Origin of the sequence: Streptomyces sp. NPDC005423, from assembly GCF_040606415.1 — a bacterium.
Classification (GTDB): Bacteria; Actinomycetota; Actinomycetes; order Streptomycetales; family Streptomycetaceae; genus Streptomyces.
On record NZ_JBEXET010000050.1, the window covers coordinates 1 to 47,799 of the forward strand.

The window sequence follows — 47,799 nt, forward strand, 5'->3', positions numbered from 1 at the left end:
CGAGAAGAACTCCACCCTCGTCCTGCCCTTCCCCGTCGAACTCCTCCGCTTCCTCGAACGCGCCCAGACCACCCCACCACCCCCACCACCCGCCGTGGAGAACTGAGCCGCACCACCCGGACGGCACACGGACACACGCGACGGACACCCTCTCGGTGACCGTTTAATCACTTTTGTTCCGTTACGTTCGTACGGTGATCATTCGAGTACGACGAGTCGCCGCCGCCTGCGCGCTCGGCGCCGCGCTCACCGCCTGCGGTGGCAACCCGGCGCCCCACGCCACCCGTCCGGCGCCCTCCGCGCCCACCGCCACCTCCTCACGGCCGCCCACCCTGGCCCCCGGTCCGGCCGGGCTGACCCCCGTCTTCAAGAACGGTCCGCGTTCGGACGGGAGGACCGTCGCCCTCACCTTCGACGCGGACATGACCGCCGACCAGGGGCCGCGCGCCGCCAGGGGCGAGCACTTCGACAACCCGCCGCTGATCGCCACGCTGCGGGCGCTGAAGGTGCCGGCCACGGTGTTCATGACCGGCCGCTGGGCCGACGAGTACCCGACCCAGGCCCGCGCCATCGGACGGGACCCGCAGTTCGAGGTCGCCAACCACTCGTACAGCCACTACGCCTTCACCGGCGACTGCTACGGACTGCCGACCGTGGCGCCGGAGCGGATGAAGGCGGATGTGGAACGCGCCTACGCGGCCTTCAAGAAGGCGGGGGTGCCGGACGCGATGCCGTACTTCCGCTTCCCTGGCGGCTGTTACGACCAGCGGTCGCTCAAGGCGCTGAGCTCCGTCGGAGTCACCGCCGTGCAGTGGGACGTGGTGAGCGGCGACGCGTTCGCGACGGACGCGGACGCCGTCGCCCAACAGGTGCTCGAAGGGGTACGGCCGGGCTCGGTCGTCGTCATGCACTGCACCCGCAGCGCCGCCCCGGTGACCGAGCGGGCCGTCCGCACGATCGTGCCCGAGCTGCGCAAGAGAGGCTTCCGGTTCGTGAAGGTGTCGGAGCTGATCGGCGCCGCGGGACGCCATCACTGAGGACACCCCGCCCTCGTACGCTGGAACGCATGAGCGACGACCACGACGAGCAGCCGTACGCGGAATGTGTGCTGTGCCGGAAGCCGACCGAGTACCCGGAGTCGCGGAAGGGGATCACGCTGTGCCCCGTCTGCGAGTGGCAGGAGGCGCAGCGCACGGCGTGCTCGGGGTGAGCGGGGGGCCGTGAGCCCACGGTCCCCGCGCCCGGTGGGTGCCGTCCGCCGCCTGGCAGACTGGAGGCCGTGACCAGTGATTCCACCGCTTCCGGCGACAGCCCCTTCCACACCGAGCCCACCGCGCGCGACGAGGCCCCGCAGTTCGTGCTGCCCCTCGTCGTCCGGATCGAGCGGGACGCTCCCCCGGCGCGCACGGACGCGCTGGAGACGGCCGCGCGGGCCGTCCTGACGATGCTGAGCGACGAACGGTCCATCGGCGAGGGCGAGTGGGCGCAAGCCGTGCGGGAGTGGCAGGACGCGCGGATCCGCAAAGTGGTGCGGCGGGCGCGCGGCGCCGAGTGGCGACGGGCCGAGGCGCTGCCCGGCATCACGGTGACCGGCGGCTCGGCCGAGGTACGGGTCTTCCCGCCCGTCCCCCTCGACGGCTGGCCCAAGGAGCTGGCCCGGCTCCAGGTCTCGGGCACCGAACTCGACGACCCGGTGCCGCCGGGGGACGCCGACCCGGCGGCACCGGTGATCTGGCTCAACCCGGAGCTGGAGATGTCCGCCGGCAAGTCGATGGCCCAGGTGGGCCACGGCGCCCAACTCGCCTGGTGGGACCTGTCGGAGAAGGAGCGAGTGGCGTGGCGCGCGGCCGGTTTCCCGCTCGCCGTCCGCACCGCCGACCCGGCCCACTGGCACCAACTCTCCGTCAGCGACGTGCCGTTGGTGCGGGACGCGGGCTTCACCGAGATCGCGCCGGGCCTGACGGTCGCCGTCGAGGGACACGACCGCGTCGGCGAACTGCCGGACCGCGTCGGCCGACCCGGGGTCTGACCGCGAGGGGCACGGACGCTCGGTCGGGGACCATGTGCCGAACGCGCCGACGGGCGCGGCGAGTTGGGCCGAGCAAGGCTCGGCGGCCGGGGCGGCCGGCACCCGGGCCCGGCGGGCGGGACCGCCGGCACCCCGGACCCGACCCCAACCGGACCTGATCCGAACCCGCACCCCCGCACCCGACCCGAACCTCAAATGTTCCTCTGAAAGCGGGACGCGCGGGGTTCGGGCGGTGGCGCCCGGGCCATACCCCCGTCACGCCGGGACGGCGGGTCTGAGCACGAGGGGTCGAGGGGGCGGACCATGGAGCGACTGGGGACGGGCATCGGGTGGCGGCCGGAGATCGCGGACGCCGTGGAGCGCATGCCGGGTATCGACTGGGTGGAGGCCGTGGCCGAGAACGTCTGCCCCGGGCACCTTCCCGAGTCGCTGCTGCGGCTGCGCGAACGGGGGGTGACCGTCGTCCCGCACGGGGTCTCGCTCGGCCTCGGCGGCGCGGACCGGCCGGACGCGGGCCGCCTGGCGGCGCTCGCCGAACGGGCCGGGGCACTGGGTTCGCCGCTGGTCACCGAGCACATCGCCTTCGTCCGGGCGGGCGGGACGCTGACCGCGTCCCCCGCGCTGGAGGCGGGCCATCTGCTGCCGGTACCGCGCACCCGGGACGCGCTCGACGTGCTGTGCGAGAACATCCGGATCGCCCAGGACGCACTCCCCGTGCCGCTCGCCGTCGAGAACATCGCCGCGCTCATCGCCTGGCCGGGCGAGGAGATGACCGAGGGCCAGTTCCTCTACGAACTCGCCGACCGCACCGGCGTACGCCTCCTGATAGACGTCGCCAACCTGCACACCAACCACGTCAACCGCGGCGAGGACCCGGCCGGGGCGCTCGCCGAAATCCCCGTCGAGGCGATCGCCTACGTCCATGTCGCGGGCGGCGTCGAACGCGACGGCGTCTGGCACGACAGCCACGCCCACCCGGTCCCCGACGCGGTGCTCGGCATCCTGACCAACCTCGCCTCCCGCGTCAGTCCGCCCGGAGTGCTCCTGGAACGCGACGACAACTTCCCCGAACCGGCCGAACTGGAACGGGAGTTGAAGGCGATACGGGGAGCGCTGGAGAGGGCGGACGGTATCCGCGTCCGTCGCGCCTCCCGGACCGGAGACAGCGCCGGGAGCGGCACCGGGGACGACCCCGGAGACCGCACCGACCCCGGCGCGGCAGCCCCCGCCCCCGCCCCGGACGGGACCACCGCCCCGGCCCGTCAGCGGCTCGGGCTCGCGCAGGCCGCGTTGCTGTCCGCGCTGGTCGGCGGAACACCGGTGCCCGAGGGGTTCGACCGGGTGCGGCTCGGGGTGCAGGCGCGGGCGCTCGGCGCGAAACGGGCCGACGTGGTGGCGAAGGTGGCGCCCGAACTGCCGGAGATCCTCGGCGCCGGCTATCGGGCCGCCTTCCTCGCCTACGCGCACACCCGGCCGATGACCGGCGGCTACCGGCGGGACGCACTGGACTTCGCGGGCCACCTGCTGCTCTCCGGCGGCCCCGCGGACGCCGACGCGCGGCGGTTGCTGCGGGAGTGGTGGCTGGAGCGCTCGGGTCCGGTGCCCCGCTCCGGCCGGCCGGCCGTCCGGCTCGCCCGGGCCACCCGGCGGGTGCTGCTGCGGCGCTGAGGGCTTGCGGGGGTTACGGGGGTTACGGGGGCTCCTGCGCATTTGTCCAGGACTCCGCAGTAACATGGCGGATCCCGCACGAGAAGCGCACTCACGTGCGGTGCCGCGACAGGAGGCACCCCATGCGACCGCGACCACCCGTCAAGGGCAGAGGCATCTTCACCGGCACCTGGCTGATCATCCTGGGCCTGACGGCGACGCTGGCGGCGCTGGTCTTCCCGGTCTGGTCCTACGCCGACCGGTCGGGGACCGGGGTGAGCGTGCTCGCCGACGAATCCGTGCCGACCCGCTTCGGTCCGCTCTCCGCGCTCGACCGCGACTTCGTCACCAAGGTCCGGCTGGCCGGACTGTGGGAGGCGCCCGCGGGCCTCCAGGCCGAGGAGAAGGGCACCACCCCGGCCGTACGGACGGCGGGGCAGCACCTCGTCGAGGGGCACACGTTCCTCGACCGGCGGGTGCGGGACGTCGCCGACCGGCTCGGCCTGGCGCTGCCGAACCAGCCCAACGACCAGCAGCGGCAGTGGCTCGCGGAGCTGAACTCCGCGCGGGGCGTGGACTTCGACCGCGAGTTCGCCAACATCCTGCGCCTCGCGCACGGCCGGGTGTTCACGGTGGTCGCGCAGGTCCGGGCCACCACCCAGAACTCCCTGGTGCGCACCCTCGCCGACGACGCGAACCGTACCGTCCTGGACCACATGAAGGTCCTGGAGGCCACCGGGTACGTCGACTTCGGCGCCCTGGCCCGGAACATGGCCGCCACGAGCACACCCCCGGTCACCGCCTCCCCCGCACCGCCCGGCCCGGCCGCCGACCCGGGTCCCGCCGTCCCGGTGAGCCCGTCGGCGCCCGGGGGGTACGGACTGCCGCCGGCCGCCTCCAGCCCTCCGCCGAGCACACGGCCGTAGCGCTCGCCCGCCGGACGTTTCCCGACAAGCGGAACGTCACATACAGACAACGCTCCGTCCGGATCGTGAACAGGGCATGGCGTCGGACAGCGCCTGTGGCATAGAAAAATGGCATGTTCTGGGTCCTCCTCCTGTTGCTGGCCTGGGTGGTCGCCGGCACGGCCTGCACCCGGCTCTGCCTGGCGGCCGTACGGACGGCCGCCGACGACGCGGGCCAGGGCCAGGGCCACGAACTGACGCTCTACGAGGCCGCGTTCCTCTCCGGCGGCCCCGCGCGGGTCGCCGATCTGACGCTGGTCTCCATGGCGCGGCAGCGCCGGCTGCTGCTCGCGCACACCGGCTGGGCGACCGTCGTCGATCCACGCGGGCGGGACGAGATGGAGCGGTCGGTGATCGGCGCCATCGGGCCGGAGGGGCAGTCGCGGATCGCCCCCGTGCGGGCCACCGCCGCTTCCACCGACGCGGTGCGCGGCCTCGCCGACCGGCTCGTCGACGCGGGCCTGGCGGTACCCGACGGCGCCCGCACGAGCGTGGCGTCCGGGATCCGGCAGGTGCGGACCGCCGCGGCGGCCGTGCTGGCGCTCGGCGTGGCGGCGCTGCTGGCGCCGGTCCCCTCCGAGATGCCCCGGGACCTGGTCGCGCTCTGGTTCGCGCTGCCGCTCGCCCTGACGCTGAGCTGTCTGGCCATCGCGCGGGTCGAGGTGCACCCGTACTCGCGCTGGGCCTCCCCGGCCGGGCAGCGGCTGCTCGGCACCCTGGCCCGGCGCGCTGGCCGGGGCGGTGACGACCGTACGTACCTCACCTCCGTCGCCGTACGCGGGATCCGCGCGGTCGGCGAACCGGGTGTGCGCGCCGCCTTCGCGCACCGCGAGTCCGGCGAGCCGCGCGGCTGAGCGCGGCGCGCTCCGGGGGGCGTACGGAGGCACTGGAGCCGACACCGGTCCGATGGGCTTGCCTTCACCACGGGCCGGCCGAAGCATCCCTTTCGTCGCAGCAGCGCACCGAAGGGAAAACGCCATGAGAGCCGCCGCCCTCTACTCGGCCGCCGGGTCCTTGCTCCTGACGACACTCACCGCCGCCCCCGCCGACGGCGCCCGGGCCGCCCCCGCCGCCGTCACCGAAGCGCGCGGCACCGCCGAAGCCGCCGCCCGCGCGCGGGCCGCCGGCATCCGCTTCGGGAGATGCCCCGACGCCCAGGACCTGCCCGGGACCATGGAGTGCGGCACGGTCTCCGTCCCGCTCGACTACGCGCACCCCGGCGGCCGGCAGATCAGACTGACGGTCAGCCGGGTGCGGGCCACCCACAAGGACCCGCACAACAGCAAGCGCAAGGTCCCCCGCCAGGGCGCCCTGGTCTACAACCCGGGCGGCCCCGGCGCCTCCGGCATGTACTTCCCGATGATCGGCCTGTTCCCCGCGTGGAAGCGGATCGCGGCCGCCTACGACCTCGTCGGCTACGCCCCGCGCGGAGTGGACCGTTCGGCGCCGCTGTCCTGCGAGGACCCCAAGCGGCTCTTCAAGTCCCCCTCGCAGTCGCCGACTTACCCCTCACAGGCGTACAAGGAGAAGCGCATCACCAAGGCGAAGGCGTTCGCGCGCGGCTGCGCCGAGCGGTCCGGCAGCAGGCTGCGCTTCTACAACTCGCTGAGTAACGCCCGCGACCTGGACGTCCTGCGCGCGGCCCTCGGCGAGGACCGGCTGACGTTCATGGGCGCCTCCTACGGCACCTACTTCGGGGCGGTCTACGCGACCCTCTTCCCCACGCACGTGCGGCGCATGGTGTTCGACTCGGCGGTGAACCCGGACCCCGAGCGGATCTGGTACCGCGACAACCTCGACCAGTCGGCCGCCTTCGAGGGCCGCTGGGCGGACTTCCGGGAGTGGGTCGCCCGGCATGACGACGTCTACGGACTCGGAGACACGGCCGACGAAGTGCTGCGCAGCTACGAGAAGGCGGCGGCCCGGCTGGCGAAGAAGCCGGCCGGCGGCACGGTGGGGCCGGGACAGTTGCAGGGCGCGTTCCTGACGGCCGGGTACTACGACGACTTCTGGCCGCACCGGGCGCAGGCGCTGTCGGCGTATCTGAAGGGCGACCCGAAGCCGTTGATCGAGCAGGCGGGTCCGACACCGGAGGCGGCCGTCGAGGCGGAGAACGGCAACGCGGTCTACACGGCCGTCGAGTGCAACGACGCGCCCTGGCCGACCGAGTGGAAGGTCTGGGACCGGGACAACACCCGGCTGGCGCGGACGGCGCCCTTCGAGACCTGGGACAACGTGTGGATGAACCTGCCGTGCGCCTACTGGCCCGCGCCCCGGCAGCGGCCGCTCGACGTGCGGACCGCCCCCGGTGAGCTGGCGCCGGTGCTGATCCTGGCCGCCGAGCGGGACGCGGCCACGCCGTACGTGGGCGCCGTCGAACTGTGGCGGCGGCTGTCGGACTCGGTGCTGGTGACGGAGCGGGACGCCGGCACGCACGGCGTCGCGGGCGGCCCCAACAAGTGCGTCAACGGCTACCTCGACGCGTATCTGCTGGAGGGCCGGCTGCCGGAGCGGCGCGCGTCGTGCGCGCCGCACCCGGAACCGGAGCCGAGCGCTCCGCGGCGCTCCGGTCGGGGGACCGCCCCCACCGGCCGGACCGCCACCACCGGCACGCCCTAAGCGAGACCGGCGACCAGCTCGGCGACGGCCTTGCGGCGGCCCGTGTAGAACGGGACCTCCTCGCGGACGTGCATCCGGGCCTCGGAGGCGCGCAGATGGCGCATGAGGTCGACGATGCGGTACAGCTCGTCGGCCTCGAAGGCCAGGATCCACTCGTAGTCGCCGAGGGAGAACGAGGCAACCGTGTTGGCGCGCACGTCCGGGTAGCCGCGGGCCATCTTGCCGTGATCGGCGAGCATGCGGCGGCGGTCCTCGTCGGGCAGCAGGTACCAGTCGTAGGAGCGCACGAACGGGTACACGCTGATGTAGTCGCGGGGCGTCTCGTCGGCCAGGAAGGCCGGGACGTGGGAGCGGTTGAACTCGGCGGGGCGGTGCAGGGCCATGTTCGACCAGACCGGCTCCAGGGCCCGGCCCAGCCGGGTGCGGCGGAAGAGGTTGTAGGCCTCCTGGAGCTGGTCGGCGGTCTCGGCGTGCCACCAGATCATGAGGTCGGCGTCGGCACGCAGCCCCGACACGTCGTAGGTGCCGCGGACGGTCACGTCCTTGGCGGCGAGCTGGTCGAACAGGTCCTGGACCTCGTCGGCGTAGCCCGCGCGGTCCTCGGGCAGCGCGTCCTTCAGCCGGAAGACGGACCACAGCGTGTAGCGGATGACCTCGTTGAGGTCCTTGGCCAGCTTGCCCTTGTTCGGGGTGCGGCCGGGCTCGGTGGTGGGGGCGTCGTCACTCATGGGGCTATTCTCCCGCTCCGCCGGACCCGCTCGGAACCGGGTCGCCGGTCAGCTGCTCGGCGGCCGCGTACCCGTCGGCGATACAGGCCGGGATGCCGACCCCGTCGTAGGCCGCGCCGCAGACGGCCAGGCCGGGGAACCTGCCCACGTGCTCGCGGACGCGGGCCACGCGCGCGTGGTGGCCGACCGGGTACTGGGGCAGGCCGTCGGTCCAGCGGGTGACCCGCGCTTCGAGGGGTACGGCGTCCAGGCCGGTCGCCTCGCGCAGGTCGTGGCGCGAGACGTCCACCAGGCCGTCGTCGTCGCGCTCCAGGATCTCGGTCTCCCCGTAGCGGCCGACGGAGGTGCGCAGGACGAGTACGTCCGGGTCCTCGTCGGCGATCCACCCCCACTTCTGGGAGGCGAAGGTGGAGGCCTTGATGGTGCGGCCGTCGACGGGCGGTACGAGGAAACCGCTGCCTTCGGGCAGGGTGGTGCCGGCGCGACGGTAGGCGAGGGTGACCAGGGCCATCGAGGCGTACTCGATGGTGCTCAACTCGGCGGCGGCGCCCGGCACTTCGGCGCGCAGCAGTCGGGCGGCGGCCGGGGCGGGTACGGCGACGACCACGCCGTCGGCGTCGAACACCCGGTCCCCGGCGACCACTTGCCAGCCCGAGGGGCCGCCGCGGCGCAGTGCGGTGACCGCGGTGCCGGTGAGGATCTCGCCGCCGCGCACCCGCACCGACTCCGCGACGGCGAGGGGGAGCCGGCCCACTCCCCCGTCGATGCCCATGAAGACGGGCCCGGTCTGCTGTGCGGTCGCGGCACGTGCCTGGACGGCCCGGACCGCCTCGGTCAGGGAGGCGTGGGACTTGGCGGCCCCGAACAGCTGGGGGACCGCCGAGCGCATCGAGATGCGGTAGGCGTCGCCCGCGTAGACACCGCCGAGCAGCGGTTCGATCAGGCGGTCGACGACCTCGCGGCCCAGCCGCCGCGCCACATACTCGCCCACCGCCACGTCGTCGCCGATCTCCGTGCGGGGCAGGTCGGCGTCGCGCTCGATGCGGCGCAAACCCTCCTCGGAGAGGACGCCGGCGAGGGCGGCGGCGGTGCCGGGGACGCCCATGACATGGCCCTTGGGCATCGGCCGCAGCGCGCCCCGGGTCCAGATCGACGCGGTGGCCGTGGCGGGCGGCAACAGGCGGTCGGCGAGGCCTGCTTCGCGGGCGAGCGCGACCGCTTCGGGGCGCCGGGCGAGCATCGACTCGGCGCCGAGGTCCACCCGTACGCCCGCGATCGAGCCCGGCAGCAGCTTGCCGCCGACCCGGTCCGACGCCTCCAGCACCGTCACCCGGGTGCCGCCCCGCTCCAGCAGCCGGTGGGCGGCGGCCAGCCCGGCGATGCCGGCGCCGATGACGACGACCTGCCGCGGGCCCGTACGAGTCTCCACTTCGCGCATGGCACCAGCCTCTCAGACGGCACTGACAGCGCGACGCCGGGCCGGTGTCCGGCGCGTATCCCGACCGTGACCGCATCGGGACACGCGCCGGCCAACGTTCGCCCCGGTCCGGGCGTCCAAGAAGCATCAGTCGTCGAGACACCGGGGGCACCCATGCGCACCGACCGTTCCATCAGGCCCGTCCAGGCAGTGGCGGGGCTTCTGTTGGCCTCGGCTCTGGCACTGGCCGGGTGCGGTGCCGGGTCGGACGCGGCCGACTCCGGCGCCGCCGGGAAGGCCGCCGCACCGCGGAGCGACTCGAAGGCGGGCGCGGCGGGCAGCGCCGCGAGCGGCGTGAGGGCCACCGCGCCGCCCCGGGTCACCGCGTCCGACATCATCCGTACGGCCTCGCTGACCGTCCAGGTCAAGGATGTCGCCAAGGCGCTCGACGCCGCCCGCACCACCACCGAGAACGCGGGTGGCTTCGTGGGCGACGAGACCACCGACCGCGACGAGAAGGGCCACGAGCGCACCCGGGTCGTGCTGCGCGTGCCCACCGCGAGGTACGACGAGGTCCTAGGCGACCTGGAGGGCGCGGGCAAGCTGCTCGACCGCACCGCGAAGGCGCAGGACGTCAGCGACCAGGTGGTGGACGTGCGGAGCCGGATCGCCTCGCAGCGCGCCAGCGTGGCCCGGGTCCGCGAGCTGATGGACCGGGCCACCGCGATCAGCGACGTGGTGGAGCTGGAGGGTGAACTGAGCACCCGGGAGTCCGACTTGGAGGCGCTCCTCGCCCAGCAGTCCTCCCTGAAGGACCGCACCGCCCTGGCCACCATCACCCTCTCCCTGTCCGAGACCCCGGTGGCGACGAAGGCCGCCGAGGACGGCACCCCCGGCTTCTCGGACGCGCTGGCGGGCGGCTGGCACGTGTTCGTCACGATGGTCCGCTGGCTGGCGCTGGCCCTCGGCGCGGTCCTGCCCTTCGCGGTACTGGCGGCCGTGGCGCTCCTGGTGTGGCTCCGGTTCGTACGGCCCCGGCTCCGGCGGGTCCGGGAGACGGCCGAGCGGGACTGAGGGGACCGGCAGCCGTAGCGTGTGCGCATGAGCATGAGCGGTGCGAGTGGTGCGAGTGGTGCGAGTGGTGCCCCGGAACGACTGGTCGTGATCGGCGGGGACGCCGCGGGAATGTCCGCGGCGTCCCAGGCGCGCCGGCTCAGGGGCCCCGGCGAGCTGGAGATCGTGGCCTTCGAGCGCGGCCACTTCACCTCCTACTCGGCGTGCGGGATCCCCTACTGGGTGGGCGGTGACGTCGCCGGGCGGGACGACCTGGTCGCCCGCACCCCCGAGGAGCACCGGGCGCGCGGTATCGACCTGCGGCTGCGCACCGAGGTCACGGAGATCGACGTGGCCGGTCGTCGGGTACGCGCGCGGGACGTCGATTCCGGGGCCGGGTCCTGGACGTCGTACGACAAGCTCGTGATCGCGACCGGGGCGCGACCGGTGCGCCCCGAGATGCCGGGGATGGACGCCCCCGGGGTGCACGGCGTGCAGACGCTCGACGACGGGCAGGCGCTGCTCGACTCGCTGGCACGCACGCGTGGACGGCGGGCGGTGGTCGTCGGGGCGGGCTACATCGGCGTGGAGATGGCGGAGGCGCTGATCAACCGCGGTTACGAGGTGACCGTCCTCAACCGCGGCACGGAACCCATGTCCACGCTCGACCCGGACATGGGCCGCCTGGTCCGCGACGCCATGGAGGGCCTCGGTATCACCATGGTCGACGACACCGAGGTCACCGAGGTGCTCACCGGGGAGGACGGGCGGGTGCGGGCGGTGGCCACCGAGGACGGCGAGTACCCGGCGGACGTCGTGGTCCTCGGGATCGGCGTGCGCCCCGAGACGGCGCTCGCGCGGGCGGCCCGGCTGCCGCTGGGCCCGCACGGCGGGCTGCTCACCGACCTGGCGATGCGGGTGCGCGGGCACGAGGACATCTGGGCCGGCGGTGACTGCGTGGAGGTGCTCGACCTGGTCTCGGGCCAGCAGCGGCACATCGCCCTGGGCACCCACGCCAACAAGCACGGGCAGGTCATCGGCGCCAACGTGGGCGGCGGCTACGCCGTCTTCCCCGGGGTGGTCGGGACGGCCGTCAGCAAGGTGTGCGACCTGGAGATCGCGCGCACCGGGCTGCGCGAGAAGGACGCCCACCGGGTGGGGCTGCGCTTCGTGACGGTCACCGTCGAGTCGACCAACCGGGCCGGCTACTACCCCGGCGCCGCCCCCATGACGGTGAAGATGCTCGCCGAACTGCGCACGGGCCGTCTCCTGGGGGTGCAGATAGTCGGCCGCGAGGGCGCCGCGAAGCGGGTCGACGTCGCGGCGGTGGCCCTCACGGCCGGTATGACGGTGGAGCAGATGACAGCCCTGGACCTGGGTACGCCCCACCGTTCTCACCGGTGTGGGACCCGGTACTGGTGGCGGCCCGCAAGGCCACCGCCAAGGTCCGCGAGACAATGTCCTGACGGTTCGTCAACAGGCTTCTGCCGTGCGGCAGTTCAGCGGTCCGCCGGTCCCAAGCGGCGCCGGTCCCATGTGGTGACGGGCTCCTCCTACGCGGTGCCGTTGATGCGGTCTATCGCCTGCCGTGCCTGTTCGGCCGGCGGCCTGGCCGGCAGGGACGACACCGACGCGCTGGGCGCCATGGCCGCCGGCTGCGCAGCCGGCGGCTTCGCGTGCGCGCCCAGCGGGACGGAGCGCAGCCGGTGGCTCACCGCCTCGTCGAGGGTCACCGGCCGCTGCATCTGGGTAGCGAGCCGTCCCGCCTCCTGTCCGAGCCGGGCCACGTCCTCCCAGGGGAGGCGCACCACCAGCGCGATCTCGGCCTCGCCATCGGGCAGGGCGTGTATCGGAGGCATCACTCGGTCGTTCATCGCCTGTCCTCACGTCGTCCCCGCGGCACGCCATCCCCGTACCGCGAGCGGTTGAGGAGACATACGCGCCCGCGGCCGGCCGTGTTCACCGGTTCGCCGCGCGCATCGCGGGCACTACTTCCTTGTGGTCATCCCCGTCCATGACGTCAATCCGGTGCGCCGCACCCCCTGGGTGACGTACGTCCTGATCGCCGTCAACGTCATCGTCTTCCTGTCGACTCCCGGCATGGCCGGTTCCGTGGCGGGCGGCGGCGACCTCTCGCAGCTCTGCCATCTCCAGGCCTTCCTGGACCACTACGCCGCCGTACCACGGGAGTTGATTCACCATCAGCTGCCGCTGGCCGTCCCCGACGGCACGGTGGGACTCGGCGGCCAGGGCCGCCCCGGCTGTGTGATCGGACCGCCGACCTACGACAAGTCCCCGCCGCTGAGCGTCCTCAGCGCCATGTTCCTGCACGGCAGTTGGCTGCACCTGCTCGGCAACATGCTCTTCCTGATGATCTTCGGCAACAACGTCGAGGACCGCATGGGCCACCTCCGCTTCACGCTCTTCTACGTCGTGTGCGGCTACGCGGCGGCCTACGGGTTCGCGTTGCTCAACGTCTCGTCGGGCGACCCGCTGATCGGCGCCTCCGGGGCGATCGCCGGGGTGCTGGGCGCCTATCTGGTGCTGTACTCGAAGGCCAGGGTGTGGGTCCTGGTGCCCTTCCTGTTCTTCCTGCCGCTGCGGCTGCCCGCCTGGCTGGTGCTGGGCTTCTGGTTCGTGCTCCAGGCGTTCTACTCGTACGGCGCGGGCGTCTCCGACGTCGGCACGGTGGCGTACGAGGCGCACGTCGTCGGCTTCCTCACGGGCATGCTGCTCGCCTGGCCGCTGAAGGCGGGCACGCCCCCGCCGCCGGAACCGCCCGGCCTGCTGTTCGGCAGGCGGGCCCGGCCCCGGCACACGTGGTGAACGCCGCTCAGCGGGCCGTCCGCTCGTGCACGTCGGCCACGAGCCGGGTGAGGGCGTCCGGGTCGGTGGCCGGCATGACGCCGTGCCCGAGGTTGAAGATGTGGCCCTCCAGGCCGGCGGCCGAGTCGAGGACCTCGCGGGTCTTCTCGCGCACGACGTCGGTGGAGGCGAAGAGGACGGTCGGGTCCAGGTTGCCCTGGAGCGCCTTGCCGGGGCCGATCCGGCGGGCCGCCTCGTCCAGCGGGACGCGCCAGTCGACGCCGACGACGTCCGCGCCGGCCTCGCCCATCAGGCCGAGCAGTTCGCCGGTGCCGACGCCGAAGTGGATGCGCGGCACGCCGTAGCCCTCGACGGCGCGGAAGACCTTCGTCGAGGCGGGCAGCACGGAGCGGCGGTAGTCGGCCGGGGCGAGCGCGCCGGCCCAGGAGTCGAAGAGCTGGACGGCGCTCGCGCCCGCCTCGATCTGCACCTTGAGGAAGGCGGCCGTGATGTCGGCGAGCCGGTCGAGGAGGTCGGCCCAGAGTTCGGGGTCGCCGTACATGATCGCCTTGGCGTTCTCGTACGTGCGGGACGGGCCGCCCTCGATGAGGTAACTGGCGAGGGTGAAGGGCGCGCCGGCGAAGCCGATCAGCGGGGTCGCGCCGAGCTCGGCGGTGAGCAGGCCGATGGCCTCGGTGACGTAGGTGACGTCCTCGGGGGTGAGGTCGCGCAGCTGGGCGAGGTCGGCGCGGGTGCGGATCGGCTTCTCGACGACCGGGCCGACGCCGGGCTTGATGTCGAGGTCGACGCCGATGGCCTTGAGCGGGACGACGATGTCGCTGTAGTAGACCGCCGCGTCCACGTGGTGCCTGCGCACCGGCTGGAGGGTGATCTCGGCGACCAGGTCGGGCCGCACGCAGGAGTCGAGCATGGCGATGCCCTTGCGGACCTTGTGGTACTCCGGCAGCGAGCGCCCGGCCTGCCGCATGAACCACACGGGCGTGTGCGGGACGGGCTCACGCCTGCACGCCCTCAGGAAGGCCGAATCCCGGACTGCGTCGGAGGCGGCGGTCGGCTGCTGGCCCGCGGGGCTCTGGTTGGCACTCACGCGGGAGAGTCTCCCACGGCGCCGCGACCGCCCCCGCCCCAGGTCGCCTTCGCGGGGCGCGATACCGACAGGGGACATTCGCACGGGTGTCTCTCCCTGCACGGAGCCCCGGTTCCCCTTAACCTTCCCCGCATGGCTGCGGCTCAGGGACGACTGTCGGACGGCGCTGACGGGATGGACGACGCGAAGGAGGGGGAGGGGCATACGAGCGATACGGTCCCGCCGCCTTTCCGGGCGGCCGTCGAGGCGCTGCGGACCTCGCGGCTGCGGCCGCAGATCGAGGTCGAGCCGACGCGCGCGCCGCAGCGGCTGGCCCCCTTCGCCTACGCGCTGGAGGCGGCCGTCGTCGACGGTGACCTGGACCTGGCCGACGGCAGGCTGGTGCTGCTGCACGACCCGGCCGGGCACGACGCCTGGCACGGCACGTTCCGGCTGGTGACGCTGGTGCGGGCGGAGCTGGAGCCGGAGATGGCGGCCGATCCGCTGCTGCCCGACGTGTGCTGGTCCTGGCTCACCGGCGCGCTCCAGGCGCGCGGTCTGACGTACGGCGAGCCGAGCGGGACGGTGACGCGGGCGAGTTCGCACTACTTCGGCGGCCTGGCGGAGCGGCCGTCCGCCTCCCAGATCGAGATCCGCGCCTCCTGGACGCCCCGCGAGGGGCTCAACGGCGTCCCGGACACGGCGGCGCATCTCGCCTCCTGGTGCGATCTGCTGGCCCAGGTCGCCGGTCTGCCGCCGGCCGGCCCGGGCGACGCGTCGGTGGTGACGCTGCCGCAGCGCAGGGGCCCGCAGTCGCGCTGAGCCGTCCGCGGTTCCCCTCGGGATTCCCGTAGCCCTCGTACGGCGCTCTCGTCCCAGCCTCGCCCGGCCCGCCGCCGGGCGTTTTGTCATGCTGTCCGACGGGTCTTACCCGTGCCATGCCCCGCCTTGCCGATCTCTTTGTCGATACGGCCACTTTCGAGCGCGATTCGGGCGACTAACGAAGGCTAACGAATCGGTTCGATCTTCGGATGATCGATCGCGCGTCCGATTTGAACCGATTGTTACTCACCAGATCGTGATCATTCTCTAAAGGCGGACGGGTTTGCTGCCGAAGACGACTGTGACCTTGAAAGCACGGTCAGCCCCGGCTTGATCCCCAGAGCCGATCCCGTCCCGCCCCCCAGGAGGCCTGGTGTCCGTTCTCCTTGAGCAGCCCGCAAGCCTGGTCGCCTACCGCCCGAACAAGCCGACCGCCATGGTGGTCGTGGCCGACCCCCGCGTCCGCTCCACCGTCACCCGCCACCTGTGGGCGCTCGGAGTCCGTGACGTGATCGAGGCGTCGTCCATCGCGGAGGCCCGCCCCCGAATCGGCAACCCGCGCGACATCTGCGTGGCCGACGTCCATCTGCCCGACGGCTCCGGTCTCACCCTCCTGTCGGAGACCAGAGCCGCCGGCTGGCCCAACGGCCTGGCCCTGTCCGCCGCCGACGACATCGGCGCCGTACGCAACGCCCTCGCGGGCGGAGTCAAGGGTTACGTCGTGACCGGCACCCGTACCAACGTCGGGCTCCCCACCCGGCCCGGCTCCGTCCCCATCGGCTCCGCCGCCGCCCGTATGCACCGCCGCCCCCCGGGCGCCCCGAGCCACCCGGGCGGCTACCGCGAGCTCTCCGGCCGTGAGGTCGAGGTCCTCCGCCTGGTCGCGGAGGGCCAGTCGAACAAGGCGATCGGCGTCTCCATGGGCCTGTCCGCGCTGACCGTCAAGAGCCACCTCGCCCGCATCGCCCGCAAGCTCGGCACGGGCGACCGGGCCGGGATGGTCGCGGTCGCGCTGCGCACCGGAATCATCCACTGACGCCGCCACTGACTCCCCCCACAAAAACGTCCCGCCCACCCCGGTACACACCTCTCCCGCACCGTGCGCGGGAACTCTCGACGACCTGACCGGAATACGACCCCCGGACGCCCGCCGACGGAACGTTCCGTCGGCGGGTGTCGTCCATTCACAGATACTCTTGACATGTGACCGACGCCCAAGAGACCGCAGCAGACAGTTCACTGCGAACCACCGGAGGCGCCCCTCCGGACGACGTCGAACCGGCGCCGATCCCCTTGCTCGAACCCCGGGAGGGCGTTCCGCCCGTCATCACGGACGAGGACGCCCTCGCCGAGATGATCGCCGCCTTCGCGGCCGGCTCGGGACCCGTCGCCGTCGACGCCGAGCGCGCGTCCGGCTACCGCTACGGACAGCGCGCCTACCTGGTCCAGCTGCGCCGCGCGGGCGCCGGCACCGCGCTGATCGACCCCGTCGCCTGCCCCGACCTCTCCGGCCTCGGCGAGGCGATCTCCGGGGCCGAGTGGGTGCTGCACGCCGCGACCCAGGACCTGCCCTGTCTGCGCGAGATAGGCATGGTGCCGACGCGGCTCTTCGACACCGAGCTGGCCGGACGGCTGGCCGGGTTCCCGCGGGTCGGGCTGGGCGCGATGGTCGAGGGCGTGCTCGGTTTCGTACTGGAGAAGGGGCACTCCGCGGTCGACTGGTCCACCCGTCCGCTGCCCGACCCGTGGCTGCGGTACGCGGCCCTGGACGTCGAACTCCTCGTCGACCTGCGGGACGCCCTGGAGAAGGAGCTGGACCGGCAGGGCAAACTCGACTGGGCGCGGCAGGAGTTCGACGCGATCGCCTCGGCGCCGCCGCCGGAGCCCCGCAAGGACCCCTGGCGCCGCACGTCCGGCATGCACAAGGTGCGGCGCAGGCGTCAGCTCGGTGTGGTGCGCGAGCTGTGGGAGACGCGGGACCGGATCGCGCAGCGCCGGGACGTGTCACCGGGCAAGGTGCTCTCCGACGCCGCCATCGTCGAGGCCGCGCTGGGGCTCCCGGTCAACGTGCACGCCCTCGCGGCGCTGCCCGGGTTCGGCCACCGGATGGGGCGGCGGCAGTTGGAGCAGTGGCAGGCCGCGGTGGAGCGCGCCAAGGCGCTGCCCGACGGGGCGCTGCCGCAGCCCGGACAGCAGGTCGCGGGGCCGCCGCCGCCCCGGGCCTGGGCCGACAAGGACCCGGCGGCGGCGGCGCGCCTCTCGGCGGCCCGCGCCGGGGTCTCCGCGCTGGCCGAGCGGCTCAACATGCCGCAGGAGAACCTGATCACCCCCGACACGGTGCGCCGGGTCTGCTGGGAGCCGCCGGGGGTCGCCGACGCCGGGACGGTCGCCGCCGCGCTCGCCGGGTACGGGGCCCGTGCCTGGCAGGTCGAGCAGGTGACTCCCGTACTGGTGGAGGCGTTGTCCGCGCAGGACTCCTGATCGCGGCGGCCACCGGAGGACGAGCGGTGCCGACGGGATCATGAGCGCCGGTCGCCGCCGGGATCGTCTCCGGGTGGGCGCCGAGGGGCCGCCGCGGCGGAAGACCGACGGCGAAATCACGCCAAGATCTTCGGGCACGCGGAGGAGGCCGGGGCATGATCGGGGAGGCATCCGGGATGTGACGTTCGCCGCTCCGGGCTCCGGGACTGGGCAGCTTGGTTACCCACAAGTAGCATGGTTCCTGAGCGCGCGCTCAGCGCATCGCAGCAGTGCCGATCCCGCACCCTGGAGGAGAGCCAATCGTGCCTCGTACCGTCAGGGATGTCGTCTTCGTCGACGGCGTCCGCACCCCGTTCGGCAAGGCGGGCCCGAAGGGCATCTACCACGAGACCCGGGCCGACGACCTCGTCGTGAAGGCGATCCGGGAGCTGCTGCGCCGCAACCCCGGCCTCGACCCCAAGAAGATCGACGAGGTCGCGATCGCCGCGACCACGCAGATCGGCGACCAGGGTCTGACCCTCGGCCGCACCGCGGGCATCCTCGCCGGTCTGCCGCAGTCGGTCCCCGGCTACTCGATCGACCGCATGTGCGCCGGCGCGCTGACCGCCGTCACCACCACCGCGGGCTCCATCGCCTTCGGCGCCTACGACGCCGTCATCGCCGGCGGTGTCGAGCACATGGGCCGCCACCCGATGGGCGAGGGAGTGGACCCCAACCCGCGGTTCGTCAGCGAGAAGCTGGTCGACGAGTCCGCCCTGTTCATGGGCATGACCGCGGAGAACCTGCACGACCGCTACCCGCGGATCACCAAGGAGCGCGCCGACGAGTACGCGGTCCGCTCGCAGGAGAAGGCCGCCAAGGCGTACGCCAACGGCAAGATCCAGCAGGACCTGGTACCGATCTCGGTGCGCAACACCAACTCCGAGGTGGGCGAGACCGGTTGGGGTCTCGTCACCGCCGACGAGCCGATGCGCCCGGGTACGACGCTGGAGAACCTGGCCGGTCTGAAGACGCCGTTCCGGGTGCACGGCCGGGTCACCGCGGGCAACGCGGCGGGGCTCAACGACGGCGCCACCGCGTCGATCATCGCCTCCGAGGACTTCGCCCGCGAGAACAACCTGCCGGTGCGGATGCGTCTGGTCTCGTACGCCTTCGCGGGCGTCGAGCCGGAGGTCATGGGCTACGGCCCGATCCCCGCGACCGAGAAGGCGCTCGCCAAGGCCGGCCTGTCGATCGAGGACATCGGCCTCTTCGAGATCAACGAGGCTTTCGCCGTACAGGTGCTGGCCTTCCTCGAGCACTACGGCATCGCGGACGACGACGAGCGGGTCAACCAGTACGGCGGTGCCATCGCCTTCGGCCACCCGCTGGCCTCCTCCGGCGTCCGGCTGATGACGCAGCTGGCCCGCCAGTTCGAGGAGCACCCGGACGTCCGCTACGGCCTGACCACCATGTGCGTCGGCTTCGGCATGGGCGCCACGGTCATCTGGGAGAACCCGCACTTCGAGGGAGACAAGTGAGCACCACCACCGAGCTTCTGAAGGGTGCGGCCGAGCTGTTCCCCGACGAGGTCGTGACGTCCGCGCACGTCCGCCACCTCGAACTGCCGTACGGCGCCGGGCGGTTCGCGCTCATCACGCTGGACAACGGCTTCGACCACACCAAGCCGACCACCTTCGGCCCGGCCTCGCTGGCGAACCTGGACGCCGCCATCGACCAGGTCGAGAAGGAGGCCGCGGCCGGCGAGATCGTCGGTGTCGGTGTCACCGGCAAGCCCTTCATCTTCGCCGTCGGCGCGGACCTCAAGGGCGTCGAGCTGCTGAAGAACCACGACGACGCGCTCGCCATCGGCAAGGGCGGCCACGAGGTCTTCAAGCGCCTCGCGGGCATCGCGGTGCCGACCTTCGCGTACTACAACGGCGCGGCCATGGGCGGCGGTGTCGAGGTCGGTCTGCACTGCGCGTACCGCACGGTGTCGAAGTCGATCGCCGCCTTCTCCCTCCCCGAGGTCTTCCTCGGTCTGGTGCCGGGCTGGGGCGGCTGCACGCTGCTGCCGAACCTGATCGGCGCCGAGCGGGCCGTCTCGGTGATCATCGAGAACAGCCTCAACCAGAACAAGCAGCTCAAGGGCGAGCAGGTCCTCGACCTCGGGATCGCCGACGCGCTCTTCGAGGGTGCGGACTTCCTGGAGCAGTCGCTGCTCTGGACGGCCGGCGTCCTCAACGGCGACGTCACGGTCGAGCGCCCGGTCGTCGACCGCGGCGAGGCCTGGGACCAGGCCGTCGCCAAGGGCCGCCTCGTCGCGGACTCCAAGGTGCACGGCGCGGCCCCGGCCGCCTACCGCGCGCTGGACATCGTCGCCGCCGCGAAGAACGGCGACCTCCAGCAGGGCTACGACGCCGAGGACCAGGCGCTCGCCGACCTGATCATGGGCGGTGAACTGCGGGCCGGCATCTACGCGTTCAACCTCGTGCAGAAGCGCGGCAAGCGTCCGGCGGGTGCCCCGGACAAGAACCTGGCGCGTCCGGTGACGAAGGTCGGCGTGGTGGGCGCGGGCCTGATGGCCAGTCAGCTCGCCCTGCTCTTCCTGCGCCGCCTCGAAGTACCGGTCGTCCTCACGGACATCGACCAGGAGCGCGTCGACAAGGGTGTGGGCTACGTCCACGCCGAGATCGACAAGCTGCTGTCGAAGTCCCGTATCAACCAGGACAAGGCCAACCGCCTCAAGGCGCTGGTGACCGGTGTGCTGGACAAGGCCGAGGGCTTCGCGGACGCCGACTTCATCATCGAGGCCGTCTTCGAGGAGATCGGCGTCAAGCAGCAGGTGTTCGCGGAGGTCGAGGCGGTCGCCCCGGCGCACGCGATCCTCGCCACCAACACCTCCTCGCTGTCGGTCACCGAGATGGCGTCGAAGCTGAAGAACCCCGAGCGGGTCGTCGGCTTCCACTTCTTCAACCCGGTGGCGATCCTGCCCCTGCTGGAGATCGTGCGCGGCGAGCGGACCGACGACGCCTCGCTGGCGACCGCCTTCGCGGTGGCCAGGAAGCTGAAGAAGACCGCGGTCCTGGTGAAGGACGCCCCCGCGTTCGTCGTCAACCGCATCCTCACCCGCTTCATGGGCGAGATCCAGAACGTCATCGACGAGGGCACCCCGGTCGACGTGGCGGAGAAGGCGGTCGAGCCGCTCGGCCTGCCGATGTCCCCGCTGGTCCTGCTCGAACTGGTCGGCCCCGCGATCGGCCTGCACGTCTCGGAGACCCTCAACCGGGCCTTCCCGGACCGCTTCACGGTCTCCCCGAACCTCGCGGCCGTCGTCAAGGCCGGCAAGCGCGGCTTCTACGTCTACGACAGCGGGAAGCCCGAGCTGGACCCGGAGGTCGCGGCGCTGCTGAAGCAGGGCGACTCCGTGCTCACCGAGGAGCAGGTGCGCGAGCGGGTGCTGGACGCGGTGGCCCAGGAGATCGGCCTCATGCTCGACGAGGGGGTCGTCGCCGAGGCGCAGGACATCGACCTCTGCCTGATCACCGGTGCCGGCTGGCCCTTCCACCTGGGCGGCATCACGCCGTACCTGGACCGCGAGGGCGTCTCGGAGCGGGTGAACGGCAAGCCGTTCCTGGCCCGCGGCGTGGCGAGCGTCCCGGCCTAGTCACTGCCTCCCCCGCGCGGTCTCCACGCGGGGACGGGACGGCTCGTACGGTGCCCGGTACATCGGTCGATGTGCCGGGCACCGGCGTGTCACGGGGCGGTCGGGCGGGCGTCCTCGACGTGGACGACGCGCAGCCCGGTCCCGTCCTGGTCGCGCTTGGCGCGGCCGTGCATGCCGACGGCCAGGTGCGAGGGCTCGTCGGGTTCTCCGGACGCGACGAAGGTGACCACGTCCGGATGGTGTCCGGTCACCAACCAGCCCTGTTCCTCGCCCAGTTCGAGCACGCGGAAGTCGCCCGACGGGCCCGCCACCTGTACCGGTCCGAACTCCCGCAGGAGGCCGGTGGCCCGCTCGGCGAGGTCCCCGGCTGGGTCCTCGATCACCACACACGTGCCGTGCTCGAAGAGCACCCACGACTTTCCGGAGCCGGCGAGCAGCCCTCGCCAGGTGTCGATCAGCGTCTCGGTGTCCACGGGGGCCATCATGGCGCACGGCCCGCTCAGACCTCCCGCCAGGCCTCCAGAGCGAGCCCCGGCTCGTCCTTCCGCCGGGTCAGCAGGAGTTGTCCGGACGCGGCGGACAACGTGGCCGCCACCACCCGGTCGTTCTCGTCCACCGCGAGCGACACCTCGGCGTCCGCGGGCAGTTGGGGCCCCGACTCGGTCCACCAGGCGCCCGCCTGCTCGACCTCGGTGGGGTACGCGGCGAACGCCACCCGGCCGCTCGCCGAGCGCTGGGCGAGCAACGTGCAGTCGTGGCCGTCGAGTTCGCAGCGGACCGCGGAGACCGGGCCGGGACCGGCCGACGGCAGCAGTGTGAGCGGCTCGGCGCCGGGACGCCAGGCGCACACGTCGCCGGACTCGTCCGTGTAGAAGAGCGTGGTGTGCTCCGGCGAGGTGGCCAGGGCGCACAGGGTGCCCGGGCGGATGTGTGCCTCCATCGCCTCATCGAGGACCAACTGCCCGGCGGGTGCCTCCTGTTGCCAGTGGAGGATCGCTCCGGGCACCGCCGCGTACAGCTCGACCCGGCCCGACTCCCCTGTGACGGCGGCGAGTTGCTCGTGGACGTCCTGTCCCTTGAGGTCACGCCAGGGGCCCCAGCCGCCCTTGGTCTTCTGGGCGACCACGCTCACCCCGCCGGCCCGGTTGCGGACGAAGACGTGCGCGGAGCCGTCGCCGTCGACGGCGACGGCCGGGACGCCGGTGCGCGCGCCCTTCTTGTCCGGGTGCCCGATCGGGTTCCAGTCGAGGGCCGCGAGCCGGGGCCGGAAGTGCGTGGAGTGCACCAGGCCGGACTCGCCGGAGACCGTGGGCCGCCAGGCCGCCAGGTGCGCGTAGCCGTCCGCGCCCTGGCCGGCCGCGAGCGTCCCGGGATGCAGCACCTGGTCGCCGCCGACCCGGCACGGGGCCGCCCACGGCCCGCCGGGCGTGCGTTCCGCCCGGCACAGGACGGCGTCGCCCGAGGAGAGATAGACACTGAGCCGGCCGTCGCGGCCGCGTATGAGCCAGTCGCCGTTCACCGGTTCACTCTAGTTGGGCCATGCACTCAGGTGCGGCCCGCCCCCCGCTCCTTCACAGTCGCTTGGCGCTCCGGAACAGGCCCGCGTAGAAGCCGTTGCCGTCGATGCGGGAGACACCGCCCTTGTCGCCCATCGTCGGGCCGTTCTGCTCCTTGCGGCTGGAGACGAAGACCCGGTGGCCGTCGGTGTCCAGGCCCAGGTAGAGGGCGACGTGGTCGATGTGGTTGCCGGTGCGGTGATCCATCTTGAAGAACAGCAGGTCGCCCGGCTGGAGCACGTCGATGTTGGCCGGCCGGGTGTACCAGGGCGCGGATCCCTGGAGCTTGATGATGTCGACGCCCTCCTTGCCGCGCGCCATGCCGTCCGCCGAGCGGGGCAGGCCGTCGCCGAGGGTGTTGGTCGCCATCAGCGGGTAGCGTGCCCGGTAGCCCCACACCATCCGCATGAAGCCCGAGCAGTCCAGCGCGCGGTAGCGCTCCGGGCGCGGCTGGAGCGTCGTGCCGTTGCGGAAGGTGTAGGAGCGGCCGAGATAGTCGTAGAAGTCGTTCTGCTCCAGGCGGTCCACGCCGTCCGCCTTGTACGGGCCGAACACGGCGTCGCCGGCGTACGGGATGCCCTCGGAGTCCTTCTTGAGCGGCGCGCCCTGTACGTACTGGAAGGCGATCGCGAAGATGTCGTCCTCCTGGCTGCCGTAGTACTTCTTGAACCAGTCCTTGAACCACTGCTGCTTCTCGGCGCCCTTGGTCCACGGTTCGGGCATCAGCCGGACCCAGTCCTCGGTGACCACCTTGGAGCTGGTGGTGGCGGGCTCGGCGAAGGTGCGGGAGGGGCCGCGCAGGGTGGCGGTGCGGGCGTGGTCGGTGAAGGTGGCGAGGATCTGGCCGTTGCCGCCGCGCAGGACCGTGCGCTCGGGGTTCTTCAGCCGCTCCCAGCTCTGCTTGCCGGTCGTGGCACCGCCGTTCTCCAGGTCCGGCTGGTCGATGACGGCCTGCGCCGCGGGTGTCTTCGCCTGCTCGTCCTTGCGCAGTTCCACGGTGAGGAAGCCGCTGGCGCCGAGCAGCGCGAGCACGGTCACGGCGTGCAGGACGGGGCGTTTCTTCTTGGGTGGCATGGGGTCGGCTCCGAAGGTCAGGCGGACGGCATGACGCCGAGGAGGATTCCGGCGGTGAGGACGACATAGGCCATGAGCGTCACCGAGCCGGTGGCGAGCAGGGTGGCTCCCCTGGGCTGGCGCACCAGCTGGTAGGCGACCAGGCCGGGCACGATGAAGCCGAGGGTCTGGTTGGCGTACATCAGCGGGAACTCCAGTGACAGCACGATCATCACGGTCGCCTGGAGGGTGACGCCGAGCAGCACGACCGCGGCGAAGAGCCGCTTGCCGTAGAGGATCACGAACCTCTGCATCAGCAGCGTGCCGACGTAGGTCAGTACGGTCACGCCGACCACCATGGCGGCGCGCTGGAGGTCTTCGACGAGGGTCAGCGCCAGCCAGCCCGGGGTGATCATCCCGCCGGGCGAGAGGTTGGTCGTGAGGTAGCAGACCAGCGAGAAGAGCAGCCCGATGGCGATGCCGATCGCGGCGATCTCGGGGGTGAGGACGGAGGGGATCAACGGTGCTGCTCTCCTGGATTCTGCCACTGCGGGGAGTCGTCGGCGGGCGGCGCGGAAGGACGGACACGGGGTTCGAACGCGCCGCGCTGCTGCGGGAGTTGAGGGGTCGGTCTGACGGGGGGCCACGGCTCGTGCGGGCCGTCGGCGGTGGCTCGCGCCGGCGCCTGGGCCTGCGGCGCGTACCGCGTCTCGTACGCCTCCGGGTAGGGCTGGTACGGGTCGAGGCGGGGCGCGTAGAGCTGCATCGTCTCGGCGTGCTCCGGGTGCGGGACCGGGGCGGTGTCCCGCTGCGGGGGTCCGGGCCGGGTCGGCGCGTCGTCGGGGCTGTCGTCGGCCGGGAGTTCGGCGAGGTGCTCCAGGAGGATCTCGCCCTGGCCGTGGATGTTGCCGATGGCGACGAGCGAGGAGTCCGGGCCGAGCCGGCCGAGCAGCTGCGCCATGAAGTCCTCGGGGTCACGCCGGTCGCCGCCGAGGTCGACGGCGCGGTCCCGGTACTGCGCGGGGATCGCGTCGATCGCGGACTTGGCGGGGTGGCCGATCACGAAGACGCGCTCGGGGTCGAGTTCGGGGATGATCTCGCCCATCTGGCCGTTGCGTTCGACGCGGTCTGGGCGGCAGTTGATGACCACGTTGAGCGGGCGGTGGACGGCGCCGAGGTCGAGGAGCTGGTTGATGTTCATCAGCGTCGACTCGGGGTCGTTGGCCGCGAAGACGTTGGCGAAGCGGACCTTCTTGCCGTCGGGCGTGAGGTACCGCTCGACGGAGAGGACGCCGGGGTCCGGCGGCGCGTCGTACATGCCCCGCAGGGCCGTCTCCCGCTCCACGCCCACGAGTTCGGCGACCTTGAGGGCGATCGCCACGTTCTCCTTGAAGGTGAACCAGCTGAAGCCGCGCAGCTCCTCGTCGGAGACCGTCTCGGGATCGGCGTAGACCAGCTCGCAGTTCCGGGCGTCGGCCTCCTCCTGGAGGATGTCGAAGCGGTCCTGCTCGGCGGTGACGCAGATGCCGTCCTGCGGCATGGAGCGGCACAGCGAGCGGGCCACGTCGTCGAGGGTGGGTCCCATCTCGGCGAGGTGGTCCTCGCGGACGTTGCACAGCACGCCGATGGTGGAGCGGATCAGCTTGGACTGGTTGATCTCCTGGAGCGCCGGCATGACCGCCATGCACTCGATGACCAGCGCGTCCGGGTGGTAGGCGGCGGCCCGCCGCACGATGCCGATCTGCTCGACGACGTTGGCGATGCCGAACTTGCGGTAGACGGGCTCCTCGGTGGCGTCCGGGTGGATGAACCGGGCCGCGGTGCCGGTCGTCTTGGCGACGGTGGTGAGGCCGCCGCCGCGCAGGGCGCCCGCGCACAGCCGGGTGATGGAGGACTTGCCGCGGATGCCGTTGACCAGGACCCGGGTGGGGATGTGGTCGAGGTTGACGTAGTGCCGCCGCTGTTCGACGAGGCCGGCGATGAGCAGGACGGCCTCGCACACCACCAGCACGGTGTAGAGGAAGAGCACTTGGGTTCCTAGTTCCTTCCGGCCTGGGCGGGGGTCCGGCTGCCGCCGTCGCGTCTGCGCGGCCGTTCCTGGAGCTGCTGCCGGATCAGTTCCAGGCTGCGCACGACGGCGCCGACCTCGTCGTGGTGGCGCGGGAACAGCACGGTCTTGCGGTCGCCGTCAGCGAGCGCCTCGGACTGGGCGGCCAGGCCGCGCAGCGGTCGTACGACGATGATGTGGAGCCAGCCGAGACAGGCCGCGGCGGCGGTCAGGCCGAGCAGGCCGGCCAGGACGGTGCGGTTCTGCCGGCTGTACTCGGGGATGGCGAGCCCGGAGGCGGGCTGCCAGCTGACCACCTTCCACCGCAGGGGTTTGGCCGCGCCGCCGCCGCTGAAGGGCGCGACGGCCGCGACCCGCACGGAGCCGCCGCGCAGCACGGTGGCGTAGGCGTCCTCGTGCTTGAGCAGCGGGGTGACGTACGAGGGGGTTCTCTGGAAGGCGAGGTAGCCGGAGTCGCCGCCGACGATCCGGCCCCGGGCGTCGACCACCCGGACCTCGCCCATGCCCTGCCGGCCGAGCAGCGCGTTGACGAACTCGATCCGGAACTCGCCGATGAGGGCGGCGCCGCCCCGGCCCGGTGCCTCGGCGGTGACGGTGACGACGGGCTTCTTGCCGCCCTCGCCGCTCACCTCGATCACCTGCTTCGCGGGGCCCTTGCCTGCGGTGTGGTGCGGGGTGGCGCCGGCCTGGGCGAGGATCTCGCCGTCGGCGCCGAGGACGTAGAGGGACTGGTAGCGGTCGTGCTCCTGCATCGTGCGCCGCAGGACCTTCCGCATGTCCTCGGAGGTGGTGCGGTCGCCGATCAGGGCGGCCACCGCGGTGAGGTCGGCGTCGCCCTCGTTGAGGGCCCGGCGCACCCGGTCGCTGAGGGTGGCGGTGCGGGCCTTCTGGTCGCGGACGATCTGGTTGGGGACGCGCACGGAGCCGTCGGCCCGGTTGAGCAGCAGCATCAGCGGTGCCGACCAGACGAGCAGCAGGACGGCGCAGACCGCGAGCAGGGCGCGGGCGCCGAGGCCCCTGCGCACGGCGGGGCCCTCGACGTCGGTGTCGGCGCCGCGCAGTTGCAGGCGCAGCCGCTCCAGGGCGGCGCCGATCCTGGCCGCCTCGCCGGAGCGGGGGACGCTCACCGGGCGGGCCAGGTCGCCGCGGGTCAACCGGCGGCTCTCCAGGAAGAGTTGGATCAGCGGGCGCTGGACGGTGCCGAGCAGCAGCAGGACGGCGAGGGAGCCGATGAGCAGCAGGGCGCCGGCCGCGGCGAGGCCGAACGCGGGGCGGGTCAGCTGCGAGGCGCGCGCGGGTACGTCGACCTGGGTGACGACGGTGAGGCCGAGGGTGCTCGCGGTGGTGACGCCGCCGGCCTGGGGCGCGGCGAGGGTGGCGTAGCCGCCGACGGTGCGTACGTTCTTGGTGGCGCCGCCGGTGAGGTGGCCGCTGACACCGGTGTAGCCGCCGGCACCGGGCTGCTTGGCGCTGATCGGGTTCTGCTCGGCCTTGCGGGCCGCGGTCTTGGCGAAGCCGGCGAGTTGCTGCCGGGCCCGCTTGGCGTCGAGGGCGCCGTGGCTGGAGAGCAGCCGGCCGGTGGAGTCGATGACGCCGATGGCGCGGCCGGGGCCGAGGGAGACTCCGGGGAAGCTCAACGTGCTTGACGCGACGAGGAGTTGCTGCGGCTGTCCGGGCCAGGAGAGCAGGGCCATCATGATCAGCCGGGTCTGGCCGTTCTCCAGCCGGACCATGCGCGGTCCGAGCCCGTCCTTACGTGAGAGTCGGGTGAGATCGATCGCGGTCAGCGGGACGTTCTCGCCGCGCGCGGCGAGCAGCTTGCCGGACTTGATCTGGATGACGGCGGTGCCGCGCCACTTCTGGTAGACGTTGCCGACCTTGTCGAGGACGGTGTCGGCGGAGACCGGATCGCCCTCGTCGAAGAGGGTCGCGGTGCCGGTGAGGTCGGTGACCGACTCGTCCAGCGAGGCCCGCAGCGCGATCGCGCCGTCCTCGGCGACGTACTGCTGCGAGGTCAGGACGGCCTTCGGGACCAGGGCGTTGTCCGCCGCGCCGAGGGTGAGCGCGGTGATCGCCGCGAGGGTGAGGAGCAGAGCCGAGAGCACCGCTATCGGTGGTCGGATTCCGCCCAGGAGCGACATGTCGGCCCGTCTACGGACCTTGTGCCGCCGCTTCGGGCTCGAAGCGGCCACCGTTCGACTCCTCTCGTACGTCACAGAGCGCACAGCAGTGCGATCCGGACCATCAGACATCGGAAGGAAACAAAGGGTTGCACGAGTTAAAGAAAAAGTGAGAAAAACTGTTTGGCTCTCACCGTCGGGGGAAACCGGATCGGTTGGCTCCTTTTCCAGTCGTTCACCTCGGGTTCCCGCTCCCGCCACCCGCGCCGACCGCCGTGCCGGACCCCGACCGGGTCTGGCTATGGTTGATCGGTCATGGGGGAGAACCGAGGGAAATCGACCGGCGTCGCGGCGGCGATCGTGGCGTTCGCCGTGCTCGTCGCCGGTCTGGGCGCGTACACGATCGGCCGGACGAGCCAGCGCCAGGACGAGCGGGCGCCCGGCCGCACCGGCGGCGGCGGGACGGCCGGCGTCTCACTGGAGCGCCGCGTCACCGACTTCACCGCCTCCTTCCACGCGGGCTCCGGCTACCGACCGCCCGGCCGGGCCGAGCGCACGGCCGTCGCCGACGCCGTCGGCCTCATCCTCGACGGGCACCTCGACCGGGCCCGCCCGCTCCTTGCCGACGTCGACTTCCGGCTGCGTACGCTCACCGACTCCGGCACCGGCCGCCGGTACGCCGAACTCTCCGACCGCACCGAGGACGGGCCGGCGCCGCGCGGCTGGGGCCGGGTCTACATCGACCTGTCGGGACCGGTCCGCTGGTCGGTGCAGGTGCCGCACCCGGTCGCCGACCTGGACACCGAACGGATCGGCGCCCGCGTCCTGTTGGGCTCCCCCGGCGGAATCATGGTGCTCGCGGGCGCCCACCGCCGGGCCGGCGCGGGCAACGCGGCCGACATGGCGCACCGCACCGACTCCGTCTTCGACGCGGTCTGCGACGAACTGGTCCGGCGCCGTCTGCCCGGCGTCCAGGTGCACGGCTTCGCCGACGCCTCGGCCCCCGGGTACGACGTCGTCGCCTCCACCGGCCGCGGCGACGCGGGCCGAGCCGACGGCCGCCGGCTCGCCGGCGCCCTGGCCGCGCACGGCTTCACGGTGTGCCGGGCCTGGACCCGCGCCTCCTGCCCGCTGGAGGGCCGCGACAACGTCCAGGGCCGCCGGGCCGCCGCCGACGATCTCACCTTCCTGCACGTGGAGTTCGCCCGCTCGGTACGCGCGGACGCCGTCCGCCGCGACCGGGTGGCGGACGCGGTCACCACCGTCACCGCGCGCTGGGCGCGGCGCGCCTGACGCGTCCCGTGGGACGCTCTTCCCATGGACGACGAAGCCCCCCTCCTCGTGATCGTCGACGGCGCCAACGTCGTCGGATCGGTGCCCGACGGCTGGTGGCGGGACCGCCGGGGCGCGGCGGAGCGGCTGCGGGACCGGCTGGCGGCGGACGGTGTCCCGGGGCGGCCGGGGCCCGTGGACATCCTGCTGGTGGTCGAGGGCGCGGCCCGCGGGGTGGCCTCGGTGCCCGGTGTACGGGTGGACTCCGCGCCGGGGAGCGGGGACGACCGGATGGTGGAACTGGTCGCCGAGGCCGCCGGCCGGCGCTGTCTGGTCGTCACGGCGGATCGCGAACTCCGGTGCAGGGTAACGGAGTTGGGCGCGGAGGTCGCGGGGCCGCGGAGTGTGCGGGGCCCGGCGTAGACATCGGCCCCGCACTCGCCCGGCGAGGGCGCGTACGGGGCCGGAGGCGGCGGCGGACGGTCACTTCGGCGGGGCGGTCGCGGCCGTCCCCTTCCGGGCGAGGCGACTGTGGCTGCGGCCGTAGCAGAAGTAGACGACGAAGCCGATGACCATCCAGAGGGCGAAGCGGAGCCAGGTCTCGGCGGGCAGGTTCAGCATCAGCCACAGGGAGGCCAGCACCGAGACGATCGGCAGCGCCGGGACGAGCGGGGTACGGAAGGAGCGCTCCAGGTCGGGGCGGGACCGGCGCAGGATGATCACGCCGAGCGCGACGACGATGAAGGCGAAGAGCGTGCCGATGTTGACCAGTTCGGCGAGTGCGCTGAGGCTGGTGAAGCCCGCGACGATCGCGATGATCACGCCGAGCAGGATGGTCGGCCGGTACGGGGTGCGGAAGCGCGGGTGGACGTGCGAGAAGAACCGGGGCAGCAGCCCGTCCCGGCTCATCGCGAAGAAGACCCGGGCCTGCCCGAGCAGCAGGATCATGCACACCGTGGTCAGACCGATCGCGGCGCCGAAGCTGATCAGGCCCGCGAACCACGGGTGCCCGGTGGCCTTGAAGGCGTCGGCGAGCGGCGCGTCGATCGACAGCGAGCTGTACTTCTGCATCCCGGTCACGACCACCGAGACGGCGACGTACAGGGTGGTGCAGATGATCAGCGAGCCGAGGATGCCGCGCGGCACGTCACGCTGCGGGTGGCGGGTCTCCTCCGCCGCGGTGGCCACGACGTCGAAGCCGATGAAGGCGAAGAAGACCACGGAGGCGGCGGTGAAGATGCCCAGGACGCCGAAATTGGAGGGCGCCCAGCCGAACATCAGCTGGATCAGCGGCGCCTTGAGGTTCCCGGCCGCCGCCACCGACTGCGCCTTGGGGATGTACGGCTTGTAGTTGCTGCCCTTGACGAAGAACGCGCCGGCGATGATCACCACCAGCACGACGGCGACCTTGATGGCGACGACGACCGAGGTGACCCGCGCGGAGAGCTTCATGCCGAGCACGAGGATCGCGGTGAGCACCAGGACGAGCGCGGAGGCCAGGATGTCGAAGCCGAAGCCGTGGGCGCCGTCCCGCCCGCTGAGCGCCATGGGCAGGTGCCAGCCCGCGTTGTCCAGCAGCGAGTGGATGTACCCCGACCAGCCGACGGCCACCACCGCCGTGCCGAGGGCGAGTTCCAGGACCAGGTCCCAGCCGATGATCCAGGCGGGGAACTCGCCCAGTGAGGCGTACGCGAAGGTGTAGGCGGAGCCCGCCACCGGCACCGTGGAGGCGAACTCGGCGTAGCAGAGCGCGGCGAGCGCGCAGACCACGCCGGCCACGACGAAGGAGAGGGAGACCGCCGGGCCGGCGTTGTTCTTCGCGGCCGTGCCGGTGAGGACGAAGATGCCGGTGCCGATGACGACGCCGACACCGAACACGGTCAGATCCAGGGCCGAGAGGGATTTCTTGAGCGCGTGCTCGGGTTCCTCTGTGTCCTGGATGGACTGTTCGACCTTCTTCGTCCGGAAGAGGGTGCTGCTCACGGGTGTACCTCCCACGCTTGGCGTCCTCGACATGATCGAGAGGGGGCGATGGGGGTCCCCCCGGTCGAGCGAAGCCGAGACTGGGGGACCGTATGCCCCGACGCGGGCGGGTTTCACGCGAACGGGCCGGTTCCACCACCCGTTGCGGTGGAGAAACCGGCCCGTACGGCCGTGTCAGTCGCGCGCGGACTCCACCGAGTCCGCCTCGGCCGTGGGCCGGTCGGCCGAGGTGCCCCCGACCGTGCGGAGCCGGGCGTCGGGGAGGCCGTCCAGCTTGGAGACCAGACCGGTGACCTGCCGGGCGATGTCGGGAGCGGTGAGACCGATCTCCGTCATCACCTCGGCGCGGGAGGCGTGGTCGAGGAAGCGCGGCGGGATGCCGAAGTCACGCAGCGGGACATCCACGTCCGCGTCCCGCAGAGCCTGCGCGATCGTCGAACCGACGCCGCCGACACGGGAGTTGTCCTCCACGGTGACGACCACCCGGTGCTGCTCCGCGAGCGGGGCCATGGCCTCGTCGACGGGCTTGACCCAGCGCGGGTCGACGACGGTGGTGGAGATGCCCTGCTGGTCGAGGAGGGCGGCGATCTCCAGGCACATGGGGGCGAGAGCGCCCACCGAGACGAGCAGCACGTCCGGCGCGTCGGTGCCGGGCGCCCGCAGCACGTCCATGCCGCCGATCCGGCCCACGGCGGGTACGGCGGGCCCGACGGCGCCCTTGGAGAAGCGGACCACGGTCGGCGCGTCCTCGACGGCGACGGCCTCCCGCAACTGGGCCCTGACCTGGTCGGCGTCGCGGGGCGCGGCCAGCCGCAGGGTCGGCACGACCTGGAGGATCGACATGTCCCACATGCCGTTGTGCGAGGCGCCGTCGGTGCCGGTGACACCGGCCCGGTCCAGGACGAAGGTCACCCCGCACCTGTGCAGGGCCACGTCCATCAGCACCTGGTCGAAGGCGCGGTTGAGGAAGGTGGCGTAGACGGCGAAGACCGGGTGGAGTCCGCCGGTGGCGAGGCCGGCCGCGGAGACGGCGCCGTGCTGCTCGGCGATGCCGACGTCGTAGATGCGGTCCGGGAAGGCGTCGGCGAACTTCTTCAGGCCGACCGGCTGGAGCATCGCGGCGGTGATCGCGACGATGTCCTCGCGCTCGTGGCCGAGCGCGACCATCTCGTCGCCGAAGACGGAGGTCCAGTCCGCGCCGGACACCTTGACCGGCAGGCCGGTGTCGGGGTGGATGGGGCCGATGCCGTGGAAGCGGTCGGCCTCGTCCAGGAGGGCGGGCTGGTAGCCGCGGCCCTTCTCGGTGAGGCAGTGCACGATGACCGGGCCGCCGAACCGCTTGGCGCGGGCCAGCGCCGACTCCAGGGCCTCGATGTCGTGGCCGTCGATCGGGCCGACGTACTTCAGGCCGAGGTCCTCGAACATGCCCTGCGGGGCGATGAAGTCCTTCAGCCCCTTCTTCGCGCCGTGCAGCGTCTCGTAGAGGGGCCGGCCGACGACCGGGGTGCGCTCCAGGAGGTCCTTGCCGCGGGCCAGGAAGCGCTCGTAGCCGTCGGTGGTCCGCAGGGTCGCCAGGTGGTTGGCGAGGCCGCCGATGGTCGGCGCGTAGGAGCGCTCGTTGTCGTTGACGACGATGACCAGGGGGCGGTCCTTGGCGTCGGCGATGTTGTTGAGCGCCTCCCAGGCCATACCGCCGGTGAGGGCGCCGTCGCCGATCACGGCCACCACGTGGTCGTCGCGCCGCAGGACCTGGTTGGCCTTGGCGAGGCCGTCGGCCCAGCCGAGGACCGTCGAGGCGTGCGAGTTCTCGATGACGTCGTGCTCGGACTCGGCCTGCGAGGGGTAGCCGGAGAGGCCGCCCTTCATCTTCAGCTTCGAGAAGTCCTGACGGCCGGTGAGCAGCTTGTGGACGTAGGACTGGTGGCCGGTGTCCCACAGCACCCGGTCCTTGGGCGACTCGAAGACGCGGTGCAGGGCGAGGGTGAGCTCGACCACGCCGAGGTTGGGGCCGAGGTGGCCGCCTGTCTTGGACACGGCGTCCACGAGGAAGGTCCGGATCTCCCCGGCCAGCTGGTCCAGCTGCTCCAGGCTGAGCCGGTCCAGATCGCGCGGTCCCGTGATGCGGGTCAGCAGCGGCACCCGTGCCTCCTTGCAGTAGAGCTGATCGAGCTGTTGCCGGGCTCGTCGAGTCTAATGTTCCGCCTTCGCGGCCCGCGCCGGGCCCGTGCGTCGTACGTCACGCGATCGGCCCCTCCCGCGAACACCCTTTCCCCTGACGCGAGTCTGGCGCCGGGGACATGACTGTGCCCGGTACCGCCTCGGGTACCGGGCACAGGTTCTCGCTGCGTTACGGGGTCAACGGGGTCAGCCGCGGCCCGCCGCCTTCTGGCTCTTGCGGGAGACGGAGTCGATGACGACCGCGCCGAGCAGAACGCCACCGGTGATCATGTACTGGATCGAGGTGTTCATGTTGAGCAGGTCCAGGCCGGTCTGGATGGACTGGATGACGAGCATGCCGAGCAGGGCGGACCAGACGCTGCCGCGTCCGCCGAAGAGGCTCGTACCGCCGATGACCGCGGCCGCGATGGCCAGCATCAGGGTGTTGCCGCCACCGGCGTTCAACGTGGCGCTCTGCGTCTGGCCGGCGAAGAACATGCCGCCGATCGCCGCGAAGCCGCCGGAGATGGCGAAGACGGTGATGCGGATCAGCGGCACGTTGATACCGGCACGGCGCGCGGCCTCGATGCCGCCACCGACCGCGAAGACCTTACGGCCGTACGGGGTGCGACGGAGCACGAAGTCCACGATCACCAGCGAGGCGAGGAAGATCACCAGCGCGTTGGAGACACCGGCCGAGGAGTTCAGCACGGACGCGGAGACGAACGAGGCCACCGCGAGCAGGCCGACCCGCAGGCCGATCTCGCTGGTGGGCCGGAACGGCACCCCCGCGGCCTTGCGGCGGCGCTGGTCGATGAGCGAGCCGACGAGCAGGGAGCCGGTGCCGAGCGCGGCCAGGATGTACGCGCCGGCGATCGACTGGTCCATGAAGAAGGAGCTCTGGCCGAAGACGTGCACCGGACCCGAGTCCGGGATGTTGATGGTGCCGCTCGAACCGAGCAGCCACAGCATCAGACCGTTCCAGCCGAGGAAGCCGGCGAGTGTCACCACGAACGCCGGTACGCCGATCCTCGCGAAGAAGAAGCCGTGCAGCGCGCCGATGAGCACGCCCGTCACGATCGTCAGGACCAGGGCCAGCCAGCCGTTCATCCCGTGGTTGACCACGAAGACCGCGAACAGGGTGGAGGCCAGACCGCTGACCGAGCCGACGGACAGGTCGATCTCGCCGAGCAGCAGCACGAAGACGAGGCCGATGGCGAGCATGCCGGTGGCGGACAGGTAGTAACTGATGTTGGACAGGTTGTCCGCGCTCAGGAACCGGCTGTTCTGGACCTGGAAGATGATGCCGATGACGATCAGGCCGGCGACGACCGGCAGCGAGCCGAGCTCACCGCCCTTGACCTTGCGCTTGAACTCGGTGATGTAGCCCTTGTAGCCCTCTTCGCGGACCAGCAGACGCGGGTCGACGGTGGCGATGGGCGCGGCCGTCGGGTCGGCCGCGGAAGCCGCGGTGGTCGGTTCCACCGCGTCCTTCTTCACGGTGTTGGACGTCTCGCTCACTTTGCCGCCTCCGTGCTGCGCACCGCACGACGGGTCACGGCGTTGTCCGTGGCTCCGGTGATCGCGGCGATGATCGTTTCCTGACTGGTGTCCTTCACCGGGAAGGAGCCGTTGTTCTTGCCCAGCCGCAGAACGTTGACCGTGTCCGCGACCGCCTTGACGTCGGCCATGTTGTGGCTGATGAGGATGACGCCGAGGTCGCGCTCGCGCAGCCGCTCGACCAGGTCGAGGACCTGCGCGGTCTGCTCCACGCCGAGGGCGGCCGTGGGCTCGTCGAGGATGACGACCTTGGGGTCGCCGATCAGCGCACGGGCGATGGCGACGACCTGGCGCTGGCCACCGGAGAGGCTGGCGATCGGGATGCGCACACTGGGAATGCGGATGGAGAGCGTGCTGAGCAGCTCGCGGGAGTTCTTCTCCATCGTGACCTCGTCGATGACGCCGCGGTGCAGCAGCTCACGGCCGAGGTAGAGGTTGCCGACGACATCGAGGTTGTCGCAGAGGGCGAGGTCCTGGTAGACCGTCGCGACGCCGAGTCCCTGGGCGTCGTGCGGCTTGGTGATGCTGACCGGCTTGCCCTCCCACTCGATGACTCCCTCATCGATGGGGTGCACCCCGGCGATCGTCTTGACCAGGGTGGACTTTCCTGCGCCGTTGTCGCCTACCAGCGCGACCACTTCTCCGGCGTGGACCTCCAGCTCTACATCGGTGAGGGCCTGCACCGCACCGAATCGCTTGGAGACCCCGCGCAACGCCAGCACGGGCGTAGCGGACACGTGAACCATCTCCTTCGCCGCCTGACCGGCGGGGATACCGCGCTGTCGAAAGGCGCGGAGGGTTGTGCTCAGGGCACAGATTTACAAGATGAACATGCGCGTGGCCGGTGCCGGTTGGCAACGGCTGCGTCGGGTGGAGATTTCCGTCCGGCGCCCGCCCCACAGCGGGGTGTGGAAGGTGGGGCGGGCGCCGGACGAGATCTGTTTCGCCGCTGGGGGGCGATTACGACAGGCCGGCCGCCTTGCACGCCTTGGCGAAGTCGGCGGTGCAGATCTGCGCGACGGTGTAGAGACCGTCCTTGACGACCGTGTCCTTGATGTTGGCCTTGGTGACCGACACCGGGGTCAGCAGCTGCGAGGGCACCTTGTTGCCGGAGCCGCTGGTCTGGGTCGTGGTGGCGAGCGAGGAGATGCTCTTGCCCTGCGCCAGGTCGACGGCGAGGGTGGCGGCCGCCTCGGCCTCCGGCTTGAAGGCCTTGTAGACGGTGCTGGACTGGGTACCGGCGACGATGCGCTGGATACCGGCGAGCTCCGCGTCCTGACCGGTCAGCGGGATGCCGCTGATGCCGGCGCCCTTGAGGGCGGTGGCGATACCGCCGGCCATGCCGTCGTTGGCGGAGTAGACGCCCGCGATGTTCTTGGCACCGAGCTGCGTGATGGCCGCGGTCACCTTCTGGCCGGCGACGCTGTCCTTCCACAGACCGGACTGCTCGTAGGCGATGTTCACCTTGCCGTCGAGGGCCTCGTGGGCGCCCTTCTTGAACTGTCCGGCGTTCGGGTCGGCGTCGTCACCGTTGATCATGACGATCTTGGACTTCGTGGTCGCCTTGGAGCCCAGCGAGGTCAGCAGGGCCTCACCCTGGAGCTTGCCGACCTGGACGTTGTCGAAGGAGACGTACGCGGAGACGGGACCCTGGGCGAGACGGTCGTAGGCGACGACCTTGATGCCCTTGTTGACCGCCTGCTGGATCGAGGACTTGATCGCGGCGGAGTCCTGGGCGCTGATCACGATGACCTTGACGCCCTTGGTGATCATGGTGCTGACCTGCTGGGCCTGCGTCGACGCGCTCGCGTTGGCGTTGGCGTACTGGACGGTGCAGCCGGAGCAGAGCTCCTTGACCTTGTTCTCGAAGTACGGCTTGTCGAACTTCTCGTACCGAGCGGTGACACTGTCGGGCAGGAGCAGGCCGATCGAGGCCTTGTCGCCGCCCGAAGAGGAGCTGCTGCTGTCGGACTTCTTGTCGCCGGCCTTGCCACAGGCGGCGACCGAGACGGCCATCGTGGTGGCGATGACGGCAACGGCGGCACGACGCATACGCGTATTCACTTCAGAAACCTCCCTGACGAGGCCGCGTCGTTGCGGCCGAGGTGGCTGGAAGTCAACTCGGCCACGCGTGCGACGTCAAGAAGTAAATACTTAACGAGATGGCAACGGCGTCGTGCGTTCTCTAAGTGAAGACAGGTGTGGACGCGGACAGCGAGCCGTCCAAAAGGGTCGAATCACCCATCTCGCTGAGCGCCAGGGCGAGCGCCCCGAGCACCTCCGCACGGCCGCCAAGTGCCCCTGGATGTACGGTGAGTTGACGCGCCGCACTGGGGATCGCGTAGCGGCCCACGGACTCCCTGATCGGACCGAGCACCAGCTCACCGGCCTCGGCGAGATCACCACCGAGGACCACTCGGCTCGGGTTCAGGAGATTGCAGAGATTGGCGACCCCGCTGCCGATATGACGGCCGACGTCGGCGATCACCCGGCGGCAACCCGGGTCCCCGTCCCTGGCCAGCCGCACCACGCCCTCCATCGTCAGGTCCGTGCCGTGACTGGACTGGAGCAGCGGCAGCACGTAGCGCGCGGCCGTGAAGGTCTCCAGGCAACCCCGGTTCCCGCAGCGGCAGACGGGGCCGGACTCGTCGAGGGTGATGTGCCCGATCTCCCCCGCCGTGCCGCCCGGACCCCGGTAGATGTTGCCGTTGATCACCAGCCCGGCGCCGACCCCGCTCGCCACCTTGATGTACGCCAGGTCGCGGACCCCTCGCCCGCTCCCCCAGACCAGCTCGCCGAGGGCCCCAAGATTGGCGTCGTTGTCCACGTGCACCGGCACGCCGAGCCGCCCCCGCAGCTCCTCGGCGGGCCTGGCGCCGGTCCAGCCCGGCAGGATGGCGGTGGAGCCCAGGCTGCCCGACTCCACGTCGATCGGCCCCGGTACGCCCACCCCGACGCCGGCGATCTTGGCGTGGTCCACGCCCGTGGCGCTGATCAGGCGGTTGACCAGCTCCTCCGCCCGGTCGAAGCCCTGGGTGGAGGAGGCGTCGACGTCGAGCGGCTCGGACTCCTCGGCGAGGACCTGATGGGCGAGGTTCCCGACCGCCACGCGCAAATGCGTGTGCCCGAAGTCGACCCCGATGACGATGCCCGCGTCGCCGCTCAGGGAGACGCTGCGCGCCCTGCGGCCGCCCGCCGAGGTGGGGGTGACCTCGACCGTTCCGCCGTCCTTGAGCTCGCGCACGATGTTGGACACCGTGGCGGCCGAGAGGCCCGTCGTCCTCGCGATCTCCGCCTGGGTCAGCGACCCGGCCAATCGCACCGCCCGGACCACCCGTTCAAGATTGGCTCGGTGCAGTGACGACTGCGACCCCGGAGTCTCCACGACGACCTCCTGCGCGCGGGACCGCTTCAATGAGGCCCCGTCTATGTCCAACTAGTGAACTCTAAGCTGAGCCGTTCGGGTCGCCTCCCGTCAAGAGGTTGAACCGCATCCGGGTGCTTGCACACATACGTGCGGGCCGCTCCCGGTGCCCGGGAGCGGCTGTACGGGTGTCCGGGTGAGCCGCTACTTGAGCGCCCCCGCTGTCAGACCCTGAACCACCTGGCGCTGGAAGACGATGTACGCCGCGAGCACCGGGAGCATCGCCATCACCAGCCCGGCGAAGAGCCCGGACCAGTCGCCCTTGTACCCCTGGCTGGCGGCGAGCTGCACCAGCCCCTGGGTGAGGACCCGCTTGTCCGGATCGGTGTTGAGGACCGTGGGCAGCATGTACTGGTTCCACTGGCCGAGGAAGTTGAAGATCCCCACGCTGATCAGACCGGGCTTGGCCATCGGCAGCATGATCTGGAAGAAGGTCCGGGTGTGCGACGCGCCGTCCACGAACGCGGCCTCCGCCACCGAGGTGGGCAGGGTCCGGAAGAACGCGGTCAGGAAGAAGACCGTGAAGGGCAGCGAGTAGGCGATGTAGACCAGGATCAGGCCGTGGATCGAGTTCAGCAGCCCCATGTTGTTGACGACGTAGAAGAGCGGGACCAGCGCGAGCATGATCGGGAAGCTCATGCCGCCGATGAACAGGAAGTAGATGAAGCGGTTGCCCGGGAAGTCGAAGCGGGCGAGCACGTAGGCGGCCATGGAGCCGAGCACCAGCGTCCCGATGAGTGAACCGCCCACCACCAGAACGGTGTTGAGGAAGTAGTCGCTCATGTTGGCGTCGGTCCAGGCCCGCGCCCAGTTGTCGAAGTGCAGCGTGTCCGGCAGCGCCCAGGGGGAGCTGAAGATCGAGCTGTCGTTCTTGAAGGACGTCATCACCGCCCACAGCAGCGGCATGGCGACCATGAACGCCCACAGGACGAGCATGCCGTGCGAGAAGGCGTTGAGGATTCCGCCCTCCCACTTCCGCCGCCTCGGCGGCTCTCCGGCGGGCGGAGCGGTCTCGGCGACGGTGACACCGGGCTCGGCCGGCACGGGGGCGGGGGTCTCGGTCGTCTTCATCTGGTCAGAACTCCAGCCGCTCACGGCGGCCCAGCCGCATCACGACGGCGGCGAAGGCCAGCGTGACGACGAGCAGGGCGACGCCGATGGTGGTCGCGTAGGCGGCCTGTCCGTCCCGGAACGCCTTCTGGTACACGTACAGGACCAGGACGGTGGTCGAGTAGTCGGGGCCGCCGGGACCGGTCGTCATGATCTGTACGACCGCGAACGACTCGGCGCCCAGCGCGAGGATGCCCATGTAGACCCAGCCGGACATCACCGTGTCCCACAGCAGGGGCAAGGTGAGACGGAAGAACGTGGTCGTCCGGTCGGCGCCGTCGAGCAGCGCCGCCTCGTAGAGCTCGGCCGGGATGGAGGCCATCCCGGCCGAGAAGAGGACCACGAAGAAGCCGACGGTGGACCAGACGAGGACCGCCATCACACACCACAGCGCGAGGCTCGGATCGCCCAGCCACAGCGGCTGGAGACTACCGAGCCCGATACCGCGCAGCAGCGAGTTGATGGCGCCGCTGTCCGGGTTGTACGCGAAGGCGAACAGCAGGGCGACGATGGCGATCGACAGGACCTGCGGGAAGAAATAGACGATCTTGTAGAAGGACGAGCCGCGGACGCCCGAGATCACCGGGCCGCCCGCACGGCGCCGGCCGCCCACATTGATCATGAAGGCGAAGAACAACGCGAGACTGATCGTCACCAGCGGCAGCACCAACGCGAACAGGAGACTGTGCTGCAACGATTTCCAGAAGATCTCGTCGTGGAACATTCTCTTGTAGTTGTCGAAGCCCACCATCTTGAATTCCGGGCTCAGTCCGGTCCAGTCCGTGAACGAATAGTAGATGGACTGGATGAACGGCCATACGACGAAAAGCGCGTACAGCCCCAGGGGAACGGTCAGGAACCCCACGATGAACCGGTACTTGCCGTGCTGCATTGCTACCGACCCCGATCTCTGGGCGGGCGCCGCCGCTGGTGACGGATCCTCACTGGTGCTTGTAGTGCTTGACCGACGTGTCCTTGGCGGCGGCGTCGGCGTAGCCCTGGATCTTCTTGATGGTCTCGGCCGGCGTCGCCCGTCCGGCCATCATCTCGCCGAGGCCGCCCACCCCGATCTGCTCCTTCTGCAACTGCACGTACCAGTCCTGGAGCCGCGGGTTCAGCACGTTGTCACCGGCCAGCTTGAGCGCCGCCACACCGGACTTGAGGCCCGGCGTGAGGGTGATCCCGCTCGTGCCGCCGTTGAAGGCCGTCAGCGACTTGACCTTGGCGGTGAAGTTCTTCGACGAGGCCTCGCTGAGCATGATGCGCAGCTGCTCCATGCCCCCCGCCGCGTTCTTCGCCTTGGCCGGCACGACGAAGGGCTCGCCGCCGGACGCCCAGATGGTGCCGAACGGCAGCTTGTCGGAGCTGTCGATGCCGGTCGGCGCGGAGACGGCGAGGTCGAAGTCCTTCGGGATGACGTTGGCGGACTCGTTCTCCACCCAGGAGCCGTTCGGGATGAACAGCGCCTCGCCCTTGGCCCACGCGGTCTGTGACTGGATGTGGTCCAGGCCGGGCGTGCCCTTGAGGATGTAGCCCTTCTTGTACAGCTCGTAGTACGCCTCGAAACAGGCCTTGACGGCCGGGTGCTTCCAGGCGTTCGGCTCCAGGTTGTCGATGGCGTCGAGCACCTCGCGACCGCCGACCTTGCCGATCATCGGGTAGAGCGAGAAGGGCACGTAGTACGGGTACTTGCCCGCGTACGTCCACCCCGCCATGCCCTTCTTCTTGGCCTTCGCGCAGACCGCGAGCATCTGGTCCCAGGTCTCGGGGTACTTCTCGTCGAGCGAGTCCAGGGCCTTCTGCGAGTACCAGACGCCGTACACCGTGTAGGCGTAGTACATGATCCAGACGGGGTCCCCGTCGAACTGGCCCATCTCGACGATGCCGGGCCGCAGGGTGTCGCGGACCTTCTTCGAGGGGTCGTCGAACGAGGGGGCGTCCAGCAGCGGGGTGAGGTCGGAGAGCTGCTTCTTGCCGACGAGGACGCCCATGTCCATCTGTTCCGCACCGGAGTTGTCGATGAGGTCCGGCGGCGTGCCCTGGTTGAACCGCGGTTGCAGCGTCGACTGGATCTTCTGGGTGGCGGAGAACTTGACCTTCGCCTTCGGGAAGTCCTGCTGGTAGATCTTGACGGCGTCCTCGGCGTACTCCTTCCCGAAACCGCCGTCGAAGAGGACGAACTCCAGTTGCGCGGTGTCGTTCACCGCCAGCGGGTTCTTCGCGGACTTCGTGCCCGCCTTGGCCTTCTTCTCCGTGCCGCTGTCGCTGCTCGCACAGGCCGCCAGGAAGCTCATGGCCGGTACGGAGATCAGACCGAGCGCGGCCGACCTCTTGATCAAGTCGCGACGGCCGTAGCCCTCACCGTGCTCGGCGGAAGTGGATCCCATGCTCAAGTCCTCGCCTTCTCCAGGACTCAGGCGGTGAACCGGATCCTTCCCGGCACCGCGGTCGGGTCAAGCTGGGTCGTGCAGGAAGTGCGTTTCCGGTACTCGGTAGAGATGGTCCGGGATCGCCGACAGGTATAGTCCACTTCCCGCCAACGGAGCAAGATCGAATGCAAGGTTGGCAGTCGGTCTTTTCCGAGTTGAGACCTCGCGGAAATATCAGCCCCTTGTGCGTTCCCTGACGGAAATATCCACGCTATTGGCCTCGAATGCCACACTCAACACCCTTGACAGGCCTGGCCACTTGACTCCCTACTGTTCCTTGCGCGTCGTAGTTGACAACGTTGTCCACAGTGCAGGGAGGGTGCCCTCGTATGCATCGCAGATGGTGGGGTCCAACGGTCGTCACGGCAGTCGCCCTGGCACTGGCGGCGGGTTCACAGGGGGCAGCGGTCGCCCTGCCCGCCAAGGCACCGGCGGCGGACCGGGAGTTCGCGTCGTCGTTCGAGACGGGTGATCCGGCACCCGACTGGCTCAACACGGTCGACACCGCACCGGACGGCTCCCCGCGGGCCTCGGGCGTCGACGGCGGCTACAGCACGGGCATCCCGGGCAACGTCACCGACCATGTCACCGACGTCCGGGCGAGCGCCGAGAACACGTCCGGCGGTGAGGTGAAGGAGAACCTCGTCGACGGCGAGGCGAGCACCAAGTGGCTCGCCTTCGAGTCCACCGGCTGGGCCGAGTTCGACCTCGACAAGCCGGTCAAGGTCGTTACCTACGCGCTCACTTCGGCGAACGACTACGCCCCACGCGATCCCCGGGACTGGACTCTCCAGGGCTCGGCGGACGGCAAGGAGTGGAAGACCCTCGACACCCGCGCCGGCGAGACCTTCGGCGAACGGTTCCAGACGAAGTCCTACGATCTCGCCGAACCGGCCGAATACCAGCACTTCCGGCTCGACATCACGAAGAACAACGGCGCCTCCGGCATCGTGCAGCTCGCCGACGTCCAGTTCTCGACCGGCGGCACCACCGCCCCCGTCCCGCAGGACATGCTCTCGCTGGTCGACCGGGGACCCAGCGGCTCCCCGACCGCCAAGGCGGGCGCGGGTTACACCGGGAAGCGCGCGCTGCGCTACGCCGGCCGGCACACGGCCACGGGGCGGGCGTACTCGTACAACAAGGTCTTCGACGTCAACGTGGCGGTCGGCCGGAACACCCAACTGGGGTACCGGATCTACCCGTCGATGGCGGACGGCGACCGGGACTACGACGCCACCAACGTCTCCGTGGACCTCGCCTTCACGGACGGCACCTACCTGAGCGGCCTCGGCGCGACGGACGCGCACGGCTTCGCGCTGACCCCGCGGGGACAGGGCGCGGCCAAGATCCTCTACGTCAACCAGTGGAACAACGTGCTCTCCCGGATAGGTTCGGTCGCGGCCGGCAAGACCGTCGACCGGGTCCTGATCGCCTACGACTCCGCCACCGGGCCGGCCAAGTTCCGCGGCTGGCTGGACGACCTGACCATCCGTCAGGCCGCCCCGGAGAAGCCGAAGGCGCATCTCTCCGACTACGCGCTGACCACCCGGGGCACCAACTCCAGCGGCAGCTTCTCGCGCGGCAACGACTTCCCCGCGACGGCCGTACCGCACGGCTTCAACTTCTGGACGCCGGTGACCAACGCGTCCTCGCTCAGCTGGCTCTACGACTACGCGCGGGCGAACAACGACGACAACCTGCCGACGATCCAGGCGTTCAGCGCGAGCCATGAACCGAGCCCCTGGATGGGCGACCGGCAGACCTTCCAGCTGATGCCGTCCGCCGCGTCCGGCACCCCGAGCACCGACCGCACGGCCCGCCAACTGCCCTTCCGGCACGAGAACGAGACCGCGCGCCCCTACTACTACGGCGTCACCTTCGAGAACGGTCTCAAGGCCGAGATGGCCCCGACCGACCACGCGGCCTCGCTGCGGTTCACCTACCCCGGCGACGACGCGAGCGTGCTCTTCGACAACGTCACCGAACAGGCCGGCCTGACCCTCGACAAGGAGACGGGGACTGTCACCGGCTACTCCGACGTCAAGTCCGGCCTCTCCACGGGGGCGACCCGGCTCTTCGTCTACGGCGCGTTCGACGCGCCGGTGACGGACGGCTCGTCGAGCGGCGTCAAGGGGTACCTGCGCTTCAAACCCGGCGCCGACCACACGGTCACCCTGCGCCTGGCCACCTCGCTGATCAGCGTCGACCAGGCCAAGGACAACCTGCGCCAGGAGATCCCGGACGGCACCTCCTTCGCCACGGTCAAGAAGCGGGCCCAGCACTCCTGGGACAAGCTGCTCGGCAAGGTGGAGGTGGAGGGCGCCACCCCGGACCAGCTGACCACCCTCTACTCCAGCATGTACCGGCTGTACCTCTACCCCAACTCCGGTTTCGAGAAGGTCGGTTCGACCTACCAGTACGCCTCGCCGTTCTCCGCGATGCCGAACCCGGACACCCCGACACACACCGGCGCGAAGATCGTGGACGGCAAGGTCTACGTCAACAACGGCTTCTGGGACACCTATCGGACGACCTGGCCGGCGTACTCACTTTTGACGCCCCATCAGGCGGGTGAGATGGTCGACGGGTTCGTGCAGCAGTACAAGGACGGCGGCTGGACCTCCCGCTGGTCCTCGCCCGGCTACGCCGACCTGATGACCGGCACCTCCTCGGACGTCGCGTTCGCGGACGCGTACGTCAAGGGCGTCCACTTCGACGCCAAGTCGGCCTACGACGCGGCCCTGAAGAACGCCACCGTCGTCCCGCCCGCGTCGGGCGTCGGCCGCAAGGGCATGACCACCTCGCCCTTCCTCGGCTACACCAGCACCGACACCAACGAGGGCTTCTCCTGGGCGATGGAGGGCTACGTCAACGACTACGGCATCGCCCGGATGGGCCAGGCGCTCTACCAGAAGACCAAGGAGAAGCACTACAAGGAGGAGTCCGAGTACTTCCTCAACCGGGCCCAGGACTACGTCAACCTCTTCGACAAACAGGCCGGCTTCTTCCAGGGCCGGGACGCCAAGGGCAACTGGCGGGTGGACTCGGCCAGTTACGACCCGCGGGTCTGGGGCTACGACTACACCGAGACCGACGGCTGGGGCTACGCCTTCACCGCCCCGCAGGACAGCCGCGGCCTGGCCGACCTCTACGGCGGCCGGAGCGGCCTCGCCCAGAAGCTCGACCAGTACTTCGCCACCCCCGAGACCGCCTCCGCCGACACCGTCGGCTCCTACGGCGGGGTCATCCACGAGATGACCGAGGCGCGGGACGTACGCATGGGCCAGTACGGCCACTCCAACCAGGTCGCCCACCACGTCATCTACATGTACGACGCGGCCGGCGAACCCTGGAAGGCGCAGAAGAACGTCCGCGAGGTGCTGTCGCGGCTCTACACCGGCAGCGAGATCGGCCAGGGCTACCACGGTGACGAGGACAACGGCGAGCAGTCGGCCTGGTACCTCTTCTCCGCGCTCGGCTTCTACCCGCTGGCGATGGGCAGCGGTGACTACTCCGTCGGATCCCCCCTGTTCACCAAGGCCACCGTGCATCTGGAGAACGGCAGGGACCTGGTCGTCCGGGCGCCGAAGAACAGCGCGAAGAACGTCTACGTCCAGGGCCTTAAGGTCAACGGCCGTACCTGGACGTCGACTTCACTCCCGCACTCGCTGCTCGCCAAGGGCGGGGTGCTGGACTTCAGCATGGGTTCCAAGCCGTCGTCGTGGGGCTCGGGCAAGAACGCCGGTCCGACGTCGATCACCACCGGCGACCAGGCCCCGACGCCCCGGGCCGACGTGCTGAAGGGCGACGGCGCCCTGTTCGACAACACGTCGGCGACCGAGGCGACCGTGACCTCGGTGGACCTGCCGGTCTCCGACCGGACGAAGGCGGTCCAGTACACGCTGACCTCTTCGGCGGACCACACCAAGGCACCGACCGGCTGGGTCCTTCAGGGCTCGGCGGACGGCACCACCTGGCAGACGATCGACAAGCGCTCCGGCGAGTCCTTCCCTTGGGACAGGCAGACGCGCGCGTTCACGGTCGGCACACCCGGCGCGTACCAGCACTACCGGCTGGTCCTGGACGGCGCCTCGACCCTCGCGGAGGTGGAGTTGCTGGCCTGACCAGCGTCACGGCACGGGGAGGCAGGGCAGCAGTCTGCGCAATGCCTCCGCGTGCTGGTGGACCCGTCTGAGCACCGCCCTCCTGGTCGACGCGAAGGCGGGGACGTCCCGCGGCCGGCCGCAGCCGGTACCCGCGTACAGGTCGTCCAGCCACGCCCCGCTCCCCCTGGTGCCGTCCGGCGCCAGGGGGATCACTCGTGTGAGCACCTCGGACTCGGCGCCGCCGAGGAACCAGATGCGCACCATGAGGTCCGTGCGCCGGTAGCGCAGTCCGCCGTCTATCTCCTCCGGCGGCCGGAAGCCCTCGTCGTCGACGAGGAACCCGAACGCCGTACGCGCTTCGGCCCTGAACTCCTCGGGCAGCAGCGGCCGTTTATCCATCTGTGGATGCTCGCACGCGGCGATGTGCCCCCGCCACCGAAACGGACGAGGGCACACTATTCGGACCTCAGTTCACCGCAAGCGCGAACACGTGCAGATCCGCGTCGTCCGGCAGCGTGACCGACTTGACGGCCCTGCCGTCCGGCGCGGCGAACGGCTTGGTCGCGAACACATAGGTCGCCACCGGGTCCTTGTCGGCGCCCGCGACATTGCGGTACGCCGTCCTGGCGACCACCTCGTTGCCGTACTGGACGGTTCCCCCGCCGCCGCCGACGGTCCAGTCGGTGAGGGAGAGGTCGGCCGTGCCGGTGGTGCCGTCGGTGTAGGTGACGGTGGCCGTGGTCCGCTGGTTGCCGTTGACCGCGCTGCCCACGAAGGACAACTGCTGTGCCGGGTGGGCCAGTTCGATGGTCTGGCCGGTGGCCGACACGTTGTCCGGACGGCCCGCCGGGGAGTCGGGCCAGGTGAAGGTGAGCCCGTCCACCGTGCCCGTGGCGCCCGGGGCCAGCCCCGCCGCCGCGAGCGCCTGACGGGAGTAGCTCCAGCCGCCGCCGTCGTAGTCCGCCTCGTCGTGGTCGCCCACATCGTCCGAGACACCCGTGTTGTCGTACGCAGCGAGCAGGGTGCCGGGCGCCGCCACGGTCAGCGAGACGGGCTGCGCGTAGGAGGTGGAGCCGGAGGTGACGGTGACCTTCACGTCGTAGAAGCCCTGCCCGATGTCGGGGGCCGAGGAGAGGGCGATCTCCTGGGAGCCGTCGACGACCGTGCCCTGGGCGGGGGTCGCGGTGAGGCCGGCCGGTGTCTCGACCCGGTAGCGGACCTCGGGGCCGGTGCCCCCGTTCAGGGAGAGGGCCCGGATGCCGATCTTCGTACTCGCGCCGGGAGCGATGGTCGCGGCGGTCGGGCCGACCCCGATCTGGTACGGCTGCTCGCCGTCGCGGAAGGACGGCGGGGCGTCGGCCGGGGCGCTGCCCCAGGTGCGGTCGGGGGTGGCGGAGAGGGTGTAGTCCAGCCGGCCGCCGCCGCGCACGATCGAGGCGGGCAGCCAAGGACGGTCACTGGTACGGCCGTTGACCTTGAGCGAGTGGATGTACGGGGCGTCGGCCGCCGCGCCGGTCGCGTGGATCGAGATGTTCTTCCCGCCGGGGCGGCTGATCTCGACGCGCGGGAACAGCGGTGAGGCCAGGGTCAGTTCGGCCCGCGAAGGGACCTGCGGATACATGCCGAGGGCCGAGAAGACGTACCAGGACGACATCTCGCCGA

The 47,799-nt window shown here is 71.1% G+C and carries 38 protein-coding genes and 2 pseudogenes; 19 read left to right on the plus strand and 21 right to left on the minus strand.

Translation table 11 applies throughout. From position 1 onward, the window contains the following. The 8 genes and pseudogenes from ABZT12_RS33795 to ABZT12_RS33830 all read left to right on the plus strand — a co-directional run. Positions 1–106 (plus strand): annotated as a pseudogene (locus ABZT12_RS33795) (slipin family protein); the annotation flags it as partial. A gap of 88 nt (positions 107–194) precedes the next feature. Next, on the plus strand, positions 195–1,037 hold the full coding sequence (locus ABZT12_RS33800; protein WP_356391802.1) for a polysaccharide deacetylase family protein: 843 nt from the start codon (positions 195–197) through the stop codon (positions 1,035–1,037). A gap of 29 nt (positions 1,038–1,066) precedes the next feature. Further along, on the plus strand, positions 1,067–1,210 hold the full coding sequence (locus ABZT12_RS33805) for a hypothetical protein (RefSeq protein ID WP_356391805.1): 144 nt from the start codon (positions 1,067–1,069) through the stop codon (positions 1,208–1,210). Between the two features lie 69 nt (positions 1,211–1,279). Then, positions 1,280–2,029, plus strand: a complete 750-nt coding sequence (locus ABZT12_RS33810; protein ID WP_356391808.1) for a peptidyl-tRNA hydrolase — start codon at positions 1,280–1,282, stop codon at positions 2,027–2,029. A 303-nt stretch (positions 2,030–2,332) separates the two neighbouring features. After that, positions 2,333–3,697, plus strand: coding sequence for a DUF692 domain-containing protein (locus ABZT12_RS33815; protein ID WP_356391811.1), 1,365 nt, complete (start codon positions 2,333–2,335; stop codon positions 3,695–3,697). Positions 3,698–3,819: 122 nt separating this feature from the next. Beyond that, positions 3,820–4,602, plus strand: a complete 783-nt coding sequence (locus ABZT12_RS33820; protein ID WP_356391814.1) for a DUF4142 domain-containing protein — start codon at positions 3,820–3,822, stop codon at positions 4,600–4,602. Positions 4,603–4,715: 113 nt separating this feature from the next. Continuing rightward, a complete protein-coding gene (locus ABZT12_RS33825) occupies positions 4,716–5,495 on the plus strand; it encodes a TIGR04222 domain-containing membrane protein (RefSeq protein WP_356391817.1) in 780 nt (259 codons plus the stop codon). 124 nt (positions 5,496–5,619) lie between these two features. After that, complete coding sequence (locus ABZT12_RS33830; RefSeq protein ID WP_356391820.1) at positions 5,620–7,260, plus strand: alpha/beta hydrolase; 1,641 nt, start codon at positions 5,620–5,622, stop codon at positions 7,258–7,260. Here ABZT12_RS33830 and hemQ read toward each other — a convergent pair. Together hemQ and hemG are read right to left on the minus strand one after the other, a co-directional pair. Continuing rightward, positions 7,257–7,988 (minus strand): hydrogen peroxide-dependent heme synthase, encoded by a 732-nt coding sequence (gene hemQ, locus ABZT12_RS33835; protein WP_356391823.1) that lies wholly within the window; start codon positions 7,986–7,988, stop codon positions 7,257–7,259. The genes ABZT12_RS33830 and hemQ overlap by 4 nt on opposite strands. 4 nt (positions 7,989–7,992) lie before the next feature. Then, complete coding sequence (gene hemG, locus ABZT12_RS33840) at positions 7,993–9,426, minus strand: protoporphyrinogen oxidase (RefSeq protein WP_356391826.1); 1,434 nt, start codon at positions 9,424–9,426, stop codon at positions 7,993–7,995. Positions 9,427–9,579: 153 nt separating this feature from the next. On the opposite strand from hemG, the gene ABZT12_RS33845 reads away from it, so the two are divergent. After that, complete coding sequence (locus tag ABZT12_RS33845; RefSeq protein WP_356391829.1) at positions 9,580–10,479, plus strand: DUF4349 domain-containing protein; 900 nt, start codon at positions 9,580–9,582, stop codon at positions 10,477–10,479. 27 nt (positions 10,480–10,506) lie between these two features. Continuing rightward, positions 10,507–11,924 (plus strand): annotated as a pseudogene (locus ABZT12_RS33850) (FAD-dependent oxidoreductase). An 87-nt stretch (positions 11,925–12,011) separates the two neighbouring features. On the opposite strand, the gene ABZT12_RS33855 reads toward ABZT12_RS33850, so the two are convergent. Beyond that, positions 12,012–12,332: a hypothetical protein gene (locus tag ABZT12_RS33855; RefSeq protein WP_356391832.1), complete on the minus strand. Its 321-nt coding sequence runs from the start codon at positions 12,330–12,332 to the stop codon at positions 12,012–12,014. Positions 12,333–12,456: 124 nt separating this feature from the next. Between ABZT12_RS33855 and ABZT12_RS33860 the strand changes: the two genes are divergently transcribed. Beyond that, on the plus strand, positions 12,457–13,284 hold the full coding sequence (locus tag ABZT12_RS33860; RefSeq protein ID WP_356391835.1) for a rhomboid family intramembrane serine protease: 828 nt from the start codon (positions 12,457–12,459) through the stop codon (positions 13,282–13,284). Between the two features lie 7 nt (positions 13,285–13,291). Here the strand turns inward: ABZT12_RS33860 and hemE are convergent, their stop codons facing one another. Next, positions 13,292–14,371: a uroporphyrinogen decarboxylase gene (gene hemE / locus ABZT12_RS33865; protein ID WP_356391838.1), complete on the minus strand. Its 1,080-nt coding sequence runs from the start codon at positions 14,369–14,371 to the stop codon at positions 13,292–13,294. A 132-nt stretch (positions 14,372–14,503) separates the two neighbouring features. On the opposite strand from hemE, the gene ABZT12_RS33870 reads away from it, so the two are divergent. From ABZT12_RS33870 to ABZT12_RS33890, 5 genes are all read left to right on the plus strand, one after another. After that, positions 14,504–15,172, plus strand: a complete 669-nt coding sequence (locus tag ABZT12_RS33870; RefSeq protein WP_356391841.1) for a DUF3000 domain-containing protein — start codon at positions 14,504–14,506, stop codon at positions 15,170–15,172. A 373-nt stretch (positions 15,173–15,545) separates the two neighbouring features. Beyond that, positions 15,546–16,208, plus strand: a complete 663-nt coding sequence (locus tag ABZT12_RS33875; protein WP_356391844.1) for a response regulator transcription factor — start codon at positions 15,546–15,548, stop codon at positions 16,206–16,208. 167 nt (positions 16,209–16,375) lie between these two features. Beyond that, on the plus strand, positions 16,376–17,653 hold the full coding sequence (locus tag ABZT12_RS33880; RefSeq protein ID WP_356391847.1) for a ribonuclease D: 1,278 nt from the start codon (positions 16,376–16,378) through the stop codon (positions 17,651–17,653). Between the two features lie 302 nt (positions 17,654–17,955). Then, positions 17,956–19,173, plus strand: coding sequence for an acetyl-CoA C-acyltransferase (locus ABZT12_RS33885; protein WP_356391850.1), 1,218 nt, complete (start codon positions 17,956–17,958; stop codon positions 19,171–19,173). After that, complete coding sequence (locus ABZT12_RS33890; protein WP_356391853.1) at positions 19,170–21,299, plus strand: 3-hydroxyacyl-CoA dehydrogenase NAD-binding domain-containing protein; 2,130 nt, start codon at positions 19,170–19,172, stop codon at positions 21,297–21,299. Before ABZT12_RS33885 ends, ABZT12_RS33890 begins: the two co-directional genes overlap by 4 nt. An 89-nt stretch (positions 21,300–21,388) precedes the next feature. Here ABZT12_RS33890 and ABZT12_RS33895 read toward each other — a convergent pair whose 3' ends face one another. Genes ABZT12_RS33895 through ABZT12_RS33920 form a run of 6 tightly spaced genes read right to left on the minus strand, consistent with a single transcriptional unit; the run spans position 21,389 to position 28,117 of the window. Further along, entirely contained in the window at positions 21,389–21,781 is a 393-nt protein-coding gene (locus ABZT12_RS33895) for a hypothetical protein (protein WP_356391903.1), read from the minus strand. Between the two features lie 17 nt (positions 21,782–21,798). Next, entirely contained in the window at positions 21,799–22,818 is a 1,020-nt protein-coding gene (locus ABZT12_RS33900; protein ID WP_356391856.1) for a hypothetical protein, read from the minus strand. A 52-nt stretch (positions 22,819–22,870) separates the two neighbouring features. Beyond that, complete coding sequence (locus tag ABZT12_RS33905) at positions 22,871–23,929, minus strand: NlpC/P60 family protein (protein WP_356391858.1); 1,059 nt, start codon at positions 23,927–23,929, stop codon at positions 22,871–22,873. A 17-nt stretch (positions 23,930–23,946) separates the two neighbouring features. Continuing rightward, complete coding sequence (locus ABZT12_RS33910; RefSeq protein WP_356391860.1) at positions 23,947–24,429, minus strand: poly-gamma-glutamate biosynthesis protein PgsC/CapC; 483 nt, start codon at positions 24,427–24,429, stop codon at positions 23,947–23,949. After that, positions 24,426–25,937, minus strand: coding sequence for a poly-gamma-glutamate synthase PgsB (gene pgsB / locus ABZT12_RS33915; RefSeq protein ID WP_356391862.1), 1,512 nt, complete (start codon positions 25,935–25,937; stop codon positions 24,426–24,428). The genes ABZT12_RS33910 and pgsB overlap by 4 nt, the downstream gene beginning before the upstream one ends. Before the next feature lie 8 nt (positions 25,938–25,945). Beyond that, positions 25,946–28,117, minus strand: coding sequence for a HAMP domain-containing protein (locus ABZT12_RS33920; RefSeq protein WP_356391906.1), 2,172 nt, complete (start codon positions 28,115–28,117; stop codon positions 25,946–25,948). A gap of 294 nt (positions 28,118–28,411) precedes the next feature. Between ABZT12_RS33920 and ABZT12_RS33925 the strand changes: the two genes are divergently transcribed. Both ABZT12_RS33925 and ABZT12_RS33930 read left to right on the plus strand, forming a co-directional pair. Next, entirely contained in the window at positions 28,412–29,389 is a 978-nt protein-coding gene (locus ABZT12_RS33925) for a hypothetical protein (RefSeq protein WP_356391865.1), read from the plus strand. 24 nt (positions 29,390–29,413) lie between these two features. Then, positions 29,414–29,791 (plus strand): NTP pyrophosphohydrolase, encoded by a 378-nt coding sequence (locus ABZT12_RS33930; protein WP_356391868.1) that lies wholly within the window; start codon positions 29,414–29,416, stop codon positions 29,789–29,791. A gap of 60 nt (positions 29,792–29,851) precedes the next feature. Here the strand turns inward: ABZT12_RS33930 and ABZT12_RS33935 are convergent, their stop codons facing one another. The 9 genes from ABZT12_RS33935 to ngcE form a co-directional block, all read right to left on the minus strand. Continuing rightward, on the minus strand, positions 29,852–31,351 hold the full coding sequence (locus ABZT12_RS33935; protein WP_356391871.1) for an amino acid permease: 1,500 nt from the start codon (positions 31,349–31,351) through the stop codon (positions 29,852–29,854). 174 nt (positions 31,352–31,525) lie between these two features. Then, positions 31,526–33,490: a 1-deoxy-D-xylulose-5-phosphate synthase gene (dxs, locus tag ABZT12_RS33940; protein ID WP_356391874.1), complete on the minus strand. Its 1,965-nt coding sequence runs from the start codon at positions 33,488–33,490 to the stop codon at positions 31,526–31,528. Between the two features lie 225 nt (positions 33,491–33,715). Beyond that, positions 33,716–35,029 (minus strand): sugar ABC transporter permease, encoded by a 1,314-nt coding sequence (locus tag ABZT12_RS33945; protein WP_356391876.1) that lies wholly within the window; start codon positions 35,027–35,029, stop codon positions 33,716–33,718. Next, positions 35,026–35,814: an ATP-binding cassette domain-containing protein gene (locus ABZT12_RS33950; protein WP_356391879.1), complete on the minus strand. Its 789-nt coding sequence runs from the start codon at positions 35,812–35,814 to the stop codon at positions 35,026–35,028. Before ABZT12_RS33950 ends, ABZT12_RS33945 begins: the two co-directional genes overlap by 4 nt. Positions 35,815–36,028: 214 nt before the next feature. Next, the gene (locus ABZT12_RS33955; RefSeq protein WP_356391909.1) at positions 36,029–37,120 is read right to left on the minus strand and encodes a substrate-binding domain-containing protein; all 1,092 of its coding nucleotides are present in this window, start codon (positions 37,118–37,120) and stop codon (positions 36,029–36,031) included. A gap of 133 nt (positions 37,121–37,253) precedes the next feature. After that, complete coding sequence (locus ABZT12_RS33960) at positions 37,254–38,453, minus strand: ROK family transcriptional regulator (RefSeq protein ID WP_356391882.1); 1,200 nt, start codon at positions 38,451–38,453, stop codon at positions 37,254–37,256. 183 nt (positions 38,454–38,636) lie between these two features. Beyond that, the gene (locus ABZT12_RS33965; RefSeq protein ID WP_356391885.1) at positions 38,637–39,563 is read right to left on the minus strand and encodes a carbohydrate ABC transporter permease; all 927 of its coding nucleotides are present in this window, start codon (positions 39,561–39,563) and stop codon (positions 38,637–38,639) included. A 4-nt stretch (positions 39,564–39,567) separates the two neighbouring features. Beyond that, positions 39,568–40,494, minus strand: a complete 927-nt coding sequence (locus tag ABZT12_RS33970) for a sugar ABC transporter permease (protein WP_356391888.1) — start codon at positions 40,492–40,494, stop codon at positions 39,568–39,570. A 49-nt stretch (positions 40,495–40,543) separates the two neighbouring features. After that, positions 40,544–41,989: an N-acetylglucosamine/diacetylchitobiose ABC transporter substrate-binding protein gene (gene ngcE / locus ABZT12_RS33975; RefSeq protein ID WP_356391891.1), complete on the minus strand. Its 1,446-nt coding sequence runs from the start codon at positions 41,987–41,989 to the stop codon at positions 40,544–40,546. A gap of 371 nt (positions 41,990–42,360) precedes the next feature. Between ngcE and ABZT12_RS33980 the strand changes: the two genes are divergently transcribed. Continuing rightward, positions 42,361–46,155 (plus strand): GH92 family glycosyl hydrolase, encoded by a 3,795-nt coding sequence (locus ABZT12_RS33980; protein WP_356391894.1) that lies wholly within the window; start codon positions 42,361–42,363, stop codon positions 46,153–46,155. Between the two features lie 6 nt (positions 46,156–46,161). Here the strand turns inward: ABZT12_RS33980 and ABZT12_RS33985 are convergent, their stop codons facing one another. Continuing rightward, the gene (locus tag ABZT12_RS33985; protein WP_356391897.1) at positions 46,162–46,536 is read right to left on the minus strand and encodes a hypothetical protein; all 375 of its coding nucleotides are present in this window, start codon (positions 46,534–46,536) and stop codon (positions 46,162–46,164) included. A 67-nt stretch (positions 46,537–46,603) separates the two neighbouring features. Continuing rightward, positions 46,604–47,799: glycoside hydrolase domain-containing protein (locus tag ABZT12_RS33990; RefSeq protein WP_356391900.1), on the minus strand; the 1,196-nt coding region annotated here is incomplete at its 5' end.

Excerpts from the sequence above, each read along its gene's own strand:
- ABZT12_RS33845 (WP_356391829.1), top strand. The coding sequence starts at position 9,580 with ATGCGCACCGACCGTTCCATCAGGCCCGTCCAGGCAGTGGCGGGGCTT.
- ABZT12_RS33830 (WP_356391820.1), top strand. The coding sequence starts at position 5,620 with ATGAGAGCCGCCGCCCTCTACTCGGCCGCCGGGTCCTTGCTCCTGACG.
- ngcE (WP_356391891.1), bottom strand. The coding sequence starts at position 41,989 with ATGGGATCCACTTCCGCCGAGCACGGTGAGGGCTACGGCCGTCGCGAC.
- ABZT12_RS33815 (WP_356391811.1), top strand. The coding sequence starts at position 2,333 with ATGGAGCGACTGGGGACGGGCATCGGGTGGCGGCCGGAGATCGCGGAC.
- ABZT12_RS33985 (WP_356391897.1), bottom strand. The coding sequence starts at position 46,536 with ATGGATAAACGGCCGCTGCTGCCCGAGGAGTTCAGGGCCGAAGCGCGT.
- ABZT12_RS33905 (WP_356391858.1), bottom strand. The coding sequence starts at position 23,929 with ATGCCACCCAAGAAGAAACGCCCCGTCCTGCACGCCGTGACCGTGCTC.
- ABZT12_RS33970 (WP_356391888.1), bottom strand. The coding sequence starts at position 40,494 with ATGCAGCACGGCAAGTACCGGTTCATCGTGGGGTTCCTGACCGTTCCC.
- ABZT12_RS33825 (WP_356391817.1), top strand. The coding sequence starts at position 4,716 with ATGTTCTGGGTCCTCCTCCTGTTGCTGGCCTGGGTGGTCGCCGGCACG.
- ABZT12_RS33805 (WP_356391805.1), top strand. The coding sequence starts at position 1,067 with ATGAGCGACGACCACGACGAGCAGCCGTACGCGGAATGTGTGCTGTGC.
- ABZT12_RS33820 (WP_356391814.1), top strand. The coding sequence starts at position 3,820 with ATGCGACCGCGACCACCCGTCAAGGGCAGAGGCATCTTCACCGGCACC.
- ABZT12_RS33870 (WP_356391841.1), top strand. The coding sequence starts at position 14,504 with ATGGCTGCGGCTCAGGGACGACTGTCGGACGGCGCTGACGGGATGGAC.
- ABZT12_RS33950 (WP_356391879.1), bottom strand. The coding sequence starts at position 35,814 with ATGGTTCACGTGTCCGCTACGCCCGTGCTGGCGTTGCGCGGGGTCTCC.
- ABZT12_RS33980 (WP_356391894.1), top strand. The coding sequence starts at position 42,361 with ATGCATCGCAGATGGTGGGGTCCAACGGTCGTCACGGCAGTCGCCCTG.
- ABZT12_RS33930 (WP_356391868.1), top strand. The coding sequence starts at position 29,414 with ATGGACGACGAAGCCCCCCTCCTCGTGATCGTCGACGGCGCCAACGTC.
- ABZT12_RS33855 (WP_356391832.1), bottom strand. The coding sequence starts at position 12,332 with ATGAACGACCGAGTGATGCCTCCGATACACGCCCTGCCCGATGGCGAG.
- hemG (WP_356391826.1), bottom strand. The coding sequence starts at position 9,426 with ATGCGCGAAGTGGAGACTCGTACGGGCCCGCGGCAGGTCGTCGTCATC.
- hemQ (WP_356391823.1), bottom strand. The coding sequence starts at position 7,988 with ATGAGTGACGACGCCCCCACCACCGAGCCCGGCCGCACCCCGAACAAG.
- ABZT12_RS33895 (WP_356391903.1), bottom strand. The coding sequence starts at position 21,781 with ATGGCCCCCGTGGACACCGAGACGCTGATCGACACCTGGCGAGGGCTG.
- ABZT12_RS33955 (WP_356391909.1), bottom strand. The coding sequence starts at position 37,120 with ATGCGTCGTGCCGCCGTTGCCGTCATCGCCACCACGATGGCCGTCTCG.
- ABZT12_RS33925 (WP_356391865.1), top strand. The coding sequence starts at position 28,412 with ATGGGGGAGAACCGAGGGAAATCGACCGGCGTCGCGGCGGCGATCGTG.
- ABZT12_RS33965 (WP_356391885.1), bottom strand. The coding sequence starts at position 39,563 with ATGAAGACGACCGAGACCCCCGCCCCCGTGCCGGCCGAGCCCGGTGTC.
- ABZT12_RS33920 (WP_356391906.1), bottom strand. The coding sequence starts at position 28,117 with ATGTCGCTCCTGGGCGGAATCCGACCACCGATAGCGGTGCTCTCGGCT.